The following is a 57,671-nucleotide window of genomic DNA, read 5'->3' as shown; positions in this document are numbered from 1 at the left end:
TTGCCGCCGACAAACAGCGCGAAAATGAGGTTTGAACCGCGGAACGGATAGCGGGACAGGACGAAGCCGGTCAACGTCGACAGGATCAGCACGCCGATCACCGAGGGAACGGTGATCAGCAGGCTGTTGAGGAAGAAGCGCAGCATCGCGGTCTGTTCAAAGACCGCCATGTAATTCTCGATCAAGCTGAATTTCTGCGGCCAGCCCCAATAGTTGCCCGCCATCAGCTCTTCGTTGGAGCGGATCGACGTGAGCATCACGGCAAAGAGCGGCAACAGCCACAGCGCGACGACCAGGGTCACGCCGCCGACATAGAGCGCACGCTGGAGCTTGGCGTCTTCAGGGATCGGGCGGGGATACATCAGGCATTGCTCCGTTCGGCCTTGATGAGGCCTCGCAGGTACCAGGCGATGAAGACGATCATGATGGCGAAGAGAACCGTGGCGATTGCTGCGCCGTAGCCGAAGCGATAGGAAAAGATCGATTCCTCGTACATCTGGTAGGCGAGCACCGTCGACGAGCCATAGGGGCCGCCGGTGGTCATGACCGCGACCATGTCGAAGGAGCGCAGCGCGCCGATCACCGTGACTGCGATGGCGATGAAGCCGACCTGCGACAGTTGCGGCAGGACCACATGGCGCAGCATGCGCCAGCCGCGCGCGCCGTCGACGCGTCCGGCTCCGATCAGGTCCTCGTTGAGGTTGTTCAGGCCGGCCAGGAACAGCACCATGCAGAAGGCGATCTGCGGCCACAGACCGGCGGTGGCCACCGCGAAGGTGGCGAAATTCTCGTCGGAAAGCAGCGCCGGCGCGGTGCCGCCGAACAGGCCGAAGATCAATTGCAGCAATCCATAGGTCGGATCGTAGACCCAACCGAAAACGACGCCCACGGTCACCGTGGCCAGCACCAGCGGGATAAAGAACAGCGATTTCAGGATGCGCATGCCGCCGATCTGCTGGTTGACGATCAGCGCCAGCGCGAGGCCGATCGGCGGCGCCAGCATGAAGATCAGCAGCCAGATGATATTGTTCTTGAGCGAGACGTAGAATTGCGGGTCTTCGGCCAACTCGACATAGTTGGCGAGGCCGACCCAGGTCTTCGCGCCGATACCGTCCCAGTCGTGCAGCGAGATCCAGACCGTCTCGAAGGAGGCGGCAAGAATCACCAGGCTGAACAGGATGAGACCCGGCAGAAGGAGAAGTGCCGGTGTCATCCAATGACGATTTCTGCGCCAGAAGCGGGGCATGGGAATTCATCCAAAAGAGAGACGGGACCGCCGGGAGAGGCGGCGGCCCGTCAGGTCCGGGAGGACTAACCGAAGATTCTCTTGCGGGTCTTTTCCAGCCGCTCGAGGATCTGATCGCGCCGTTCGGGCTTGACCATGAATTCCTGGAGCCCGGTCATGCCCTCCTGGGCCATGTCCGGATCGGTGTCGCGATCGTAGTATTGCGAGGTGCCAACCACCTTCTTCAGTTCCTCGACGGCGGCGTTGACCAGCGGATCCTTGCTCGGCGGGCAGTCGTTGCGCGGCGGGATGGCTCCCTCGGCGGCGAGGAAGGCGCCCAGGTTCTCCGGCTTGTAGAAATAGGCGAGGAAGTCGCGCGCGCCTTGCTTGTTCGTTGCGTTGGCAGGCACGTGAATGGAGTTGACCGAGAAATCCTCATACCGGGCGACGCCGGGGACGACTTCGGGAAACGGCGCATAGGCGAGTTGCGGAACGTCGGCCTCCGGGAAGGCGGATCTGACGAAACCGCCGAGGTCCATCATGGCCGCCTTCTTTTGCGCCAGCGCCGCACCCGCCTGTTCCCAGCCGAAGGAACTGTGGTTGGGCGAGAAGAAACCGGCCTTGATCAGATCGTTCCATTTGTCGAAGACGGGCGTCAGCATCGGATCGGTGTACTGGACCTTGCCGTCCATCAGCGCGATGTGCTTGTCGAGGCCGTTGATGCGCAGGTTCAAATGGTCGAACCAGCCGCCTGCGGGCCACAGTTCCTTGGTGCCCATGCTCATCGGGATCATGCTTGCGGATTTCGCTGCCTCGCCAAAGGCGAGAAAATCGGTCCAGGTCTTGGGCGGCGTCCAATTGTGTTCGGCAAAGACGTCCTTGCGGTAGAACAGGCCCCAGAGCAGACCGCCCATCGGCAGGCCATATTGCTTGTCGCCGACGGTGACGGCATTCGTCGTGGCGCCGAGCACGCTCTTGTAGTTCTCGTGGGCGAACAGATCGGAGATGTCGTCGAACAGGCCCTTGTTGACGAAGGCCTTCATGCGGTTACCGGAAAACCAGAAGCAGATGTCGGGAGCGCCGACGACGAGATAGCTGCGGATTGCGGTCTTGTGCGCCTCGTGATCCATGTTGTTGATGGTGACCTTGGCGCCGGATTTCGCCTCGTATTCGGCCGCCAGCCTGTGCAGGATGTCGCGTTGCCCGACATTGCTGAGGTTGGAAATGATGGTGATTTCTTGCGCTTGCGCCAATGCCGGGAGGCAAAGGTTTCCGGCGGCGGAGGCAGCGATGGCCGCACCCGTGCCCTTGAGAAAGCGGCGTCGCGTCGTGCGAAGGCCGGCTAAGGCGTTGGTCATGGCTTTTATCTCCTCCCTGAGAACAGCCGGATTCCAATTGAACCGAGGCAAACGGTAGCGTATGCAGATGAACCCGGTCAATAGTTAATTTACAAAATTAATAATGAGGACTGAATGAAGCTCAAGGGTGACCAGCAGACGTCGCGCGCTTTGAACCGAAGGCTGATCCTCAACATGATCCGCGCCGACGGCCCGATGAGCCGGGCGGAGATGGCCATGCGCAGCGGCCTTAGCCCGGCGGCGGTGACCTTCGTGGTCTCCGAGCTGCTGAACGAGAATATACTGGTCGAAGGCGAAGCCAGTCTTGGTGCACCAGGGCGGCGCCCCATCCCAATCAAGATAAATTATGCAGGCCGGCTCGTTGTCGGGCTGAAGTTGATGGTGGGTGCGATCGACTGCGTACTTACTGATCTCGCCACGACCCCGCTTGTCTCCAGGCAGGTCACAGTTCGCGACCCCTCACCGCAAAGCACGGTAGAGGCCTGTGCCACGGCCGTCAGTAAATTGCTTGCGGATCGCAAAGCACCGGCAGGAGCACAGCTCAGCGGCATTGGTATCGCGGTGCCCGGGGTGATCGACCAAGGCGTCTGCCGGCTCAGCCACCGGTTCAACTGGGTTGACGTGCCGATCGCTGCTATGCTTGCCGAGCGTGTCCATGTGCCAGTTTGGGTTGATGATGACACGAACGCCTTCGCCCTTGCACAGCAATTGTTCGGCCTTGGTCGGCACCATCGAACGGTGGGGGCCCTGGCCATAGGAGCCGGCATCAGTTGCGCGGTGGTGATCGACGGAGCCGTGCACCACGGCGCGAGCGGGGCTGCGGGAAAGCTTGGCCATTCGATCTATGATCCGGACGGCCCACCGTGCGAATGCGGCCGACGCGGCTGCCTGCAGGCTTTTTTCTCGGAACCGGCATTGGTCAAGCGATGGCGGGAGGCCAAGGGCATGTCTGTTGAGGTTACTCGGCACGACATGCTTAAGGCAGCACAGGCCGGCGAAGACATGGCTGTGAGCCTTTTGCGCGAAGCGGGCGAAGGGATCGGCAGGTTCTTGGGCGGCTTCTGCAACATCATCGATCCTGAAGTGATTGTCGGCGGCGGCGAAGCTGTCACGTTCGGTGACTATCTCTTCGAGCCCATGCGGGGCACCTTGAAACGGCATGCAATGTGGATGCCGCCGCCGATCACGCCGGACTGGACCGATGACTCCTGGGCTCGCGGGGCAGCGGCCCTCGCAACCCAAAGGCTATTCGATTTCGAAAGCAGGGCCGGAGAAACGAGCAGCATTGCATAGGACGCGCGGCTGGAAGGTAAGGTAGCAGAGCAGCAGCCGTCTTTGCGCTGTCTCCGGCAGTTATCCGACAGAGTGGAAACTACCTTCCAGCAAGATTGTCGCCATAGGCTCGAGCGGATTGGCGATCCGCGTATCATGCACCTCGATAAGTTTGCGCGCGACGGCGGCCATGTCGACGAAATAAACTCCGACCTTCGCCGGCAGGAAGCGCGCCAGGCGCGTGTTGTCGCCGACAACGATGTGAACATCGCGGCCTGGCGTAAGACCCCGCTTGCCGAGAGCATGCAGCGCTCCCAGAAGGCCTAGTTCGTTTGCACATGCCAAGCCGGTGGGTGGATCTGCAGTCGCCAGTAAGCGATCGAACCAGGCCGCGCTTGATTCCATTGTGAAGGTGCCGTCGCCGATCAGCGACTGGTCGACCGGAATACCGGCTTTGGCCATCGCCCTTGCATATCCGGCAGAACGCATGGCGCTTGCCTGATCCTTCTGAACGCGAGAACAATGCGATAAGGCCACGACGTTTCGATAGCCACGGTTGATGCGATAATCTAGCCAATCATCGGCATCAACTGAGAGACCGAATGCTTCGCGTCACCGTAGAACATGCGGGTGTTTTCTTTATAGAATAGAGGGTTTTCGATACCCGAGTAGCCTGTTCCCTGGCCACGCTTGGACACGAACACTTGCTTGGCTTTCCACACTTCGAGCACCGGCATGCCGGCGATCGGGGAACCTGCATCCTCCTGTGCCGCCGGGTTTACGATGTCGTTCGAGCCAATGACGATGACCACGTCCGTCTCGCGGAAATCGTCGTTGATCTCGTCCATTTCCAGGACAATGTCATAGGGAACCTTGGCCTCCGCCAGCAGAACGTTCATGTGTCCCGGCAGTCGCCCCGCGACGGGGTGAATGGCGAACCGAACACTCTTTCCAGCAGCGCGCAGCTTACGACACAGCTCTGAGACTGCCTGCTGCGCCTGGGCTACTGCCATTCCGTAGCCCGGCACGATGATAATGCTATCGGCATCGTTTAACGCGGCCGCGACGCCATCCGCATCGATTTCCAGTTGTTCGCCTGCGATCTTCATCTGGCTTCCTGCGGCTGCCCCAAAACCTCCGAGGAGGACTGAGACAAAGGAGCGGTTCATCGCTTTGCACATAATGTAGGAAAGGATCGCGCCGGAGGAGCCGACTAAAGCGCCGGTGACAATCAGAAGATCATTCCCGAGCGTGAAGCCGATTGCCGCAGCGGCCCAGCCTGAATAGCTGTTCAACATCGAGACGACAACCGGCATGTCCGCACCGCCTATGCCCATGATCAGATGGTAGCCGATAAAGAAGGCAGCGAGCGTCATAAGGACCAACGTCCAGGCACCCACGCCGCTGGTGTACATGACCAACAGGATAAGCGAGAGGGCCGCGGCGCTGGCATTGAGTGCATGCCCGCCGGGAAGCTTTCTTGCCTTGCCATCGACCTTTCCGGAAAGCTTGCCAAAGGCTACGACCGATCCGGTGAAGGTTACTGCTCCGATGAAAACTCCGAGAAAAACCTCCACCTTCATGATGGACAATTCGACGGGTGTCTTGTGGGCCAAAATGCCGGCAAATCCATCAAGCGCGGCGCGGGATGCTGCGTCCATTCCGGCTATCTGCCCGGCCGCTATATGGGCGTTGAAGCCGATGAACACGGCAGCAAGTCCCACGAAAGAGTGAAGCGCCGCTACAAGTTGCGGCATTTCCGTCATCTGCACGCGGCTTGCAACGCGGTGGCCGAACCCGGCGCCGATTGCGATCATCGGAAAGATAACCAGCCAATTGCCGACACCTGGGCTGACCACCGTCGCAACCACCGCCAGAGCCATGCCGACGATGCCATACCAAACGGCGCGCTTAGCGCTTTCTTGCCCCGACAGCCCACCGAGAGACAGGATAAAAAGAATGGCCGCGGCGACATAGGCGGCCGAAACGATACCGATCGTCATGATTTCATTCCTCCGTCATGACTTCTGGAACATGGCGAGCATGCGCCGTGTGACGAGGAAACCACCGACAACATTGACCGTAGCGATGAGCACCGAAACCGCGGCAAGGATCACCACCAGCAAATTGCCGGAGCCGATCTGCAAAAGTGCCCCCAGAATGACGATGCCGGAAATGGCGTTCGTCACCGCCATTAGCGGCGTATGCAGCGAATGTGACACCTTCCAGATCACCTGAAAGCCGATGAAGCATGCGAGCACAAACACGATGAAATGGTTCATGAAGCTCGCCGGCGCATATATTCCGAGCACAAGCACCAGGGCCGTTCCGACGGCGAGCAAGCCGACCTGGCTCCTCGTTTGCGCCCGGAAGACAGCAAGTTCGCTCGCCCGCTTTTCTTCGGGTGAGAGCTGTTTGTCTTTCTCCTTCGGCTTCTGGGCAGCGATGGCTTGAACCTTTGGCGGCGGCGGCGGATAGGCCACCTCTCCTTCAAACGCCACGGTTGCGCCGCGGACAACGTCGTCCTCCATGTTGTGGACGATCTTGCCGGCCTTGCCGGGTGTCAGGTCCGCGATCATATGGCGGATATTCGTTGCATAAAGCGTTGAGGCCTGCGCCGACATCCGGCTGGGGAAATCTGTATAGCCGACAATGACGACACCATTGTCCGAGACTATGCGCGCGTCCGGTACCGTCAGATCACAATTACCACCACGTTCGGCGGCCAGGTCGATGACGACCGAACCGCGTTTCATCGCTGCCACCATATCGGCCAGCCACAACTTGGGCGCTTCGCGACCCGGAATGAGCGCCGTCGTGATGACGATGTCGATTTCTGGCGCCAACTCGCGAAATTTGGCGAGTTGCTTTTGGCGAAACTCCGGCGACGACGGCGCGGCATAGCCGCCAGTCGCAGCCCCGTCCTGGTTCGCACCATCGAAGTCGAGGAAGACGAACTCAGCACCTATCGACTCAATTTGCTCTGCCACTTCCGGGCGCACATCGAAGGCATAGGTGATGGCGCCAAGCGCAGTCGCCGTTCCAATAGCGGCCAGTCCAGCAACACCCGCACCGATGACCAACACCTTGGCTGGAGGAACCTTACCGGCGGCAGTCACCTGGCCGGTGAAGAAACGCCCAAAATTGCTGCCTGCCTCAATGACGGCGCGATAGCCGGCAATGTTCGCCATTGACGACAGGGCATCCATTTTCTGCGCGCGGGAAATGCGCGGCACCATGTCCATCGCAATGACATTGGCACTCGTGGCCGCAGCCATAGCCAAGAGTTCCGCATTTTGCGCAGGGTAAAAGAAGGAGATCAGCGTCTTGCCTGACGTCAGTTGCCCAATCTCGGCGCGCTCCGGTGGGCGTACCTTGGTTATCACATCTGCCGCCGAATAGAGCGCCTTGGCCGTATCGAGGACCGTCACGCCGGCATTGCGGTAGTCCTCGTCCGAAAAGCCGGCCCTCGCGCCGGCGCCGGCCTCAATGAGGCAGACATGCCCAAGCTTTGCCAGTTGCAAGGCCGACTGCGGGGTCATGGCAACGCGCGCTTCGCCAGCGACTATCTCTTTGGGCGCACCAATTTTCATTGCTTCCTCCCATTGGGCCGAGATCAGCCTTGTTCGTGTCAAGGGTGAGCCAATTTCGAAGGTCGGCACGCCACCAAAAGAAGTGGGACCAACCCTGCGCCGAAAATACCTAATTCAACTAATGATTGTTGCCTCAGTTGCGGTGCGAAGGTGCTCTTCGCTCACCCCATCGGCAAGTTCAACTATCTGCAGTCCCCCTGGAACCACGTCCAGAACCGCCAGGTTGGAAACGATGCGATCAACAACGCCCTTTCCAGTCAGCGGGAGGGTGCATTTTTTCAGCACCTTCGATTCGCCAGCCTTGTTTGTATGATCCATGACGACAACCACACGACCGACGCCTGCGACCAAATCCATCGCACCGCCCATTCCTTTCACGAGTTTCCCCGGGATCATCCAGTTCGCCAGGTCGCCTTCCTGGCTCACTTCCATGGCACCCAAGATCGCCATCGCGATCTTGCCGCCGCGGATCATGGCGAAGCTCGTGGCAGAGTCGAAATAGGAGGTTTGAGGCAGTTCGGTAATTGTCTGCTTGCCTGCGTTTATAAGGTCGGCATCCTCTTCTCCCTCACAGGGAAAAGAGCCCATACCGAGCATGCCATTCTCCGACTGAAGGGTAACGGATATTCCCTTGGGAATATGGTTGGAGACCAATGTCGGGATCCCAATTCCGAGATTTACGTACCAGCCGTCTTGCAGTTCACGGGCGGCGACCGCCGCCATTTGGTCTCGATCCCAAGGCATTACGCCTTCTCCCTGGTGCGAACGGTTCGCTGTTCGATGCGCTTCTCATGCCTCCCGGAAATCAGCCGATGGATGTAAACTCCAGGCAGGTGAATTTGATCTGGCTCGAGGTGCCCGACAGGCACGATCTCTTCCACTTCCGCAACGCAGATCCGGCCGCAAGTCGCAGCTGGCACATTGAAGTTTCGCGCGGTTTTTCGGAAAATCAGATTGCCCGACTCGTCGGCTTTCCAGGCCTTCACGATTGAGACGTCAGCAACGAAGCCGGTTTCCAGAATGTACGTTTGTCCGTTGAACTGCTTATGCTCTTTGCCTTCGGCTATGACAGTCCCAACACCGGTCTTGGTGTAAAAGCCGGCGATGCCGGCGCCTCCGGCCCTCATACGCTCGGCGAGTGTGCCCTGCGGGTTGAATTCCAGTTCGAGCTCGCCTGACAGATACTGTCGCATAAACTCGGCATTTTCTCCCACATAGGATGAAATCATCTTTCGGACTTGGCGGGTCCGCAACAAAAGACCCAGACCGAAATCGTCTACGCCCGCGTTATTCGAAGCGATTGTCAAATCCCTGACGTCACTATCCCGTAGGGAACTGATCAATAATTCAGGAATGCCGCACAATCCGAAGCCGCCGGCGGCGATCGTCATGCCATCAAACAACAACCCATCGAGCGCTGAGGCGGCATTTGAGTAAACCTTATTCATGGCAGTTCCTTCGAGGCACCCTGAACGGTTGGCCGTGACCCGTTTGTAATGTGGTCGAGTGATCCACTACACGCGCGCACTCGATCGACCGGGCGTATGATTCCGATCGATCGAGATATCTGGATAGGCCGAGCAGGCCTTCTGCTGAGCGCCTACCGCTACCTCAAAGCTTTGAGAGCGTGTCCTTCAACCACACCGCCGAAGCCTTGCCGATCCTCTCAAGATGGTCAGGCTTGGTGTAAAGGCTCATATGATCGACCCCGCCAACCGAAACAAAAGTCTTGTTTGGGCACGGGATGGCGTTGAACATCTCGATCTCAAGGTCAGACGAGGTGATATTGTCGCCCTTGGCAATCGCAACCAGCACAGGTGTTTCATAAATGCGCTCCGCGTATGGCTTAGCCTGATAGCGCAGGAGCCACTCAACTGACTCAATCGTCGTCCAATGTTCGTGGAGAGGTGCCTCCTTTTCCTTGATCGCCATAAACCCGGAGTAAATATGCGGGAACGGCCAAGCGGTAAGCTCTTTGGCTGGATCCGCCTTCGGAGACTGCGGGATCGTGGCACCGGCCTTGCCGGCATATCGATTGTTGCGATCCTCCGCGACCAGTCGAAGGAGTTCCGCGAATCTCATTTCCCCGTGGCACCGCCTCAGAGTAAGATAGCCATCTACTACGGGGACCGCGGAAATGACGAAGGCGAGGCGTGGTTCGATTGCACCGGTGATAATGGCGTGTCCGCCGGCATAGGAGATGCCCATGAGACCGATCCGCCTGGGATCGACCCCTTCAAGTGTCTCCGCGAAGGAAACAGCGTTTCTTATGTCTTCAATCTGCTCCCAAGGGTTAAGGTTCTGGCGTAGATCGCCTTCGCTTTCACCAAAATTGCGATAGTCAAAAGCAAGCGTGGCACAGCCAATTTCGAGAAAGGCTTTGGCGTAGTGCGGCAGCACAATCTCCTTCGTGTAGCACCAGCCGCCTGCCAGAACGACAAGCGGAACGTCGCCTTGTGCGCCATCGGGACGAGTGAGAACTCCCCGGATCGTATAACCGCTGCTCTTGAACTCGACCCTTCGTTCCACGCTACGTCCTCCATGACTAGTATCGCCAATACCGCCGGTAGCTTCGCGACCGTCTAGCTGTCGGAAGCGGTAGCGTTGGCTAGTGGCAACAATAACGAATTCGCCGAAGCGCGACGCTGCCCGAGCTGCCAAAAGCTACGTTGCAATGGTCATTATTGGCTCAATGGGGTCATCTGAGCGCTGAGCACCTGTGCCCCACAGCCAACGCTTGCGCGAATTTCAGGGGTGACCGCGCGCATACCGATCCCGATACGTGCGCGAGGTCGTCGAGTTGGCCTTGGCTGCCAAACGATGGCCGTCAGCTTAAAGCCCGAGGACATAGATGCGTTGGCTGTCGCCGGCGGGGAATGCGAAGGGATTTCCACCCTTCAACGCCTTCAAATGGATCAGCCGCATTTCGAACAGGCAATCATTTCCTGCTTGCTTGGAAAACTATCCGCCCACCTCTCCGGCTCCAAGGGCGGCAGGACTTGCAGTGTATCCGCTTGGCGTGAGCCCGGTCACGCGCCGGAACATCGCAGAAAACGCAGCCGGTGTTTCATAACCCAGGTCGCCCGCAATCAACGTAACCGGTTCGCCCTGGTCAAGGCGCGACGACGCAACAGCGACCCGTACTTGTTGTCGCCACGTCAAGAAAGTCATCCCGAATTCCGATTGAAACCGACGAGCAAGTGTTCTTTTCGAGGCGCCGACCAGCGATGCCCATTCGTTGAGGCCGCGATGACAACCCGGATCGTCAAGCAAGGCCCGGCAAACCTTGCTCAGACGTTTGTCTTGCCCTTGCGGGAGGGGTAACCCAACTGGCAGAGCATGCTCGCTCTCGCGCATAAGAGCTCCAAGTTCATCGACAATAAGTGATAGGATTCGCGTCTTGAGCTCGCAGGTGTCATGGTTCGTTGCGGAATTCACACTCCGCAGGACGAGTTCGCGCAGAAGCGGGCTTACGGAGATCAGAACTGGCTGGGGTGAAAAGTCATCGGGTATAGCATCTGGGGAAATATAAACCGTCCTCAGTTGGACAGCGCCACGAGCACGCATCTGATGGTCGGTCGCGGGCGGGATCCACACCGCCCGTTGGGGTGGAACAAGCCAATACTTATTACCCGATGTAACCTCCATCACGCCGGTCGTAGCATAGATCAGCTGCGCACGTCGGTGGGAATGTCGTGCAACTTCATCGCCATTTTGGAAACTCATCCCTCGCACCGCAATGCAGCGCTCATGATCTGCGTTTTCCAACATCTGATCCTCCCTATCTTTCCAAACTCGGTGCCGTCTGCATCGTTATCCCCCCGATAACACGCGCAAAAATCGAAAAACCTCCAAAATCACGAAAGCTGCGCGCCAAGGCGAGCCTGATGCCAAGCCTGCACAAAATTGGGCAGGCCGCGCGCGGGTCGTACCGGCTTTGTACCATGCAGGTCCAAAGACGGTGAACGCAGCCACGCAGAGTTGCGGGTGGCCGCGGATGAGTTGCTACTCGCCCTATGCTCGTCGTGACCCACAATGCCGCCCAAGGGTCAGGCGATGACCGGCGTCATTTGATCCATCGCCCACTTGACAGCGATTGCCGACAAGGAATGACCCGTTGCAGCATCGTGCCGGCCGGTCACGCCAATTTGCCGCGCACCAAGCTCTTTGAGCATGTCAATCATAATCTCGATACCGTTGTTGTAGGTTTCGTACGAGCTATCCCCGAGGCCGAACGCAAAGAACTGAAGTGAGGAAAGATCCGGACGAGTCACGACCAAGGCATCGTAAAAAGGCTGCGCGGTCTCGGGCAACTGACCTTCACCGTAGGTGGAGGAAATGACGACGACACGGCCGAGGCCGCCAAGTTCAGCAGGATCAACGGCCTCCATGCCTATAGCGCGAGGCTCATAGCCCTGGCTTGTCAGCACTTCAGTCACAGCATCGGCCACGACTTCCGAGTTTCCGCTCTCCGTACCATAAAGCACCGTAATCATGGTTGTTTGCTCCCTTGTCTGGTGCGCTGTAGTGAGCACTCGCCAACGCATCGGGTGACAAATGTCATTAGCGACGTCGGCGCATGATTTAAGACCCGGCAACCGCTATCATTTCGGATACGCTTAGGATTTTGCGACGGCAGCGACCTTGCGCGGCGTCGCATCGCTCCCGATCATCGATCCTGCGCCAACCCTGGAAAGGGACGGCAAGATGGCCGATGTAGTTCGCGATGGCATCGAACCCGCGGCTCTTTGCCCGAAGCTCACCGGACGTGAACTTGCTGCAGATGAGTTCCACTACCTCCTTGGCGTCGCGCCTGTTAGCCGCTATTGCGCCCTTCCCGCCGCTGTTTAGCCAGCCGACCCGAAAAACATTGTCGCCACTGCATCGATCTGCAAGCGCATCATCGGCAGCCATAAAGCCGATCGCCGCAATGACCCGGTCTACCTTCAATTCCAGGGGCTCGGGCGACGCAGATCGTACCAGCAGGCAGTTTACGCCATCTACCGATCGTATCGCCTCCGGCTTGGCCGAAAAGTGAAAGGTCACTTCAACGGATTTCCGGGAAGGATCATCCACATTGCGCGGAACATTTCGCCGGGCGTCAGAAAGCAAGGCACTTACGCTGTCACCTTCGGCGCTATCGAGGCCGGTTGCGTTAATCCGGACATGCTCCAGAGCAACGATTTCCTTGAGCATTGCCAAGTCGAATTTTGTCTGAGCAGGCGGCGACCTTCCTATGACGTCGATCCGCTTTATGGCATCAGTTCGGATCGCGCTAAGGCGATCATCAGCGATGTCGGATCCTGTAAAGTCCTCATGGCGCTTGCACAGAATGCGAATAACGTCCATCGCGACATTGCCGTTGCCAACTATCGCGATGCGCTCGCCCAACGGCATCGCTCCACCGTCGGGAAGCCTGGGAATATCAATGTTAGGATGGCCGTTGAGTGCTTTGAGAAGTGACCCGGCCCCCACGACGGAACATTCGACGTCGTTTTGCAAATTCAGTTCGCGGTCGCGGTCCAGACCCGTGGCCAGAACGACAACATCGAAGGCCTCGCGGATCTGCTCGAAGGAAATATCTCTCCCTACGGTCACGTTTCCGGCAAATCGGACGCCATCGCGCTCAAAAAGGCGGTCGAACTGCTGAATGACCGCTTTCGTGCCCTGATGATCAGAGGCCACCCCATACCGAACCAGCCCATAAGGAACCGGCAGCGCTTCAATGATAATTATCTCCGAGCCTGGCCACGTCTTCCTTAGAAATTGGGCAGCATAGCAGCCGGAAGGGCCGCTGCCGATGACTGCGACACTCGGATGGTTCGCGTGCATACTTCGTGTTCCCCTTTGGCTTTTCTACGAAGCAGTATAGTGGCTGGCATACTAACGTTCGTTAGCTTTCTGTCAACACTTTTTCAGCTTTTCCTCACCAAACCGTGACCTGGATCATCCATTACATCCGAATTCAAGCGATTGATGGCCGCCAGGACTGCGCGGCCATCGCCTTCGCGCAAACCGCCGAGGGGCCGTTTGCAAGCGCCGCCGCACGCGCCACCTGTGTCGTCATAGAGCTCAGCTCGCGACGGTTCGTTTCCATAATCCGCGTACCAACTTGAGGCCGCCAGGCGCCATCATCTCCATACTTCAACGGTCGTCCACGGTGAACGCTGCGAAATGTGTGACCCGCCTGCGCTTAAAACTGGGAGGTCTAGCGAGCCGCGCATGGCCGCGCGAGGGTTTCGAAAATAAACCGTTGCTAACTAGCGTTAGTTTGTGCTTAGTCTATTGGTGGAAATCGAGCCGCGGAAAGCGCACATGACCCGGCCAGCATCCTGATCAGCAACTACACGATAGAAAATCCGCAAATGCGGGGGAGGAAAACATGAACGTGCAGACAACTGTAAATTCGATGGAAGCGCGCGACATCAATTACGTCCTGCATTGCCATACCAACCACGTCAAACACAAAGAAGTCGGCCCGACGATCATTGTACGCGGCGAAGGCGTCTTCGTTTACGACAACGATGGAAATCGCTTTATCGAAGGCATGTCCGGCATGTGGTCGGCGGGACTTGGCTTCAGCGAGAAACGGTTAGCTGATGCAGCAATGCGTCAGTACAACGTTCTGCCATTTTATCATACATTTTGGCACCGTTCGACGCCGCCGACCATCGATCTTGCCGAGAAGCTGATAGAGATGGCGCCGGTGCCGATGAGCAAGGCGTTCTTCAACGCATCCGGCTCGGAAGCCATCGACACCGTGATCAAGCTGCTGTGGCATCGCTCGAACGCGATGGGTGAGCCGAAGCGCAAGAAGATACTTTCGCGCAAGCGCGCCTACCATGGCGCAACCATCGCTACTAACAACCTGACAGGGCTGGATGGCAACCATCTTGGTCACGATTTGCTTATGCCCGTGGTGCGCTTGAGCTGCCCCCATTTTTACAGTGAAGGTCTGCCTGGTGAGACCGAGGAAGAGTTCGCGACACGTCTCGCGGCCGAGATGGAAGAAACGATTCTTGCAGAAGGTCCGGAAACGATCTGCTGCTTTATCGCTGAACCCGTCAATGGCGGCGGTGGCGTCATTGTGCCGCCGGCGACGTATTGGGAGAAGATCCAGGCTGTCCTGAAGAAGTACGACATACTGTTCGTAGTCGACGAGGTCATTTGCGGTTTCGGTCGCACCGGCAAGATGTTCGGCACTCAGACCTTCAACCTGGAGCCTGACGTTCTGGTCTATTCCAAACAGCTGACGTCATCCTACATTCCCTTCGCCGCATTCCTCTTTAACGACAAGGTCATGGGCCCGATCTATGACGCGAGCGAGAAATATGGCGGCATGTGGCACGGTTTCACGACCTGCGGCCATCCGGTAGCCTGCGCTGTGGCTTTGGAAACCATTCGTATCATCGAGGAAGAGGAGCTCACTGAAAACGCCGCGGCCATGGGTGAACGCCTGCGAGCGGGTTTCCGGCAGTATCTGAGCCACCCGCTTGTCGGCGAGGTTCGTGGCGTTGGTCTTTTGGCCGGGGTTGAACTTGTCCTCGACAAGGAAGCAAAAACTGCCCTTGGAACCATCGGGGATCTCGGTGCAATGATGGCCGATCGGATGCAGGCCAACGGGGTGATCACGCGGCCGACCTATGACGCGGTACTGTTTTCTCCCCCGATGATCATCAATGCCGAAGAGGTCGACATGATCGTCGAGGCCTTTGGCAAATCGCTCGACGAAGTTCTCCAACAGGTGAAGCGGCTGAAAGCGTGAAAGCGGAAGGGCTGAACAGGTTCTGCGGACCCGTTCAGCCCTCGTGCTTACGGCTGTTTTGGGGGGCGAGAATACGCCCTGATGGCCTGTGGCGGCCCGCCGAAGTTACTGGACGCAACGTTGGCTAGGATTGAGTGAGCGGCGGCGACATCTCAGCCTCGAGTGCGAGTTGCGATTGCATGATGTCCAGGACAGGCTTTGCGACCTGAAAGAGTGGACGTGACTTTGCTTTCAATTCCAGTGGCTGCTGAAAAATCGCCGGTAGTAGAAAAAGTAACGACAGGAACCACTGCCATGAAATCACGAGCAGCCGTTGCCTTTGCGCCCGGAGAGCCCCTCAAGATCATTGAGATTGATGTCGAACCCCCGAAGAAAGGCGAAGTACTGATCCGTATCACGCATACCGGAATCTGCCATACCGACGCCTTCACCCTTTCGGGCAACGACCCCGAGGGACTGTTCCCGTGCGTTCTGGGCCATGAAGGGGCCGGCATCGTGGAAAGTGTCGGGGAAGGCGTCACGTCGGTTGTGCCGGGAGATCATGTGATCCCGCTTTATACCGCCGAGTGCGGCGAATGCCTGTTCTGTAAATCGGGCAAGACCAACCTTTGCACCTCGGTGCGTGCCACCCAGGGCAAAGGGGTCATGCCAGACGGCACAACCCGTTTCAGCTACAACGGCCAGCCTCTCTATCATTACATGGGCTGTTCGACCTTTTCGGAATATACCGTGGTAGCCGAGGTGTCGGTCGCAAAGATCAATCAAAGCGCTAATCCTGAACACGTCTGCCTGCTGGGTTGCGGGGTGACCACGGGCATAGGTGCGGTGCAGAATACGGCCAAGGTCCAGCCAGGCGACAGTGTCGCGGTTTTCGGCCTCGGCGGCATTGGGCTGGCAGTGATTCAGGGCGCCCGGCAGGCCAAGGCTGGCCGCGTCATCGCCATCGACACAAATCCGGCAAAGTTCGAACTGGCAAGAGAGTTTGGCGCCACCGACTGCCTGAATCCCGTTGATTTCGAGAAACCGATCCAGCAGGTTATCGTCGAAATGACGGGCTGGGGCGTTGACCATTCGTTCGAATGCATCGGAAATGTAAACGTAATGCGGGCTGCGCTTGAATGTGCGCATCGCGGTTGGGGTCAGTCCGTCATCATCGGCGTTGCGGGCGCAGGTCAAGAGATTTCAACCAGGCCGTTTCAGTTGGTAACCGGGCGCAAATGGATGGGCACTGCGTTTGGCGGTGTCAAAGGGCGCTCACAACTGCCTGGGATGGTGGAAGATGCTATGAAGGGCGCAATCGATCTCGAACCCTTTGTCACCCACACTATGGGCCTGGACGAGATCAACAAGGCTTTCGATTTGATGCACGAGGGCAAGTCGATCCGCTCGGTCGTCCATTACTGACCGACGGGCACCGGCCGATAGAAAACAGGTCGCTCCCCAAAGCCCGTGCTTTTCCAACGGAGCCATGGCATGGGGATTATCTGCGCACAGCCGACCGTGCAGATCCTCCGCCGATAGTCTTTTCGAAGGCTCGGGCAACCCTCGAGACGATGGCGATTCGCTCTGGGTATCGTGGCTCGGGTAAGGTCCGCCGTTTCGTTCGACCCGAACAGCCGCCTGGAGCAGTTCCAGGAAAAATGTGAAACGGTTTTCCGTCCGGAATTGCGTCAAAACAAAGAGTTAGAGCAGTTCTCCGTTTCCGTGAAACGGTGAAATGATCTGGGTGGGATGAATAAGGGAATTCATCCCGCTCCAGTCGATAGGACTGCTAATCTAACCCACTTAGACAGAGGATTAACGCTTCAGATATGGCTCGACTAACGGGTTAGAAACGCATTGATCACCTTGGCGGCTTTCTCAGGCTGCCCCCAGAAGAAATTATGCCCGAGCCCAGGAAAGCTTACGTACTTAGCGGCAGGCAGGAACTTTTTCACACGGGTTTGGCGTGATTGAACTCCCGACAGCTATTCCTGCCATCAGCTCTTGACCTTCACGATAGAGATCGGAAGATTCACATAGGCTCGCGAGCGGTCCGTGTTGTCCATTTCAGGTACACCACGGATTTCAAATCTTTCGACCAGCTCGGCAAGCGTATCTAGTACAACCTCGACCTCGGTTCGGCTGATGATCTGGCCAGCACATTGATGTGGCCCCATGCCAAAGCTCACATTCATCGCGGCCTCGGGAGCGCGATTCATGTCAAGCACGTCGGGATTGGGAAATGCTTCGGGATCTCGGTTCGCCGAATCGATGATGAACTTGACCCGTTCTCCAACCTCGATCGTCTGGCCCTGTATCTCGAGAGGCTCACGCACCCAGCGTGCGAATGACAGTTCTGGGGGATACAGCCGAAAAATCTCGTTGAGTATGCCGGTTCGCAGTTCCGGCTTGCTGCGGTAAATCTCATATATCTCAGGATGCCGGGCGAAATGTTGGATGGCAGAGCTGATGATGTATGATGGGTTGTGCCCTCCGGACGCCCAGAACAGGGCCAGGGTCTGTTCGACTTCGGCTGAGGTCATCTCCCCTTTGCTTTCCGCCTCTAGAAGTGCGTCCGCCATGCCGGTTCCTGGGTTCACGCGCTTCCATTCAAGCATTTTGCGCATCCGACCCAGCTGGTAGTCGAAGGCCTCCGTTGCTTTTTTGATTACCTCCTCGTCAGCCTCGGCACTGAGGGCAGCCATGGTGCCGTGCATCGAGAAAATCACCGGCTCGAAGTCATCCGCGGGAAGCTGGAGTGCCCCGCACATCGCCGAATGAGTGGGGCCTACACCGAGATACATGTTCGCGTCGAACACCTCGTGGTCCTTAAGCGTGGCAATCTGATTGCGGACAAAAGCCTCCGCAATTTTCGACCACTCCTTAACGAGTTTAGGTGTGAACCACTTGTTCCCACGTCGACGCATTTCGGTATGCTGGGGCGGATCAAGGCCGAGCACTGTCGTGCTAAGCGCGGCCCACGGCCCTTTGGGAACCCATTCCGGGTCCACAATGCTCAGCGAAGGCAGTTTGCCAAATTTGACCACATCGTCATAACGCGTGACTACGAAAGTCCCATCGAGCGACCGATAGATCGGCCAATCTTTCCGCGCGGTCTCATACCAAGGATAGGGGTTTTTGATATACTCAGTATCGCCCCAGGGTAGAATGTCCTGAGCCTGATCTCGCATCAAGTTCATGTTTTCTCGTCTCCTCTCCATCCTTCACGTCGCGCGAGCCCCCTGCCCTTTTTGCTTTGTCTTCAATCCAGGCCGACCGTGCTTCGCTGATGCCGCACAGCGTTGGGGATCTACGCCCGCTTGCTAACGATTGTTAGTTAGTATCACCAACGAGGGGCTATTACAATTTGATTGTGGCGTGGCGGCACTTCGACGCCTCTAACGCCAGCACATGTCGGCCGTTCTGGCGCGACGTTGGCAGATGCTCGTTCCGGCGATGCGGCCTGGCAGGGATTTCCGAGGGCTGGTTATAGATTCAACGATTTGGAAAAACGCAGCCGTTTTCGAACTCGAGAACGGGTCGGTCGCAATTCACGCAACAAGCCCGCACATATGGATGATCCGGCCGCATGTTGTCTTTGATCTGCGGTTCTAAAACTGGCCGACAGGTTAAGGGCAGTTCTCACTCATCATGCCGGCTGGCGCGTCAAGAAACCTTGAGCAAATGCTGTGCGGCGTAGCGCGCGAAATAGCTGATAATCAGGTCGGCGCCGGCGCGGCGGACTGCACCCAGTGTCTCGAAGATGGCGGCGTGTTCGTCGATGGCGCCCGCAAGAGCCGCGAACTTGATCATCGCATATTCGCCTCCAACCTGATAGGCGACCAGCGGTAGATCGCTTTGCCTACGCAGGTCAGCCAACGCATCCAGGTAAGGCAAGGCTGGCTTCACCATAGGGAAGTCGGCACCTTCCAGTTCATCGAGACGCGACTCTCTGCGTGCTTCGCGCCGGTTCATGGGGTCCATCTGATACGCGAGACGATCGCCCTTCAAAGAGCAACCTGCCGCAGCGCGGAAGGGGCCGTAAAAGGCAGAGGTGAATTTGGAGGAATAAGCCATCACGGGGATCTGATCGAATCCTGCCCCGTCGAGTGCCGCGCGGATAGCTGCGACCTGTCCGTCCATCATGGCTGACGGCGCAATGATATCGGCGCCGGCTTGGGCAGCAGTTATTGCCTGCTTGGCCAAGTTGGCAAGACTTCGATCATTGTCGATCTGCCCGTCAATTTGAACGCCGCAATGGCCATGATCTGTATATTCGCAGACACAATTGTCAGTGATGACAACCATACCGGGGACCGCAGCCTTTGCGATCCGTGCCATACGCGCCATCAGGCCGTTTGAGTTCCAGCTGTCACCGCCCTCGGCATCCTTGTTGTGGGAGACACCAAAAAGCATGATGGCATCGACTCCATCATCGGCGATCGCCGCAACCTCGTGCGCCAAAGCATGCTCTGGTATCCGGTTCAGACCCGGCATTGTCGTGATCGCAATCGGCTTGTCGATTCCTTCTTCGACAAACACCGGGTAAATCAAATGCTGCGGAGCAAGCAACGTTTCACGCACCATCTGACGCAATTGCGGGGTTCGCCTAAGGCGCCTCATCCTTGTCGTCGGAAACACTGCGCTATCCTCTTTGCCCTTACCTTGGATAGCGGCAAAGATGCACCCGCGCTGTGTGGCGCTGGCCAATTCATATTGCGTTCAAGTCATTTCACACGGCGCGGCGCCGAAGGCCTCTTGGAACCCGTTGGCACCATGATGGTGCGACAAAGCACGGTGGCTTCGTCAAGAATGCGTTCAAGGCTTGATTCGGAGCCATCCCAATCCGCCCAGGAGTGCACAGCATCAATCGAGGCGAAGGCCTGCCGAGCGCTAAGACGACAGTCGTGGAGCCCAAGAGCTTCACCAGCCGCAACATAAACCTGGATGCATATTTCAAGCCAAGAGTGCATCTCATTGCGCAATTCGATCGGCAGAAACTTTCCGATCCGGTCTGAAGCAACGATCATGTCCCAAAGGTAGTTCTCTCGGTTCAACAAATTCGTCCGACAATGAAGCCGCACAAGCAGGTCGAAGAATGTGTCGGGATCGCCCGCGCTGATGGTGCCGTTCAGAACCTCAAGTCCAAAGACACGTGCCTGCCAACGCAAAGAGTAAGAGATAATCTCTTCTTTTCCGCCTGGAAAGTGAGAATAGATGCTGGGTGCCTTTAGATTCAGTTCGAGTGCAAGACTCCGCATCGTGACTGCCGAGTATCCTTGGGCAGCCGCGAGTCGAAGGAAGACCTTGAGGATATGAACGCGGCGGTCACTGACAGCATCCCAGTTGAATGCCTCGACAAATGAATTCATGTCAGCGAGGGCTTTGCGAATAGGCTCGGACACATCCATGTTGGGTTTAATGCCCGTTCTTCTCGCCGCCATATACCTTTTCCCTGACCAATCTGACCGACAAGCGCTCCGCTGACGGCCCCTGCACCCAAAGCGTGATGTGTTATCGTGAATCTGCTTGAGCACGACATCCGTGCACATGTCTACACTACGCCGTCAAGACTACACGGTGGGCCAGATTAGCGGCCAGAATCGGGCATGTCATTGTGCCAGGAACGCTGTTAGATCGCGCGAAATGCGCTCAGGTTCTTCCCAGTACATGGAGTGGCCAAGCCCGTCGTAGCGCACGAACTTCGCACTGGGAAGAGCGCGGCGCAACGCCTCTTGGTCACTTTCAAGCATCAACTCATCCTTGTCACCCCACATTATCAACGTAGGTGCTGTGATATGGCGAGCCGCCTGCGTCCAGTCCAACGTCTGAAGCCCGCGTGCGATGCCCCTCCACGCGCATTCGGGCATGGCGGCCTCTTCATGACGCAAGGGCGCCAGCATCGCCTCATCCATTCCGCCGGGATTGGCGGCCCAGGCCTTTATGAACTCACCATTCACATCAAGCGGAAAGCGCGCCTTCGACAGTTCGGCTTCGACCCAGTCAACAAACGGTCCGGTCCTCAGCGTCGAGGATATGAGCACGAGCCTGCTGACGCACTCCGGATGGACCGAGGCCAAGACCCCGGCCGTTATTGAGCCCAAGGAATGACCAACAACGCAGGCTTTCTGATATCCCATTGCCTTGATGAAATCGCCAATGTCCTCAGCAAAATCGCTCGCGTGGTAGCGGCTCTCCGGCTTGGAGCTGTTGCCGTGACCGCGCAAATCCACCGCGTGGTAGTGCTTGTCGCTAAGATGGGGCGCAATGGTTGAGTAGGCACGCGAATTGTCCGAGTAACCGTGCACGAGGATGGCTGGTTCGGCCTCGGTGTTGCCCCATTCGACATAGGCAAGTTGGATCTGTTCATTGATGCGCACGCACTTCTTGGCTGCGACCCATTCCTCTTGCGAGGGGGGCGCGATGATCGCGGCGCTGACCTCTTCGGTCCTCATTTGCAGTCTCCAGCCTATTGCGCGGTAAATCCGCCATCGATCGCCTGCTCGGTGCCGGTGATGTAGGACGCTTCGTCCGAGACCAGGAACAGAATGAGCGAAGCGATCTCTTCGGGCTTGGCCAGCCTGCCGAGTGGGACGAAATCGGCATTGTAGCCGCGCCCCTCGATCATAGGGGTTTCGGTGTCGCCGGGATGGACGCTGTTGACACGAATATTGGCCTTGGCAAGATCAAGAGCTGCTGCCTTCGTCATGCCGCGCACCGCCCATTTAGTGGCGGTATATGCGAAAAAGCCTGCATAGCCGACGAGCCCCGCTGTCGAGGAGACAGTGATAATCGAACCACCACCGCCCTTACGCATGCTCGGCACCACGGCCTTCATGCCGAGGAAAACCCCGGTCTGCATGGTCTCGGTCAAGAACTGGAAGCTTTCGAGGCTGGTCTGTTCCAGCCCTGCTTCCACCAGGATGCCAGCGTTGTTGACCAGGGCGTCTACCGGCGCCCCGAAGAAGGAATCCGCTTCTGTCATGACATTGGCCCAGCCTTCCTCGCTGCGGACGTCGAGCGACACAAAGCGGATTGCCGAACCGATTTCTGTTTCCAGCTTCTTGCCAGCCTCAACATTGCGGTTGGCGACTAGCACTTTGGCACCTTCAGCCACGAAACGATGCACCTGCGCCAGCCCCATGCCGCTGGTCCCGCCGATGATGATGACGTTTTTGCCTGCAATTCTCCCAGTCATTCGATTTCCCTCTTGTTTGGTTTCAGGTGGATGTTGGACCGGCGCGTGGATAGCTCAATCGAACAGTTCCTTCGATCATGAGCTCACGCCATTCCGCGCGATTAGAAAGGATCACGCGCAGCTGTCAGCCAGCCGCCGTCAATCACATAGGAACTGCCGTGGACGTAGTCCGCCTCGTCACCAGCCAGAAAGGCGGTGAGCTTGGCGATCTCCTCCGGCTGGCACCAGCGACGGGCGGGCACCCGGGCGACCGCAGCTTCCATGTCGGGGCTGTGCTCGCCCTTGGTCTCCGGGATCGCCAAAGGCGTTGCCGTCGCGCCGGGGCAAATCTCGTTCACCCGGATCCCGCGCGGGCCGTATTCAAAGCACAGCTGTTTCATCAACCCCTGCAGGCCATGTTTAGAGGCGGTATAGGCCGAGCCACCGCCTGCAGCGCTGAATGCGGAGATCGAAGAGATATTGACGATCGCGCCCTTGCCCTGTTCAAGCATAGAGGGAATGGCATATCTCGCCATCAGGAATGGCCCGGTCAGATTGGTCGCGATCACCGCATTCCAGTCCCGAAGGCTGACCTCATGAAGCGGGGCGTAACTGTCCAGCACACCCGCATTGTTGATCAGCACGTCAACGCGCCCCCAGCGTGCCTTGACCGCGGCCATTGCCGCCTGCACCGACGCCTCTTCAGCGACATCTGTAGCGATTGCTATACCTTCGCCTGGCCCGGCGGCGAGGGCCAGAGTTTCCTGCAGTTTGTTCAACCGCCGCCCGAGGGCCGCCACCTTAGCGCCGCGGGCGACGAATTCGGCGACAATGGCCCGCCCCATCCCGGAGCCGGCCCCAGTGACGATTACGATCTTCCCGCTGTAGTCCTGCAACGTCGTTTCCTTTCTAGAGAAGCTCAACCGGGTCACCTACCCGAACCCGGCCAGGCCGAACCACTTCGGCATAAGACGCGAAGCCAGGGGTTGCGTAGTCTGGCATTAGACCATCTGGAATTTTCACCTTTGGGCGGTAGTCCGTGAGCGCCGGCACGGAGCGTAGGTTGTTGGCGCCGGTGTCAGGATCAAGTTGCGTCACGATGCAACGGGGCACTGACGACCGCACCAGCAGGATTGCCTCTCCAAGCCGCAGCTGACGGCCGTCCCAGCTGTCTTCGATGTGGGACTGTTGTGCCTCGATAACCAGGTTGCTTCGAAACCGCCGCGGATCGACAGGTTGGCCCAAGCGTCGGGACACTTCAGCAAGAGAGGCAGTCGAAACCAGCGTTATTGGCTTGATATCAACGCCACCGTTCGGAGCCTGTGTGCGGACCAGCCGGGTCGGGCGTCCGGCGAAAGCAGTGAGTTCGGCGTCCCAGCGGCCCAGAACCGGTGTGACCTCGACTTGTCGTATCCCGAGGTGGTCGATGGTAGCAACGGGGCCAAAGGTTAAAGGTGCCTCGATTTTGCGGCCATCGGGGAAGGTCAAGCTCATCCGCGCCTCATCCTCGTCGATCCAGGCGGCAAGCGGCAGATAGAGTGCGTGTTTGCTCGGGGAAATCAGACAACCCTGGGCATCGAGCAGCATATACCTGCGATCGCCGGCGATGCCGCTCGGCGTGATCAAGGCGCTGTCGATATGGAGAAAGCGAGTGCACTTAACATGCACCATGCCAAGACTGTGAACCTGCATGGAGAACGTATCTCTCAATCAGGACATTAGGGCGGAGGCGCAGCGTGCGCCGCCGCCCCGTTTGCTCAATTGCGGGCGATTGCGTCGAAAACGCGTTCAGCGCGGCCGAGTTTTTCGTAAAGGTCCTTGCGGTTGACCTTGTAATGGACCGCAAGACCTGAACCCAGCGCGAAGACCCCGATCAGCACGAAAATGATCCAGTTGTTTGCATCCGGTTCGCCACCAACAATGAAGTGGAGGTGCAGCCCCGTGAAGATCGCGACGCTGAGAAGTGCTACTCCCGCGATTGCCGGTGCGATGAACACTTTGAAAGCATTCTCGCGCTCCGGAATTCCGGTCTTGGCAAACCAGCCAATCACAGCCACGCAGACCAGCCCCATCAGGAAGATGACGCCAATCGACCCGATACCAACCACCATGCCGTAGAGCAGACTGCCGCTAATGCCAGTCAGGTAACAGCCTAGCAACAACAGACCAACAACGACTCCAGCGGCCGTGGACGAGCGGTGTGGCGAATGGTGCCTATTGTGAACAGCCGCCAACGATGACGGCAGCGCTCTGTCGACAGCAAGGTTGAAGATGTAACGCGCAAGTACGTTATGGATGGACACAATCGCTGCGAATGTGGACAACGCCACAGAGCAGCGGGCGATCTTGCTGAAAAGCGGAGAGACGAAGATGGAGCTCGAGGTCGCGAACATTCCTGACGGGTCTGTCTTGGCCGCGTCCCAGGCGCCGGAACCAAACGCCTCGGTCATTGCATAGCAGGCCAATGTGTAGAGCAGCCCGATCAGGATCACCGCGCCATACGTAGCGCGCGGGATCGTCTTGTCGGGATCACGGACTTCGTCGCGAAACAATGCGGTCGCCTCAAATCCCATGAACACGAGGATCGCGTAGAGCATCGTCACAGCCATATCCCCATCGGAGAAGGCCTTGAACGTGAAAGGCGCGGAGCTCAGCCCCTCCTTGCCACCAACCGCCAGCGTACAAAGGCTGTAGACCACGACGATGATCACCTCGACCACCATCGCCCAAGTCAGGATTTTTGCAGAAATCTCGATATGCAGATAACCCAGGATCGTCACCGCTAGCCAAGCCAGGATTGTCCATGGCACCCATGAGGTTTCCGGCCCTCCAAAGCCAGTGATCACCGCGGACACGCTTATTCCGCAGAATATCGTGCTGCCCGTAAGCACGAAGAGGTAGGAGAAAACGGCAAGAAATGCCGCGCCCAGCCCCGTGACGCGGCCCAGCCCGGAACTGATGAATGCATAGAAATCGCCGGGTTTGGGAACATGGCGGGCCATTGTCACGTAGCCGATTGCAAAGAGGCCAAGCGCAATGGACGCAAAGACGAAAGCAAGCGTTGCGCCTGGCCCCCCGAAAAAGATCGTGAATGGGATGAACCCATCGACCACTGCCATCGGCGCCGAAAAAGCAAGAACCGTCAGCATTAGCGCTGCGGTGGTCATCTTCCCCGTCAGGCGAATTTCACTGCTGGGTTGCGATCCGATCACGCCGGATCCGATAGTTGTGTCTGTCATCACGTTCCCCTTGTTGTTTGCTTCGAAAAACGAGTTTACTTGTGCGATTTTTTGGACGCGCTTCACTGTGCTTCGCGTCTACGAAGCTTGGCAGGCTCAGCGAAAGTAAATGCTCGTTATGCGTTGATTTTTCTTGGCCGCATTTCTCCTCTCGGCAAGTTAATATAACGAACATTCGTTAGCTAAATCAAGAGATATCTTGCCCCCATCGAGCGGGCAGCCCGTTGCTGATGCTGCTGTGGTTACGTGCTCAGCCCCGGCATATGACGGACTGGATAGGATCTAAGACGGTCGTGCATTTTTGCCCCGATGTGGCGGGCGACTCGTAACGTGCGAGGTCTTTGGGGATCTTCCGTTGCAGTCCGGGTTGCGGGCTGAAAGCAGGCCGACAATGTGCCGTCGACCTTGGCTGTGCCCCTTGGGGCAAGCGCTTGTGGCCGCCTCCTTGTTGGCCCGATGCCTTCCCTCGATAGTAGCAGCTTCCCCCTGCTCACATGGTGCTCGCGGTGAACGCCTCATCTCGGAACCTCCCAACGGGGGCAATGTCATCCTAGCCGCTTCGAAGCGCGCACTTTTCCAACAGCCTTCCGGAACTGCGGATAGTCACCGCGCGCGCTTCGGATAACTCACGCCTTCATCTTTGCGGCGTGGCAAGCAAGATAATCCATCAGGGCTGGCGACAGGCAGTCATAGGGCTGCAATCCGACCACCTCCAGTCGCGCCCTGATGGCGGTCATGTCGGAAGGATCGGTTCCTGTTTCGATGACCGACGAAACAAACGCTGCAAATTCAGGAGGTGACCAGCCCTCCTCTTCCGAGAGCTCAGTGTGGACGAAATCGAGGCCGTAGAAACCGTGCTTGGTGTTTTCAATGCGACCAAACATATGTGTTCCACAATCCTTGCAAGCGTGGCGTTGTATGGTGGCACCGGAGTCGACGATTCCGAGCTTGTCTGCGTTGGCCAACACACTCACATTCTCCTTCGCTGTGACCGCAACGATAGAGAAGATCGCGCCTTCCGGCTTCCAGCATTTGCTACAGCCACAAGCATGATTATGGGCTGTCTGGCCTTTGACGCGAACTGCAACGGCATCCGTCGTACACTTGCAGGTGAGCGTGCCACCTGGAAAGTTTTCGGCGGCCTTGCCCAATACGCCGTTGTCAATCAATGGGTGCAAAGCAACGGCTCTGCGTTCTGTTTTGTTCGTGGAACTCATCGCAGCTTTCCAGTTCTGATAGGGTTCTTTGATTTGCCGCCATATTTGCTTATTCCCTGGTGAACAGCGCTGGCATAACCGGACGAGAACCGTGGAACCTTACCGGCGGCGGTTGGACGCATGCGGCGGGGCCGTTCATGCCAAGGACGACAGGAACTGCTTATGTAAGGACCATGCCGCCATCGACCATGATCGACTGGCCAGTAATGTAGGAAGCGGCGTCCGACGCCAGGAAAGTCGTCACGCCCACCAGATCCGCAGGCACCGATGGGCGACCCAGCAAGATGTTGGCGGAAAAACCCTTGATCAGCTCGTCTGGCTTTTCCGTGATGCCATAGTGACGAGCATCTGCGTCCAGGGCCTTCCACAAGTCAGTCGCAACAACGCCGGGGCAGAAGCAGTTCACGGTGATATTGTCCTTGGCCAGGGCACGCGCTGCAGACTGTGTCAGCGAGACCACGCCGAATTTAGAGGCGCAATAATGCGCATAGTCGGGCCAGCCTTGCTTGCCTGCGATTGAGGCGGTGTTGATGACTTTGCCGGGAGTGCCCTGAGCGATGAACTGTTTCGCCGCCTCTTGGGTGCCGATCAAAACGCCAAGAGTGTTGACCTTAATGATCCGGTTGAAGTCTTCCTCGGTGACTTCCATGAACGGGCAGGTTTGGCTGATACCGGCGTTGTTGAACAAAACGTCCAGGCGCCCATAGGCATTCACCACGTCTTCGATCATTTTTCTGACCGCTGCGCGCTCACTTACATCGACGGCCAGCGCCATCGCCTTTCCACCGGCCCCCTTGATCTCGTCGACCACCTTTTGGGCACCGCTTTTGTTGATGTCCACGACGGCGACAGAGGCACCGTTCTTTGCAAGGTCGATGGCCATGCCCGACCCCAACCCGCCACCTGCACCCGTTACAACAATAACCTTACCTTCTAGAACACCGCTCATGCTTTCCTCCATCGTCGTGCGATTGTTCGATACGTTGTCTAGCTTCGGACATCCGCGACACGGGCTATCGCGCGTGCGCGGACCTCAGCTTTTTGAACCTTGCCGTTTTGGTTGCGCGGAATGGGAGTGTTGCCTACATCCCAGAAGTCGGGGACCTTGTAGTCGGCAATACGCGCCACGAGATAGGTTCGCAGCTGATCGCCGTTCAAAGTGCCGTCGGCTGTGGTGACCAGCGCATAGGTCTTTTCACCCAGGACAGCGTCGGGCACAGCCACGACCGCGCAATCCGCGACTTGCGGATGGGTCATCAGCGCGTTTTCAACCTCTGCGCTGAAGACCTTGAACCCTGCTCGGTTGATCATGTCTTTCAGGCGATCACTGATGTAGATCAAACCTTTCTGGTCGCGGTGGCCGACGTCGCCGCTCTTCCAGTAGCCATCTTGGAACTCCCGCTCGTTCGCGGCGGTGTTGTTCCAGTAGCCCGGAGTGACGTTTGGCCCGCGAATCCAGAGTTCGCCGGATTGCCCGTCAGGAACGGGGTTTCCGTCTGCGTCCATGATGGAAATGTCGTCACATTCGAGTGCCAGGCCAACACTTTCGGGATGGCTGGCGGTAAGTTCCGGCGGCATGATCGTGCAGACCGCGCAAGTTTCGGTTGCACCATAGGCGTTGATCATCCGCAGGTCGGGAGCAACCTCGCTGAACCTCTGGATGGTTGCCGGCGCCATGATTGCTCCGCCATAGACACCGTAGATCCAGCTTGAAAGATCATGGCTTTCAATTGGTGCCTTCATGACAAGCAATTGATACATGGCCGGCACAAAGACCGCGTAGTCGATCTTTTCTTTCTCCATCAGCGCCAGCGTGTCAGCTGGCTTGAACTGGGGGACCATGACAATCGCGCCGCCCGAGGCCAACGTCACAGATGCCAGGGGCCCAAAGCCAGCAATATGTGTGCCAGGAATAGCTAGAATGCTGCGAAGGGGTCGGTCGATCGCCAATGCGTAAAGGTAGTGCAGGCATGTATGCACAAAGTTCGTATGGGTCAGACAGGCGCCCTTAGGCTTTCCTGTCGTTCCTGACGTATAGATGATCACTGCCACATCATCGCTTTTCAATGTGGGCAAGGGTGTGGGTGGCGCGGCCTGCAATGTCTTGAAATGGCCTGATCCCTCGACATCGGCATCAACGAGAAAGACGTGCTCGTTATCGTTTCGGCCAGCAAAGTTCGGGGCCCAAGTGCTGGCGGTGACGATCAATTTCGGCGTTGCATCCCGCAAGATGTGTTCGATGTCGAGCGAACCTAGGCGTGTTCCCAGCGGAATGGCGATCCCACCGCAGCGGATGGCCGCGAGCATTGCCACCAAATATTCCAGACGATTATCGAGCATTACGCAAACGCGTTCACCCGGTGTAATGCCAGCTTTGATATAGCCGTAGGCTGTTCGCTCGATCATGTCGTCGAACTCGGCCCAGCTTACCCGCCGCTCGCCGCAAATCACTGCTTCGGAGTTGGCATATCGTGCGGCCGAGTGCCGGATCATTGCATCGTAGCTCTGGGGGCGGCTCCGATAGCTACGCAAAGGGAAGCCGCGGGACTTTGTGGCCCCGTTGATGAGATCGGGAACCTGCCACTGCCCATCCACATGGATGCCAAACGGCCGCCCCGCATCATCGTGGGCTGCAAATTCGTCAAAAGACCCGGCCGCGGGAATGCCCAGTGTGTCAGAGGTGCCAGTGACCATGGTGCAACGCTCCTATCAGGAGCCCGTCTTCGCGGCCTTGCCAAGACCCGAGCGGCTGCACATCTCGATGAATTCGGTTGAAGACATCAGCTCGCGACCGAGGCTTTCGGCAATCGTCTTGGTCAGGTTGAACACGTCGACATTTCGTTCGATCTTTTCGTCACTGTGCGGCCACTTCCAGACGGTGTCTTCCATACCGACACGGACATGAAGTCCCATCAGCAGGCCCAGGGTCGCCAGATGCAGGCTGGCCCGGCCCCCCGCGCAAACGATAATGTGCGCTTCCGGATCCACCTGGCGGATCAGGTCAACCTGGCGCACCAAACCATGGATCATGCTCTCGGGTGTGTACATTGGTGAGCAGCCCGGCAGGCCCGCAAGAAGCAGCCATGTCAGCGGCCCCTGGACCACTCCACTGTCAATCAGCAACCGACGGGCATTATCGATGTCGCCATCGGTGTAGACGGCAAGTTGCGGCGTCATCCCAGCGGCAAGGACTTGACGCGTCTTTTCGATGATGGTGTGGGGCGGCTTTACGAACAGGTTGTCGCCGAGGATCAGCGCCGTCGTGTTCACGGGAACCGCGCTGACAAGGCGACGTTCGAGAACCCGCGCCATTTCCGCGGCTTCAAGGTCGTTTACCGCAACAAGACAGCAATCCAGGGCGACCCCGGCATTGTTAGACCGCAATTCCCCCAGTACTTCTCCGAACAGACCGGCGTCGAGCGCATTGTAGCCCCGTTCGTCACGCACGTGGATGTGGATGATTTGGGCACCCGCGGCGATGCATTCCTGTGCCGAGGCAATGATTTCAGCTGCGGTCTGCGGCTGGTTGGGGTTCTCTGCCTTGGTATAGAACGCGCCGTTGATGGCAACTGAGATCGCGGCTTTCGGTGGAGCCTTCCAGCGCGGCATCTGCTCGGCGCCAGAGATAGCACTTTTTCCGGCAGACATGACTTCGGGGAATCCGTAGGGCTTCCAGTAGGTAATGGCGCCTTCGCGATCGACCAGTTTGTTGACGCGTTCCCAGTTGATGCTGTTTGGCTTCATTACCAACCCCTGCGTTGAGCTGTTTTTCAGTTGCTTTCCACAAGGCCAAAGCGAAGTGGTCGGCTGATCCGATGAGGACTTACGCTATAGGAGGATGTAGCGAGCCGCTGCGGTCGCGGGGCCAATTGTTATGCCAAGTGGGACAAAATGGGACGTCCTTCCCAACCGAAAAGGGCAAACCAAGTTGAGCTGCGAAAGACAACCGGACGCGGGTGGAAGTGGCTCGTTGCCGCTATTGCGTGGGCGATCCGTGGCGAGATTTATCGAGACGCGTCGGCCGCTGACTTATGATCGGGCATCGTGTGACCGGGATGCCACTTGTCGTGTGCTCCCACCAGCATAGCATCAGGGTTCAAAAAAGCGGTGACAAGCAAGTCGTCAGCCGCTCTCGCCGCAAAGCCCAAGCGCTCGTCGCCGCTCTGGAGATCTTGTCGCCATATTGTTGCGTCTAGGCCAAGCAGGACTGGTCTTGGCAACGACCGATACAATCGCAACGACCCATGCGGCGACGATTAGATTCTGCGCTCAGTTGCCAGTCTAACTTGGCTGAGCTGTTCTTCCATATATCCAGAAGTTTCAGGCCATCGCGGCGCCATGAAGCGTCCTCACCAATTTCTCACTGCTGTCCACCTCCCCAGGGTGGCGACACATCCCTTGTGTCGAAGCCGATTTTTTTCGGACATGATTGATGTGACTGTGTTATTGTGCTTACAATCGTTAGTTAGGATTTCTAAAGATCCTCTGGCCGATCCTCATTAAGTGGCTGATAAAGATAAAAAAACGTCCACTTGTGACAGAGGCCGGAAACGACCGTTAAGATACGAATGGGAGGTTATGAATGACGCATATTCTTTTCGGAACAGAAAGTGGTAACTCCGAGATGGCGGCCGACGATATCGCTTCGGCGATGCGGCAGCATGGGAAATCTATGCAAGTCGTCCCGATGGAAGACGCTGATGTCAGGGGTCTTTCCGCTCACGAGTTTGTCGTGGTCGTCACCTCAACATACGGTGATGGAGAGTTGCCTGAAACCACCCAGCCTTTTTTTGACGCCATGCAATCCAAACGCCCCAATTTGTCGGGACTGCGCTTCGCCGCGTTTGGTCTGGGTGACAGCGCCTATGAAACTTACGGCAATGGCATTGATAAGGTAACTGAGTTGATGACCTTGCTGGGTGCCACACAAGTTGGCGCAACAGGCCGCCACGACGCCGCGAAAAGCGAACCTCTATCTGATGTCGCGATGCGCTGGGCTAGCTCGCTGATACCAGCCCTGCCGACTAACGCCAGAACCGAGGTTCAATGATGAACACGCAAGTCTCCGTCACCCATCAAACCCTGTTGCCTTGGACTGACCCGGAATTTCGGACCAATCCTTACCCCTGGTACGATGTCTTGCGCCAACAGGCACCGGTCTATCTCGATCCCAACGGATCGAACACCTACAATGTCTCTCGATATGCCGACGTGGCAAAATTCGGCAAGCACTCTTCTTTGACGTCGCGCGCGCCGGCTTGGATCAAGAAAGGGGCATGGGGCAGATTCAAGGATTCGATGATCGTCACAGATCCGCCTGAACACACTGCGCTGCGCCGGCTCTCGAACAAATGGTTCACACCAAAAATGGCGGCGCAATGGATTGAAGCCAGCACGGCTGAGGTCAACCGCGTGATAGATGATCTCGGTCCCAACGGCATGTTGGAGGGCTTCCGCGACCTTGCACTGATGCCTGCGCACTATGCCATGTGCAAGGCGCTGGGAGTGGCTAACGACGGCTACGATGCGGGTTCCGCTTATATGCGTGACGCGATGATCGGACTTGGCGCGGCCGTGACCGAGGCAGAGGAAGAACGCTGTGTGGCAGCATTTGCCTTCCTGCAGGATCGGGTTGACCTCCACATTGCCCGAGCGCGCGACAACCCTCAACCTGGCGCGCTTTCCAATTGGGTTGAATTGGTCGCCGCCGGTGAGATGACCGAAGTCCAGTTGAACGAAGCGCTGATCCTCTTCTGGGCGACGGGTACACCCAACGCAGCCTACCTTATCGCCGGTGGCCTTGAACTATTCGCCCGCCGGCCCGAGTACTTCACCATGTGGCGCGATGCTCATGAAAAGCACCATGCCATTCTAAATGAGCTTGCGCGCCTTCACACCGCGGAAATGTCCTTTGAACGGTTCACCACCGAGCCACTTGAGATTGCTGGTGTGACGATCCCGGCGGATGGTCATATCCGTTTCCTGATTGCGAGCGCGAACCGCGATCCAGAAGCATTTGAGAACCCTCATGAGTTCCGCCTGGATCGCCCAGCCGACAACGTGCCACATATCAGCTTTGGAGCTGGTCCGCATTCGTGTCCTGGAACAGTTATTGCACAGGCTGAAGCGACAGCGGTTTTCAACACGCTGGCCGCGCGCGTTCAGCGCATCGAACTTGGCGGAGCGCCGATCTACGGGCATGACGACCGCTCAGCGCGCTATCTCCGATTGCCACTTCGCCTCGTCAGGTGAGATGGCCTCGATCAATCCGGAACAAGCCTAAACAGGAGCAGGCAATGGCGCGTCCAAAACAGAATATCAGCAAGGAAACCGTCGCAGCTATCGACGCACAGCATGAATTGATGCGCCTGGCATATGAAAACGCCGACGCAGAACTCCTTGGAAATGAATTCTTTACCGATGACGCCTGGGTTGTAGGCGGCGCCGATATGACATGGCGCAACCGAAGCGGAATGATCTCGCTCTATCGCGACATCGTCGGCAAGTATCGCTGGAAGAACGATCGAGAAAGCATCATCCAACTTTCGGAGACTGTGGTGTCTGAGTTTCTCATTGGCACAATAGTACCTGTCGACGAAAGCGACGAAACACTCCCCTACAAAATCCAGCTCATCTGGACAAAAACAGATGGAAAATGGAAATGCTTGTCGCAATTCTTTGGATCTGGAACGGATTTTGCTTTGAAACAATAGTGACAATTGGCGACCATCGCTGATGTCTGACTACCCTTGATGCGACTTGATTGGTGAGTGTTCTGATCTTTTCAAAGATATTGGCACAATCCGAACAGGTTTTGTCACCCCGGCGAAAGTAGGGAGAACGACGGGCACGTAAAGTGGGATTTCGGTGCGCAAAGATCGACCAAGATACGCAGGGAGGGAAGGATTTGCGCGAGGAGGAGGCTCGCGACAAACCGTCACCGCATTCGGTCATCCCGCCTATTTCTCCAATCATCTCGGCGTGTGCGGTTGGGGCTAGCCAGACAATTCCAGTACACTTCGAGGAAAAGACATGATCAAGGTACTTTTCGGCACGGAGAGCGGCAACTCCGAGATGGCAGCAGATGACATCGCTGCATTGCTGTCCAGTGGCGGCGCTGCAGCCAAGGTCGTGCCGATGGAGGACGCGGATGTGCAGGAACTGGCGTCCGACAATTTCGTGATAGTAATCACCTCGACATATGGTGACGGCGAACTTCCAGAAACGACGCAACCCTTCTACGACTCGTTGTGTAATTTGCGACCCGATCTTGCAGGTCTGAGCTTTGCTGCCTTCGGTCTCGGCGACAGCTCCTATGAAACGTATGGCAATGGAATCGACCTGATCACGGCGCTGCTCGTCGAGCTCGGCGCCAAGCAGATTGGCAAAACAGGACGCTATGATGCAGCGAAAGCTCAGGAACTGAGCGTCGTTGCCGCGGACTGGGCCACCAGCGTCGCTTCGGAATTGACGGCATAAAATTTGCGGGGGCGAAGGCAGCGTAGCAAGCACCGGAACTGGCTCTACTTGGTCATCTTGGCCAGTGGTTGGCTTGACGGGAGAACCAATAGCTGGTCCCGGCAAACCCGGGCTTAGTGTTTTCTAGGTTGCGCCTAGGTGCCCCTCATCTGACCCGTCTTGCCTGATCCCATAGGCACCATACCAGATGGGGCGATCAAGGTCCTGTAAACCCGGGACGAAGGGGAATCTTCGGCGGCCGGGCAAGCCAACCGCCGAGGACAAGACTGTCTCTTTAGAGATAGCTTTTGTCACGCTTTCAAGCGCACCGATGTCGGAGAAGGCCTATCGTCGGCTGGGGCTGAAGGACGCCTCTTAAGCGGCCAACGGCTGAGGAGGATCTAAATGGTACAATCGGAAGCTGATCGGCTACAAGTAATCGAAGCAGTCACGAAATATGCTTGGGGGTACGATGAGAAGGACTTCGGACTTCTCGCCGAGGCGATGGCCGCCAATGCAACGAGCGGCGGAAAGATTACCGGCACCGACGTGAGTTGGGGCCCAATGAACGGCCGCGATGAGGTTGTTTCAGGTCTGCGAGCTATGAGAAACGGGCAGACGATACAGCCGCGCCACTGCCTCGGCAACTTTCTATTTTCCAAGCAAAGCAATAGCTCGGCTTCCCTGCGTTGCTATCTCACCCTCCTCGCATCCGAGGGTGGGCGCGCCGGCGTGGCGACTGCCGGCTATTTCGACATCGATGCTGTCAAGGAAGCGAACATATGGCGGATCAGCCGTTTGGACGTCACGCTCGATGCCCCATTCTAACGACGGTGGCCCACTTTGGTGCCTGCCGCAAGCTGACTTCGTGTTGGTGAGATTCTGAGTAGTCCAGGAATGTTCGCCAAACCGCTCTGACCACGACGCAGCAAGCCGACGGTCTCTGGGGCAGCTGACGGACGCCAACGGACCAAAGCCCGCGGGGTGTGCGGCCGGGACACAGAGCAAGGCCGCTCGAGATTGGGCCATCCGATGTTGCCAGTATCGTCGGTGACGCGCCGCCCTAAATCACCGGCCACGCCATTATTGCTGAAGGAATGGCCTTAACCTGAAGACCATATCCGCACGTCTTTTCGCAATCTTTCAATGGGAGAGGAATAAATGTCTAGATTGACTGCCAAGGCGCTGGCCTGTTCATTTGCAGGATTGCTTATGCTGCCGGCCCTAAGCTACGCCGGTCCCGTTGAAGATCTGATGAAAGCACAATTCGGTAGTGTCGTTACCGACCCAGCCATTCAGGATGCCTTCGCGCGGATGGCCAAACCGATTTCAGCGGAAATTCGTGCCAAAGCCCTGGAGTGCTACAAGGCCAACAGTTGCGACACTGGTACCGGAGGAGCGGTGTCGGTCGCATACGCCGATGGCTTTGGAGAGAATGTCTGGCGCCAGGTCACGAAGATGGAGTTCATTCTCCAGGCGCTGACCTATCCCGAGATCGGCAAGATCCAGTATGTCTCGGCACGCGGCGATGTTTCCAAGGCGATCTCGGACATGAGCGCCTACATCGCACAGGGTGTCAACGTCATCGTGATATATCCCGACGCTGGCGAGGCCATGCTTCCTGTCGTTCAGGAGGCAACCGAGGCAGGCATCAAGGTTGTGCTCCACAACGGCCCCGCAATCGGCACTTCCGGAAAGGACTACCTGACCAACGTCAAGGAAGACATCTGCGGGCTCGGAGTCGCTTTGGTCGACGCCGTCAAGGAAGGCAACCCCGAGGCCAAGAATGTCGTGGAGCTCGGTGGCACGCCGGGCAATACACTATCATCGACCTGGCAGGGCTGCGCGGACCCGGAAACCGAAAAGAAGGGTCTGAAAGTCCTTACCAAGCTGGATACCAACTGGACCCAGGAAGGCACTTTCTCGGCCGTCTCGGCTGCCTTGGCGCAAAATGGGAACGTCGACGGCTGGATGTACGAATATGCAGATGGTTTCCGTGGCGCTATTCGAGCCTATCAGACGGCTGGCAAGCCGCTCGACACGGTAGCAGCCCTGCGCACGGATGAGCAGGGCATTTTCTGCGATTGGGAAGACGCCAGGAATCCGAACTTCAAACTCTTCTACTCGTCGGCCTACAACATCACCACGCGCATTGCACTTACCGCCGCCTTGCGCTCCATCGCCGGTGAAAAAATCCCAGCGGACCTGCAGATACCCTTTTCGCTGAAGCCGGTGAAGAAGGGATTGTGCAACAGGGATTTGCCGATGGAAACGTCGGTGTCGACGACCGTCGACGCGGAAATGCTGAAGGCCATGTTCAAGAACTAAGGCTCACAACCGCACCGACAGGCTCGGATTTGATCCGAGCCTGTCGCCCAACTTCTCGAAGGAAACCATAGAACGCAAACCATGTCGGACCTGGTGCTGAAGCTCGACAACGTTTCCAAAACGTATCCAGGCGTTCGGGCCCTGAACAATGTCAGTTTCCAATGCAGAGCAGGCGAGGTTCATGCGATCCTCGGCGAGAACGGTTCTGGCAAAAGTACGCTGATGAAGGTTGCCAGCGGCGTGGTAAGACCGGACACCGGCTCGATCGAAATTGGCGGCCATCCGCTTCTTACTACCGATGCCGCGCTTGCTTGTAAGTTGGGCCTGGCGACTGTCTATCAGGACGACAGCCTGGTTCTTGAGCTGACGGTCGCGCAGAACCTCTTTCTCGCTACCCCGCGCGGGGCCGTTCCTTATGGCAAGATGCACCGGCACGCGGCGCAACAACTTGAAGCGGTCGGCTTCAATATCTCACCTGACGCGATCCTGCAGGATCTAAGTCCCGCACAACGACAGTTCGTCGAAATCGTCAAGGCGCTGCAATCCAATCCGCGCGTACTGCTGCTCGATGAGCCCACCGCTACGCTGGATAGCGATGGCGTGCGAAAGCTCGCCCGGATCATCAAGGATCTGACGAGCCGCGGCACCGGGATCATTTATGTGAGCCACCGATTACCCGAAGTTCTCGAATTCGCGGATCGGATAAGCATTCTGCGAGACGGAGTGCATCGCGCTACGGTCCCCGTGACGGACGACCTGTCGGAGCGCGATCTCGTCTCCCTGATGGTCGGGCGCGGAATTGAAAGCGAGTATCCGCCCAAACCCAATATGTCGCTCGACCGGCCCGTCCTCCAGGTTCTCGGCTTGTCGGGACGCGGCTTCCACGACATCTCATTCACCGCGCATTCGGGTGAGATCGTCGGCATTGCCGGGGCCGAGGGCAACGGCCAGCGAGAAATCCTTCGCGCCGTCGTAGGCCTCTCGGAATCGACAGGGCTTGTGAAGTGCGATGGTGTTCCTGTCGATATCAGATTGCCCCGCACCGCGATCGAAGGCGGCGTGCTTTTCCTGAGCTCGGACAGAAAGGGAGAGGCCATCTTTCCCGACCTAAGTGTCCAAAAGAACATGGCACCTTTGCTGCTGGGATACTTTTCCCGTTTCGGATTCCTGTCGGGCAGTCACGAGAAACGCCAAGCGGCCAATATGAAGCGCGACTTTGTCGTTGCCGCCGACTTGGGTACCCCGATTATCGGTCTGTCAGGCGGAAATCAGCAGAAGGCTGTGCTTGCGCGCTCTTTCCGCTCTGGCGCGAAGGCATTCCTTATCGACGAGCCGACCCAAGGCGTGGACGCCGGTGCGCGGTTTGAAATCTACCAAGCAATCCGCGAGAATCTGAGTGAAGGCGGCACCTGCGTGATCAATTCCTCCGATGGTCAGGAACTGGCCGGCGTTTGTGATCGTGTTCTGGTCGTTTCGCGGGGACGGATCGTCCGCGAACTGACGGGAGAGGACCTCACCGAGGAAAAGATCGTTGCGAGCTTCCTGACCTCCAGGTCTGCTCAGCAGACTTCGAACGAGCAGCCGGTTGCGGGCGTCGCGGGAGTGCTTTCCAAAGGCATCGACTTTCTGGCCAATGGAAGTTCTGTTTGGTGGGTGCCTGTGCTCTTTCTCGCAAGCCTTATCCTGGCGACCGGCATCTACGCGACTTTGTCGAACCCGGTGTTCCTCAAGCCGATCAACCTGCGGCATGCACTCTTGGCGCTCAGTCCGGCCGGCCTTGTCGCAATGGCGCAACTCAATGTGCTTCTGGTTCGCGGCATCGATGTGTCGGTGGGTGCGATGATGAGTTTGACCGTCGTGTTGGCGTCATTTGTAATGATGAACGGCTTGACCAGCCCGTATATCATTCTGGGACTACTGCTTGTCCTCGCCCTGGGATTGAGCGTCGGACTGGTGAATGGGCTTGTGGTCCGTCTGGGCGGAGTCAATGCCGTCATTACAACGATAGCGACGCTTAGCATCCTACAGGGCTTTGCCCTCATCGGGAGACCTACCCCCGGCGGACTGATCAGCACAGATTTGACGGGCTTGCTCAACGGGCGTGTCGGCTTTCTCCCCTACTCAACGCTTCTACTGATCGTCATTGCTGTTGCCGGTGACTATTGGCTTCACCGCACCCGATCGGGCCTTGAAGCCAAGGCGACTGGATTTCGCGAAGAGGCTGCGCGGCGAAATGGTATAAGGATCACATCCATTCATTTGCGGGCCTTTATGCTGTCGGGCGGCACGGCTGCCCTTGCAGGACTCTTCTTGGGTGCACAGGTCGGGACCGGCCACCCGACCGTCGGGCAGAACTTCGCTCTGGCCGGTATTGCCGCTGCGGTCCTTGGCGGGGCGGCGCTGACGGGTGGACGTGGTTCCTTCAGCGGCGCGCTGTTTGGCGCACTGTTTTTCACCTTGATGATCAATATCATCTCGCTGTTGGGGCTTAGCTCAGCCTTCGGCGTGATCGCCAGCGGGATCATGACGCTGGCCGCGATCTTCCTTTATTCGGGTCTTTCGGAGTTTAAGCGACTGGTGAAGAGCCTGTTTCGCCCTTCCTCTCGTGCTCAGTTGGAACGGGTGTGATGATAATGTCCGCAAGTCCAACACCGAAGTTCGAAAATGTGTCAGACCCTGCCCCAGCTGCTGAGTTCGCACGGCAAAAAAACCGCACTTACTGGATCGAGCCACGCTTCGCAGCGATCTGGGCGGCGCTTGGTCTCATGCTTGTCATAAACGGCATTTTCCTGCCGCGAAGTGTCGACCCTGCGACCATTCTTTCCATTCTGCCTCTGGCCGCGTTCCTGACGATCGCAGCGATAGGTCAGTCGCTTGTGATCATGTCCCGCGGCATCGACCTGTCGGTCCCGGCAATCATTTCTCTGTCGAGCGCGGTCCTTCTTGGTGTCTCGAATGGCAGCGATGATCGCTTGTGGTTGGGTGTCGGAGCCGCGGTCCTGGCCGCAATGCTGGCTGGCGCAGTCAGCGGCAGCCTCATCGCGGCCCTGCGATTGAATGCACTGATCGTGACACTCGCTGTGGGATCCATCGTGACTGGCATAGGTATCTGGTATCGGCAGAACGCGGTAGCGGAGTCGATGGTGCCGCCACCTCTGGCCGAGTTTGCCAGCAGCCGGCTCTTGAACGTGCCCGTCAGCGTCTGGCTCGCAATAACGATCCTGATCGCTCTCACGATCATCCTGAAGAAGACCGCCATCGGGCGCCGGTTCGAGCTCGTCGGCACCAACCCCTCCGCCGGCCATCTTATCGGACTGAGCGTGCAGCTTTATCAAGTCAGTGCCTATGTGGTGGCCGCTGCTCTCTACGGTGTCATGGCCGTGCTGTTGTCCGGGTTTATCCGCAATCCGACCTTGGATGTCGGCAATCCATATCTGCTTGCCCCCATTGCCGCCTCCGTCCTTGGCGGAACGGCCATTAGCGGGGGGACAGGAAACTTCATCTCGGTGTTCGGTGCCGCAATCTTTCTTACACAACTCGACCAGTCGCTGAAGATGCTTGGGGTGCCCACCGCTTGGCAGATGATCATCCAGGGCCTTGCAATCGCGTTGGGCATGTTTCTTTCGGAAATGTCGTCGCGGCGTCGCGCTAGCTGAACCCGAAGGCTTCTGGAGAACCCTGATTTGGGTCCGGAGAAATACTAGTGAGGCTACGCGTGACAATTCACTCTTTGCTGCGGAAGAGCGTCGGCACTCGCACCGCGGTGGCGTTCTTCATTATAATGTTGCTTGCAGGATTGGTAATGAACTACTTCATAGTGGGATTGGCCATCCAACCGCAGTGACATCCATGGTTGGCAGCATGCCTGGGTGTATGGGCGCATGGTCCTTCGATCGTGGTATCCGTACTTTGCCGCGGTATGCTGCAACTTTTGCAAGTCGGCGATCAGGTTTTCCGGCATCGAGAGCCGGCTCCGACCGATCCAGCCGGTGGGTCTGCGTGATGCTCAGTTGTTCCAACCTACCCCCTTCGGCACCCTCCCTCTCTTGCGCCAAGACGGCTGGCCCCTTCGGCAAATGAAGGCCTGTCGGCCACCATCTTGGAATTCGGATCTGCATGGCTTCACAGTCCTGCAGTGCCTTTGACAACTCAGCCCCTTGATCAAGCACACTGCCAAGGCCCGCCTCCGGCGATCCCCTCCTCCAGCCAGGTGCCCTTGAACGTTTCCTTGACCTCGGTTGCCACGCGCTCCCCCACTTTCGGCCAGCACGACGGCGAGCCGCCTACGCAGTGGCGCTTCTCAGCGCCTCAGGCCTCTCGGCATCGACTACCGTCTGTCTGTTGAGGAAGCGTCGGCGCCAGTCACCATTGCCCAACGCCCTATTAGTGGCGGAGCATCGTTCTCAACAGGGGGCGCACAATCAGCTCTCCTCATCGCTTTCGGACGAAAACTTTCCATGTGTCAGCAGGAATTCCAGTCCCGAGCGTATATCGCTGGAGATGGCTTCGCCTGCGGCTGCCGCTTCGCGGGCGAAGAGCGCTCGGACCGCCTCGTCACAATAAGACGTTGCGTGCGCCTTGGTGGGATCAACAGCTAGATGGCGCAGCAGCGGCCCGCATTGCAGCCATAACAGCTCGATATGAGCCCGAAGGGTATCCGACGAGCAATATCTGTAGATCGCGAATTTGAGCTTCTGATTATAGTCGAGGTACGCCTCCAGATTATTCTCGCCCTGCGCTCGATTCAGGCCGGCGTTGGCCTGCTGGATTTCTTCCAGGCCCGCTTCGTCGATCCGATCGCATGCGTCCTCAGTAGCTCGTCCTTCCAGGAGCGCCCGCAGCTCCATTATTTCCTGGAGTCTGCGCCGGGTGGGGACCGGGATTGCATAGGTTCCATTCGAATTTTGAACCAGCGCTCTTTCGGCCAAAAGTCTTCCCAGAGCGGCACGCGCCGGCATCTCGCTCGTTCCCAGCGCCTTGCTAACCATCCTGCCGCTAATCTTTTGCCCTGGTTCGAAGCCACCTCGCATCAAAACCGTGCGCAGCTGCTCGTACACCTTGTCCTGCATCGATTGAAAATCGATCGGTTCCAGTGAAATCCCTGCTTTCATAAACAATCTCGACGAGGGTGCGCTGCTTCTCAATGCCGTTGGCGAACACGCGAGAGCCGAAAACATTGGCAGGACAGCTGCACTGAATAAGCTTCGGCAGTCAAGTAGCATGCGACATCGGCGTTTGAGCCTCGTTGTACGACCTCCAGTCGTTAAGGAAGAACCTTTCCGGGGTTCATTATGCCGGCGGGATCGAATGCGTTCTTGACAGCCGCCATCGCCTCGATCGCGTTTTTGTGCTCCCATCGCATGTATTTTGTCTTTCCATATCCAATTCCGTGCTCGCCGCTGCAGGTGCCGCCCAGCGCAAGTGTACGCTCGATGAGCCGGTCATGGATTTCTTCCGCGAGAGCGAATTCGGCAGCGTCGTCCGGATCGATGACCATCCCGAGATGGAAGTTCCCGTCGCCGACGTGACCGATGATGCTCACGTAGAAAGGCGTCCCCTTAAGATCCTCTCCGGTGGACTTGATGCATTCCGCCAGCCGCGAAATCGGCACGCAGGCGTCGGTGCCGTAGACGCGCGCGTTTGGGCGCGTGGCCAGCATCGCGTAGTGCGCCTCGTGCCGGGCATGCCAAAGCTTGTTGCGCTGCTCGAGGTCCGCCGAGGATTTCAGTGGCGAGCCCGAATGCCCTTCTACAAGAGCTGCCACCTGACGAATCTGCTCGTCAACGGCAGCCGGGGAGCCGTGAAATTCGAAAAAGAGTGTAGGAGCGACCGGCAGATCGAGCTTGGAATAGCGATTGACCGCAAGGATGGTCAGTTCATCGAGAAACTCGACACGCGCTACCGGAATTCCCTGCTGCACCGCCTCGGTGACCAATGAGACTGCCGAATCCACGTTGGGAAAATGCGATACGGCGGAGGAAATGACCTCCGGCAAGCCATAGAGCTTGACGGTAACTTCGGTGATCAGACCAAGTGTTCCCTCGCTGCCGACGAACAGGCTTGTCAGATCGTACCCGGCCGCGGACTTACGCGCGCGCGATCCGGTCCTGATGATTTCTCCATTCGGCAGCACCACTTCCAGAGCCAGGACATTTGACTTCATGTTTCCATAGCGCACGGCGTTTGTGCCCGATGCACGGGTGGCGGCCATGCCGCCTATTGTGGCGTCCGCGCCTGGGTCGACTGGAAAAAACAGCCCCGTGTCGCGCAGATAGGAATTGAGTTGCTTTCGCGTGACTCCAGGGCCGACCGTTGCGTCGAGATCCTCGGCATTGACCGCGTGGATCGCATTCATCCTGCTCATGTCCACGCACAGGCCGCCGCTCAGGGCGCAAACGTTGCCTTCCAGTGAAGTGCCGGCGCCCCACGGCACGACCGGTATGCGAGCCTGGTTGCAAACCTTCAGGATCGCGCTCACTTCGAGCGCCGAGGTCGGAAAGCACACCGCGTCCGGGGGACACGCAGGCAAATGGCCTTCTCCTCGGGCATGCTGCTCGACAATGGCTGTGTTGGTGGTGAGGCGATCGCCGAGAATTTCGCCAAGTTTCTGTCTGCTGGTTTCGTCGATCCTCATATCGTTCACTTTCAATCTGCCGCCGCCCCGTCTCGGCTCGGAGAGGGCTCCACAATAAGCGAGTACCGTCATCTCCGGGTCAGGCTGCGCAGGAAGCTTGCCTTGCGGGGGTTCGTGCTGACGTCGAAGAATTGGGAAGGCGCAGAATCCTCGACGATCAGACCGTCGTCCAGGAACACGATGCGATCGGCTACCTCGCGCGCGAAATTCATCTCATGCGTGGCGATGATCATCGTCATTCCGTCGTTTCGAAGTTCTCGCATCACCGACAGGACTTCATGAACAAGCTCCGGATCGAGCGCGGACGTCGGCTCATCGAAGAGCATGGCCTCGGGCTTCATGGCGAGCGCCCGTGCAATGGCGACGCGCTGCTTCTGGCCGCCGGAGAGTTCGTCGGGGAAGTGACCGTGGCGTTCGGCAAGACCGACGCGCTTGAGAAGATCGAGCGCCCTGTGCCGTGCCTCGTCCTTTCTGACCCCGAGCACCTGCACGGGACCTTCCATCACATTTTGCAGGGCGGTCATGTGGGGAAAGAGGTTGAAGTCCTGAAAGACCATTCCCAAGCGGGCGCGGACAGCCGCGATTCTGGCCTGGCTGTGCGGTTTCAATCCTTTGTGGGACGGATCGTAATAGACCCGCTCGCCATCGAGCCGTATTTCCCCGGCGCTCAACGTTTCAAGGTTGTTCACGCAACGCAGCAACGTCGACTTTCCGCTGCCGGACGGACCGACGAGGCACACCGCCTCGCCTTTGCTGATGTCGAGTGACACGCCCCTGATGACGGGCAAGGGACCGTAGAACTTTTCCAGGTTCAGCAATGTGATCACCGCGTTGCCTCCCCGACTTCAGTCAGGACGGCCGGCGGCGATGGCCTGCGGCGCTTGCCGCTCGCGTTTTGCGACCGCTTCTCAAGATAGCGCACCAGAAGCGAGGCCGGGAATCCAGCGATGAAATACAAAATACCCGTTACCGTATAGACAGTGAAGTATTGATACGTCGAAGACGAAATCAGGTTTCCCGTGTAGAGCAGTTCGTTCACCGTCACCACAGATGCCAAAGCCGTGTCCTTGAAGAGTGCGATGAAGTAATTGCCCAGAGTGGGCGTGACCACCTTGAATGCCTGAGGCAATATTATCCGGATAAACGCCTTGCCAGGAGTCATTCCCAGGGCGGCTGCGGCGTTTCGCTGTCCGACAGGTATTGCTTTGATACCGCCGCGATAGACCTCGCTAAGATAGGCCGTGTAGTTCATTGTCAGTGCGACGACCGCTGCCGCAAACGGATCGAGCTGCACGCCGGCTGAAGGCAGCACGTAGTAGACATAGAACAGCTGCAGGATAAGCGGTGTGCCCCTTATGATCTCGACAAAGGTTTCGAAGGGCAGCCTGACGAGCCAGAAGCGCGATGTGCGAACGAGTGCCAAGGGAATTGCCAGCAGGCCGGCGAGGACTATAACGATCAGTGTAAGCAACACCGTATTGCCAAGCCCCTGCAAGAGCACGAATCCGTAGGAACGGATCACTTCCAGGTTCAACAGTTCCATCTTGATTCCTACCAGCCGGTATCGGCCGGACAAAGCCGGCCGAGATCCGCTTCGTCTTGTTCGAGATCACTTCAATTCCAAGGGGAAGACGAAGAGATTCCTGTCCGAAAGCCCATTCGCCTTGAGAAGGTCGCTCATTGCGCCGGAGGCCCGGACCTCCGCCAGCGCCTGATTGTAGGCGGTGCGGAAGCTGCAATCGTCCTTTCGAAGACCGAAGCGGGCATAGCCATATCCGTTCTTTAGAAGATCTTCGGGCATCTTGAAGCTCGCGATCGATTCCACCTTGGCGTCAGGATTGGCTTTCTTGAAATCGGCGGCCAAAAGATCGTATTCGACGACGGCATCCACCTTATCCTGTTGGATAGCCGCAAACTCCTCGGCATAGTTCTGGAAGCGCGTGGCGGACACCCCGACCTTTTTGAGATATTCGTCCGGGCCGGTGCCCAGCAGAACACCGACGCGAACCTTGGACAGGTCCTCGAAGGTTTTGATACCTTTGGGATTGCCCTGTCGCACGACCAGGGCCGGTCCATACCACCAGACCGGGCCGCTGAACGCGATGGTCTTTGCGCGATCGGGCGTCACGTGGACGTCGGTCACCACCATGTCGATCCGTTTCGAAAGCAGCGACGGAATCAATGAGTTGAACGCCCCGGCCTCGTAGGTCAGCTTGGTGATGCCCATGTGCTTCAGCACTTCGGCGTTTAGCTCAACGTCGATGCCGATCGCCTTGCCCGATGTCGGATGGACGCCGGTCCAGGGCATTGCCGGCGCGACGCCTAGCTTCACGCCATGCTCGACGGCCCGTTGATAAGAATCGTCCGAACAGGCGGCATAATCTGCCGGCAGCTCGTAGTAAGGTTCCGCTGCCCGAGCTTGAAAGCCGGCACTGGCAACCAGCCCAAGTGCAGCGCAAAGCGAATTTAGAATTCTGGTCTTTGTTGGCATGTTTCTCCTCCGGCTTGATGAATGTTGGCCATTCGGGCCAGGCTGGCCCAAATTTGAATGTTGGCTACGGCCGCTCGTGAAGAGGGGCCAAACTTTGCTCGTGGGCGAGCAAATCGACCAACTGCATGCGCATCTTTTCGACCAGAGCAGCGCTCGCGGGCCTGTTCGGGATCCGCACCGGCCCCGCGTCGAAGCCGGCAAGAGCCTGAGCCGCTTTGATCGGACCAGGGTTGGGTTCGGCAAAAGCGCTGACGATGAAATCGCGGATACGCGCAAATTGCTGCTGGGCCAGCACAAGATTGCCGGATCGCGCCGTCTCAAAAATCTCCACCCAGGTCCTGGGCAGAACATTGGTTGATGCCAGCACGCCCCCTACGGCGCCGAGAGCGACCTCAACCGCAAACAGGTCCTCGTCGCCGGACATGAGCGCAATGTCGGCTCCTGCCAGTTCGACAAGCCTGGTGAAGAGGACCTGATCCGGATTCGATGCTTTCATGGCGAAGATCGAACCGTCATCGATGATCTTTCGGACGGTCTCAGGCTGGGTTGTGACAAGCGTCAGGTAGGGGATGTCGTAGAGCATGACGGGCTGGCCCACGCCGTCCGCTACTGCCTTGTAGTAATCTCTGATGCCATTCTGGGTCGGGTTCGTTCCATACGGGGTGATCACCATCAAGCCGTCGGCGCCGGCGTCCAGACAGGCCCTGCCGAGGCCGATCGCGTCCGGCAGGCCTGGCGAGGTGATCCCTGCGACGACTGGCATCCGCCCGCGGGCAGCCTCGACAGTCGTGGCGAGAACTTCGACCCTTTCGGAGAATGAAAGCGCAGACGCTTCCCCGGTCCCGCCCGCTACCACGATCCCGCTTATGCCGGCGGCAAGCTGCGCTTCGATCTGGGGGGCGATGGCAGCCTTATTCAGCTTTCCCTCGGCCGTGAACGGGCTGGTCGTGGCGGTGTAGAGGCCACGCGTCGTCTTGCTGGTCAAGGCCATTCGGCTCGTCTCCCATCGCCCTTGAGTGGTTATGCTGCGCGAAGGGTCACCCTCCCTTCTCACGAATATCCAGCTCTCAGAAACTGAGGTAATTGTCAATACTGCGATCATAGATCTTCGATCTGCGATCGCACTTTAGAACGCTGGCTCCATCGGCGAGCCGAATCGAGGAGGTACTACGGCGCTGGCGATGGAGCCGATCGTGGCGATCCAGTGTTGGAGACCAGCCGGGTGATGGAGCCTCTCGCGACTGCAAGGAGAGTGTTCGCCGTCACAAAACCGGATCTCGTCATCGTCGGAAAAGGCGATCGACGACGACGCCAATCAGACTGGGCAAATGCTTTCGGCCGTGCTCGGGCGCAGCCAGGGCAACGTCTTGCGTCCAAGGTTGAACTCGCCGAGGCGTGGCGGACGCGCCGACCTTGTCGACGACCGCTTCGACTTGCTGGGTGGTGTCTCAGTTTGAATTTAAAAGCCGATCCCGGTGAGCGACGCGCAGAAGCTGCATCTGTTCGAACAGGGCCAAAAGCTCTTCGGCCAAGTCTGTCCTAAAACTCTTATGGTGGAAGTCCGCGACAATCTCACGCTGGCGCGCAATGTGGCGCTCACCTAGGAGCACTTGCTCCTGCATCGCCAGAACGGTTTCCCTCATCGCTTAGCCGATAGCAGCCTTCTCGCTCTTTTCTATACGGGCCGCGCTTGCCCGGCTTCGGCGCAACGGCGCCCATCTTCTCGCAAAGGACTTTCATCCACCAGAGAGTTTGCGACACGCCGGCCGCTGGTGTTCATGCTGATGGAAACCGCGCTTCTCCCTGGGCCGGAGCACGCTCGAAGCGTTCCGGCCGACCTCAAGGCTAGCCACATGAGAACCGGCAGAGTCTGCGTGTCCCGCGTCGTGAGAAAGAGGGCCATATAGAATTCGTTGATCGAAATCACGAAAAGAGCGCTCGACAATAGCGCAACGCCTACTCCAGGCAGGACGATCTCGAAGAAGGTGATATGCGGAGCCGCTCCGAAATCGGACGACGCCAAGGCTGGCAGTGGCCGCGGTCCTGTTGGTCATCCTGTTCGGCTGCAGCCCCCGTCTTCGCAAGGAGAAGCCGAACCTGCAACGATAAGCACCCGACCCCCGAACACGTTTCGCTGGCGTTGCGCTCCTGGCAGTTGACGACCGCCAGCGAGATAACTGAGCCGAGTCCGCGTATAGGGAAGTTTCGGAGGAACGCCCCTATACTGTTTTCGGGATCGCGGGGCTGGATCTGTTCAGACCGCGCTCGATCCACGCTCGGGTCTCCTTCAGAATCTCGTTCGAAAAGGCGGGATCTGCTGTCGTTCGAGCAAGGATAATCGCTCCGACCATTGCGGCACAGCTTCCGATGGCTTCGCGGCGTCGATCGGTCTGGTCTAACCCACCAAGCTTCTCAAATATCCAGTCTATCTGGACACGCACGCCATCCGTTAGCGCTGAACGCGCCTCTGGCGCCTGACGAATCGTGTCCGCGGCAAGCCCGGCAATGGGGCAGCCAGCGGCGGAGTTGTCGCGGTGACGTAGCGACAGATACTGATCCAGGAAGGCGCGAAGATCAAGCGAGGTGCCTTTTCGAGTGTCGATCGCGTGACCGAGAGCATGCACGATCAAGTCATCTTTGGACTCGAAGTGGCCGTAAAATCCACCGTGCGTCAGTCCCGCAGCCTTCATGACTTCCTCGATACTGACGGCCCCGAAGCCCTTCTCCCGGAACAGCCGACTCGCGACCTCCAGGATTCTTTGGCGATTCTCGGCCTTCTTCTCTCGGCTCACTTTCATTTCAAAATTCTCCATCGTGGCCGTTGACATTTTCATGATGTCCATCATGTTAAGACGGCAATCATTATGGTCATCATCAATATAACCGTACTCCGAAACACAACAAGACGACCATGTCTGAAAATCCCTCGGGGCTTATCACCGAAGCCTCCCCTGGAATCGGCGCTGCGTATGCAGACCGTTTCGCCCGACGCGGATACAGCCTTGTGCTGGTGCGCGTTGCCGTCGATGTCCTTCAAGCGACCTCACCATGCCCGTCGAGCTTGCATCGGTGGAAGCGCGACTGCGCAACGACCGCAGGATCGGGATCTTGGTGAACAATGCTGAAGTGAGCATTGGTGGAATCTGCATCAGCCAGCGCCCGAAAGGGAGATCATCATGAGCACACGCGACATCATCCTAGCCCACCCCGTCCGCACTGCCATCGGCGCTTTCAACGGCGCGCTGAAAGGCATTCCGGCAGCCGAACTTGGAGCCATCGCAGTGCGAGAAACCGTGCGCCGCGCCGGTATCGAGGCAGATGCGGTCGGCAGTGTGGTCATGGGCAATGTCATCCAGGCGGGAAACCGGATGAACCCGGCGCGGCAGGCTGCAATCGGTGGCGGGCTTCCGGTCAGGGTGCCGGCGATGACCATCAATCGGGTGTGCGGCTCAGGCGCGCAGGCGATCCTGAGCGCCGCGCAGGAGGTCGCAGCGGGCGACTATGATGTAGCCATCGCCGGTGGGATGGAGAACATGGACCGCGCCCCCTATCTCATGGAAGGTGGGCGTTGGGGCTATCGCATGGGACCAGCCCAGATTCTCGACAGCATGCTGAGCGACGGGCTTGTCGATGCTTTCTCGGGCCAACATTCGGGATGGCACACCGAAGATCTCGTAGAAAAGATGCAGATCACGCGTGCCGATCAGGACGCCTTCGCCGCGCGCTCACAGCAGAGCTTTGCGGCCGCGCGAGATACCGGTAATTTTGACACTCAAATCGTCGCGGTCGAGCTAAAAGGCAGCAAAGGAACGGAGAGCTTTACGACCGACGAAGCGCCGCGCCCCGGCACCACGGTTGAGTCGCTTGCCCGTCTACGCCCCGCCTTTCGGCCCGATGGTACCATCACGGCCGGCAATGCGCCGGGGCTGAACAGTGCTGCAGCAGCGATGATTGTTGCCGAGCGAGGCTTTGCCGAGGCAAGTGGCATTGTGCCGATGGGTCGGCTTGCGGGTTATGGCGTCGCCGGAGTGGAACCGAGCATGTTCGGGCTGGGCCCTGTTCCAGCAGTGCACAAAGCGCTGACAAGGGCAGGCTGGAGTCTATCCGACCTCGAGCGCATCGAGATCAATGAGGCCTTCGCCGCCGTGCCAATCGCGGTCGCCCGCGAGCTCGGCCTGCCGGAAGACATCGTGAATGTCGAAGGCGGCGCTATTGCGCACGGCCACCCGATCGGCGCGACCGGCGCCATCCTGACTACCCGGCTCCTGCATGCGATGAAGCGTGAGGGCTTGCGCCGCGGGATCGTGACACTCTGCATCGGCGGAGGACAGGGCATTGCATTGGCGCTGGAGAGCCTTTAGCCGGTTCTTTGCCTGGATCTGGGTGAGCCGCGATGGCGAGCATGAACCAATTGCGCGAGCCAGCAATTGTCGATGCTGGCTGTCGGCTGCAAGGTTGCAATAACGCTCATCAGCGTCATTTGTCGATCGATGCTGCGCTTCCGCACTCCGCCCGCGGTCACGAGGAAAAAACGATCGCATTTTCTGCGCTTGCTGCGGCGGTCCATGTGGACCGTGATTTGAACCTGAGGACTTCAATTATCCGCCTGCTGATATACCGGCCGGCGCCGCCTATTCGTACTACACGATCCCCCACGCACGAAACCTTCCCCTGCCCGTCATCTCGCGCAGCCCGAGCTCGCCGATAAGGTCGAGCGCCCCCTGCTTTGAGACCTTAGCCGATCTTGGATCATGCCGGTGGCGACGAGCGGCCGTGAGAGCACGAGCTCGACAAGTGCGGGCAATTTCGAGCTCGCGCGGCGCTCCCGCAGCCGCCGCTCCATCTGGCTCTTCGACAGGACAAGACGATCGTGCTCTTTCAATCCAGTCAGCGCGGCGTCCTGGATGGCATCGACCAAGGCCAGCAGTCGGTCGTTGCGTCTTCGTGCCCGCCGGCGCTCCCGCGCAATGTTTTTACCAGATGGCCCGCGCAGACTCCCTCCTGCCGCAGGAGCGAACCAACCAGAAGCGGTCCGAAAAGCGGCATGCTGCAGCACCTTGATTTCGGACCAGGCGTCGAACAGGATCGCGGCGCGAAGGACCACGGCAGCTGGCGCGTTTCGGCGAGGATGTCTTGCCATTGCGCGAGCCGCGCATCCTCATCCCAGTCGAGATCGGAGACGAGCGCCGGACGAGCCGCGCTGGACACGGTCTCCTTGCGGGTTGGGACTGCAGCACCTTCCAGCACCTTGCTCGTCCGTTCCAGCACCGCGTCGATCGCCGCCAATTCCGCGCCCAGCGGATCCGTGTCATCCGCCTCGGCAAGGTCAAGCCCCATCTCCGACGGCGTAGTCTCCCGCTCTTGCCGGCCATCTGGCGTCGCTGCCGCCACACCGCCTCGACCTGTCAGCTGGCGCAGACCTTCGCGGCCGAGCGCCAGTCGGCGGCACGCCCGAAGATCTGACGGCGCGCGCGAAGCACCGCGTGTGCGCGAGTGAGCTCATGGGTGGGCGCGCGGACGTCCATATGGGCATCGTGAAGGACGATGTGGCGTCCGGAATTATCTGTCGCAGTCCGGAATTAAGTCAGGACGTCGCTGTCGCGCGCACGTTACCTACGCCGAGATTCTGACGCCATCTGTCTCAACGGATTGTGGGGGAAGTACAGAGCTGAATCCTGGTCCATAGGGCTGCTGCTCGGTTTACCAATCTTGGGGTCTTGGGTTGACCAATCCGTTGCCGACCGTAAGAAGGTTGACCAATAAAGGCGCTTAAATTCCACGCCAATCCAACCACTTAACCCCGGTCCAGAATTAGCTGTCATTGAGGCCATTGGTAAACCCGGTCCTTGTTACCAGACTGCCCTTTATGCGACTTTCGAAGCACAAAAGGCGAACATTGGAAGGGCGAGGTCCAGTTCCGGTGATCATAGCAACGGCTGAAAGGGGGCCGTCAGCGGACCGTCAGGCATCGGCTGGTTTTCCCAAGAAGCTGCCGTTCAGCGTCCGACCTCATTGTAGTCGTTCAGACCAAGCCGGCCGATTTCCCAGCGGACGCCCGAGTCAGAAATTACTCTGGCTACAGAATTCGGATAGGCTGTTTACTATCCTGCTTGCCACGTGTAATCCCGACATGGATGTTGATGTGTCTCCTCTTTTTTGTGATTGCAAATGGTCGACTTCAAGAAAAAGCTTGGCGGTAAAGTCGTCGAGAAACAGACGGATCCTGTCAAGCTTTACGACACTTTGGATCGCGAGGCGGACAAAGGCCCCTTGCGTCCGGCACAGATTGCTGTGCTCACAAAATGGTTCGAGACCGACGCTGACAAGCGCGACACGATCGTTAAGCTGCATACGGGCCAAGGCAAGACGCTGATTGGCCTCCTAATGCTGCAATCGCGTCTGAACGCCGGCCACGGACCAGTGGTCTATATTTGCCCAAACAACTTCCTGGTCGACCAGACATGCGAGCAGGCACGCCAATTCGGAATACGGACGTGTACTTCGGAAGGCGATCTGCCAGAGGACTTCATCGACGGCCGGTCCATCTTTGTCACGTCAGTGCAGAAGGTCTTCAACGGCCTGACTAAGTTCGGACTCAACAAGCAGTCGGTAGCGGTCGACACGATGTTGATGGACGACGCGCATGCCTGTTCGGACACGATCCGCAACCAGTGCCGAATTCACATCCCCCGTGAGGAGGAAGCCTACAGCCTCTTGAAGGCGCTGTTGTCCGCCGATCTGGAACAACAGGGCATGGGCACCTACGCCGACATAGAGAACGAGAAGCGAGATGCGTTTCTGCCGGTGCCTTACTGGGCGTGGATCCCGCGCGAAGCCGAGGTGGCCGGCATCCTTTCGAAAAATTCTGACCGCAAGTCGATCAAGTTCGCCTGGCCGTTGCTCAAAAATCTTCTGACTCATTGTCAATGCGTCATTTCAGGAAATGCCGTCGAGATCGAACCATACATCGCGCCGCTCGACGCCTTCGGTTCCTTCGACAAGGCTAGGCATCGCATCTTCATGTCCGCCACCGTCACCGATGACGCATTCCTCGTCAAAGGCTTACGGCTTTCGCCCGATACCATCGCCAAACCGCTGACGTACGACGGGGAAAAATGGTCGGGCGAAAAGATGGTGTTGTTGCCGTCGCTCATCCACGAGGATCTGGACCACGGCTTGATCGTCGAGAGATTTGCCAAGAGCAGTAAGAAGCGAAGCTACGGACGAGTGGCGCTCGTGCCCAGCTTCGAGAAGGCGAAGCCTTGGGAAAGCGGTGGTGCCGTAGTCCCGAAGACAGAGACCATCGGCGCGGCGATCGACGCGCTTTCTCAAGGCGAATTCGACGACACTGTCGTGCTCGTGAACCGCTATGACGGGATTGATCTGCCAGACAAGACGTGCCGCATCCTCGTCTTTGACTCGAAACCTTACGCTGAAAGCCTTACGGACCTCTACGAAGAGCAATGCCGTCCGCATAGCGCCGCGACCCTAATGCGTGCAGTGCGCACCGTGGAGCAGGGGATGGGTAGAAGCGTGCGGGGCGAGAAGGACTACTCGGTTGTCGTCGTCATCGGTTCGGACCTCGTCCGACTGCTTCGGGATAAGTCCTCGCGTCGGTTTCTGTCGTCGCAAATGGCCACGCAGATCGAGATTGGCTTGGAAATCACCGATATGGCCAAGCAGGATATCGAGGATGGGATAGAGCCTTTGCAGGCCTTTGCCGATCTCGCCAACAAATGTCTCAAGCGGGACGACGACTGGAAGGCGTTTTATGCCGAGCAAATGGAGAAGGTTTCAGTCGCCGGCTCCGATCAAACGGCTTTGCAACTCTATAAAGCTGAGTTGGACGCCGAACTGGCACACATCAGGGGGGACTACGCCGGTGCCGTTAAGATGGTTCAAGCCATCATCGATAGGGGAACCCTAGACGACGACGAGAAGGGTTGGCATCTGCAAACCCAGGCCCGTTGCAACTTTTTGTCCAATCGCGCCGAAGCGGATGTTCTGCAGATCGCTGCCCACAAGCGCAACCGGCTCCTGCTTAAACCCGCGTCGGGTGTCACTGTCACTAAACTCACCGTGGTGAGCCAGGGCCGCGCAGAGCGCGTCAAGAAATGGATCGGAAACCACAACGATTATGCAGACCTCAATGTCGGGGTCACCGACATGCTGGGCAGACTGGTTTTCGGAACGAAGGCAGACAAGTTCGAGGCCGCGCTTAACGAGTTGAGCTTCGCTCTCGGTTTCGTCGGAGAGCGGCCGGACGCAGAGTGGAAAGAGGGCCCCGACAACCTCTGGGCGTTGGACGACAGCCAGTACATCTTGTTCGAATGCAAAAGCGAAGTCGGCGTGACCCGCGCCGATATAAGCAAGCGGGAAGCCGAGCAGATGAACCGGTCGAGCGCGTGGTTCGACAAGCATTACAAGGATATGAAGGTCAAGCGTCTCATTGTCCATCCGGCCGGAAAGATCGAAAGCGCTGCGGCGTTCACCCATTACGTGGAAGGCGTCCGGGAGTCGGACCTCAAGAACCTGGTCAAAGCCACGCGCGAGTTCTTCAAATCGTTCGAAAACCAGAACCTTGACGATCTCACCGCGACCCATATCCAAAAGGTCCTCGACGCCCACGGATTGTCGGTTCCCAACCTTCTCTCTAACTACTCCCGCAAGCTCAAAGACATGAAATGATCCGAGGGAGGTGCTACGGCCGAGGCGGTACCACTCTGCACGAGTGGCGTCTCGTTAGCTAGTCCGCATGCACCTTGCCGTGCTTTGGGATCGGCAAGTTACATGTAGAAACTGTACCGGGGTGCTATCTCCTGATCTTCACCGACGTATTTCAGAACTTCCCCCACTTGCCGGGCGGCTGCGATCGTGATGGGGAGCCCGTTGTCGAACTGAGTGTTGTTCCAGTTCATTTTTGTCAGCGCCAGGGTCTCGTGGGCTATGTGCTGGAGAGGCTGGCCGAGAACCTGACAGCGAAGTAGAAGCGGCCTTGGGATGTACATCCCAGGGTACGTTCGGAAAAACTCGACACTGCCTTTAGTATAGAGCAGCGCCTGGTCTTTATCGATCCGCAGTAAGCTCCCCCTGAGCGGCGGATAAACGCCGAGTCGGTAGAGACGGGTCATCGACTTCCGAATCCAAATAAAGTCTGCGTAGTCGATATCTCGCTCGTCTATCGCTTTGTGAAAGCCATCCAGTTCGTTGCGGTCAAACTTCGATGTCTTGTGAAGGACCACCCGCGCCGGGTAGTGGTCATGCTGTTTGCGGAACACCTTGAGTGAGTCCCGGAGAAGGGTATACGCGTCCTCCGCGGTGAGGTGCGGTGAGCGATCTTCTTCGCTTTCCACCATCCGGCCACCGCGGAGGATGAGGCCCTCGCCTCGTTCGTCGAACATCTGCGCTGTGCTGGTATGGACGTATTCGCCATCGACAGACCTGTAAAAGCTCAATCCAACGAATGACGTCCTGCGTTCACGTGCATCACGCGCAAGGCGCCAGGGCAATCCGCCTGCCTTGTAGTAGATCGCAGTCACGAGGTTCCAAGCGATGGTTGCCGCATCCTGCGTACGCCGTTGGCTGCTTTCCTTGAGCTTTCTCGAGATGCGGTACGACGGATCGTACGTCGTAGGCCAGATCAGCTGTATCGGGATGCGGAACCGCATCGCGGCCGCTTTCAGCATGCCGCGGAAGTCTAGGTCTCCTCCGGCCTCAGTGTCATCCTTGTCCTCGTCAAGCGTCTCCCTCGCGTTCACCGTTCTCTCGATGAACTCTACCGGCAGCGCTATCAATATCACATCCGGCTTTACTGCCTGCTCGGCCAGAACGGAGATCTCCTCGACTATGGATTCCACCACAGCCCGGGTGACCTCTCTCTGCCCGGGGATCGCGACCAACCTTTCGATTTCTTTTGAAGGAAGGCCTCGCTGGAGTTCACTCGATGTGAAGAAGTCGCAGTGAAAGGTTTCATCGTTTCGAAGACCGGGAAACGCTGGAAAGAGGTTGGGCTGCCTGCTCGGCTTGGCCACGAAACCTTCAGAGCAGGACTGCACCCACTTAGCGGTTCCTTCCAAAGTCTCGGCGCTTCCGATGATTCCCAGTTTAATGCGCTTGGGTGCATTCTGTGCATTCAGGTCGAACGGACCGTAGTCCATAACACCGAAGCGAATATCGACGTGTCGCAGCCCGCCTCCGAACTCCAACTCTGGTTCCGCCAGGTGAGATAGTCTCATTCGACCCCTTCCTGCATTTTGTCGAAGTCGAAGAGCGGCGAGGCGGCATTGGGTTCTTGCGACGCCCACAACTTATCGGGCACTCCTAACTCGAGTTCCATCGGGGCGATCTCACGGAAGCGAAGGAACGGATAGGCATCTGTAAGCAGATCTCCGCCGACCCTGTGCGTCGTCAGGAAGGCACGCCACATCACGAACTGTCCCATCACAGCCGCGTTGTTCTCAAGCTCCTTTATTTTCTTGAGATGTTCTCCCGACAGCGGGTCCGGCTCCAACCCGTCTCTGGTGAAGTGATATGTGGGAGTGACCTCTACGAACCACTTTTTAGCGTAACAAACGAACTGCGCACGGAAACCTGAGTGACGGAAATATGCTGGTTTGGCTGGGTTCGACCGCTGCCGGCCGTATGGGCCAACCACGCGCCGAGTGGTGGTGTTTTGTAGGCTCCGATACGGGTAGTTCAGTTTCGCGCGGTTCTTGGGCTTCGTGAAGAAAAGGACATTTGAGTCTCGATCCCTGTACAAGTTTGGGCGAGTGAATTCTCCGAGCGTCCGGTTCAAGAGTGCGGTGAAATCCCGAAGGCGATCGTCGTCATCGCTATCTGACCACTCAGACGTGTCGAACTCCTCGAGCGCGGTGGTGTCGCACACCTTGTTCCATGGCCACTTGTCTAAGTCATGGAAGGATAGGACCGCGTTTTCTCTCACAATCCACTCAGAGGGTGCTTTGGCATCGAGATTTCGCAGAGCCGCACCGAATGATTTGTCGGAGCCGTGGTCCGTCGGCGCCCAGTAGATCGTGTTGGCGAAGTCCACCTCCAGCAGATTCAGCAGCAAAGATTCCTGAAGGCGTACGCTGGGGCCCGTTGAGCCTGGACGGACAGAGGCTGCTACTGAAACGAGCGCGTTCTTAGCATCGACGGTGAATGCGTCTTGCTGCTTGTCAAAGACGACTTTCTTAGACGAGAGGTTCTCAGTATTGCCAAACCACTCCTTGATGGATTTCCAATACGCCTTTCCATCCTGCAATTTGACGACGATCAGCAGGACGGGTGCCGTTCCGTGCATCCAGTACTGAATATCAGAATCCGTGACGGGAAACTCAAAGGAAGAATCCGTTTCCGCCTGCAACCGGCTACGCTCGGTCGCCTTGCCTTGAACCTGAAGACTCAGATTGCTGACCACCCCGGTAGTGTCGTCACGCAACTCGACATAACCGTCAATTCCAGCTTCGACACCGCCGGTCTCGTAGAACATGAAACCCATGCTCAATACGATCTGGCGGATATGGGCGATGCCTTTCTCGCCGATAATATCCGCTCGCCCAATCTTCTTCGACATGAGCTCCCCCAAGACTTTCCTGAGCTGAGAGAATCAACAGGAATCGTCCTAAGTAGATACGACGACCTTGGAAGTTCATCAATTTCGCGGGCGAACGATCCTGACGAGCGGAGTATCGACACTGTGAGCCCATCACTGGAACCGAGAATCTCTTGCCCGTCAGCGAGACGAACCATCAACGCGGGGCGAGCGCGATCTTGAGCGCTTCGACATCACCGGACGCGCCAGGGTGCACGATGACGGAGTTCGTCACGACGACGCACACAAACTGGCACTACGAATGTGTTGAGTCCTATCTTCGCGGGGATTCGAGTTTGCGCTAACATGGTGCTCGGGGGTGCCAATTGTTACAACCTC

General features: G+C 57.9%; 48 protein-coding genes and 3 pseudogenes (1 of these 51 cut by a window edge). 16 read left to right on the top strand and 35 right to left on the bottom strand.

Annotated elements, in window-relative coordinates; genetic code table 11:
- From EN874_RS24440 to EN874_RS24430, 3 genes are all read right to left on the bottom strand, one after another.
- Positions 1-362 carry the beginning of a carbohydrate ABC transporter permease gene (locus EN874_RS24440; protein WP_127426958.1) on the bottom strand. It extends 490 nt beyond the left edge of the window, so the window shows 362 of its 852 coding nt (coding positions 1-362); its start codon is at positions 360-362; the stop codon falls past the left edge of the window.
- Positions 362-1,246 carry a sugar ABC transporter permease gene (locus EN874_RS24435; protein WP_127426957.1) on the bottom strand — a complete coding sequence of 295 codons (885 nt, stop codon included), beginning with the start codon at positions 1,244-1,246 and terminating at the stop codon, positions 362-364. The genes EN874_RS24440 and EN874_RS24435 overlap by 1 nt, the downstream gene beginning before the upstream one ends.
- 65 nt (positions 1,247-1,311) lie before the next feature.
- Positions 1,312-2,583 (bottom strand): ABC transporter substrate-binding protein, encoded by a 1,272-nt coding sequence (locus EN874_RS24430; protein ID WP_127426956.1) that lies wholly within the window; start codon positions 2,581-2,583, stop codon positions 1,312-1,314.
- Between the two features lie 114 nt (positions 2,584-2,697).
- Between EN874_RS24430 and EN874_RS24425 the strand changes: the two genes are divergently transcribed.
- Entirely contained in the window at positions 2,698-3,876 is a 1,179-nt protein-coding gene (locus EN874_RS24425; protein ID WP_127426955.1) for an ROK family transcriptional regulator, read from the top strand.
- A gap of 60 nt (positions 3,877-3,936) precedes the next feature.
- Here the strand turns inward: EN874_RS24425 and EN874_RS24420 are convergent, their stop codons facing one another.
- From EN874_RS24420 to EN874_RS24380, 9 genes are all read right to left on the bottom strand, one after another.
- On the bottom strand, positions 3,937-4,416 hold the full coding sequence (locus EN874_RS24420; protein WP_281061450.1) for a substrate-binding domain-containing protein: 480 nt from the start codon (positions 4,414-4,416) through the stop codon (positions 3,937-3,939).
- Between the two features lie 8 nt (positions 4,417-4,424).
- Complete coding sequence (locus tag EN874_RS24415; protein WP_127426954.1) at positions 4,425-5,858, bottom strand: NAD(P)(+) transhydrogenase (Re/Si-specific) subunit beta; 1,434 nt, start codon at positions 5,856-5,858, stop codon at positions 4,425-4,427.
- Positions 5,859-5,873: 15 nt separating this feature from the next.
- Entirely contained in the window at positions 5,874-7,448 is a 1,575-nt protein-coding gene (locus EN874_RS24410) for a Re/Si-specific NAD(P)(+) transhydrogenase subunit alpha (RefSeq protein ID WP_127426953.1), read from the bottom strand.
- Positions 7,449-7,562: 114 nt separating this feature from the next.
- Positions 7,563-8,192, bottom strand: coding sequence for a 3-oxoacid CoA-transferase subunit B (locus EN874_RS24405; protein WP_127426952.1), 630 nt, complete (start codon positions 8,190-8,192; stop codon positions 7,563-7,565).
- The gene (locus EN874_RS24400; protein ID WP_127426951.1) at positions 8,192-8,896 is read right to left on the bottom strand and encodes a CoA transferase subunit A; all 705 of its coding nucleotides are present in this window, start codon (positions 8,894-8,896) and stop codon (positions 8,192-8,194) included. Before EN874_RS24400 ends, EN874_RS24405 begins: the two co-directional genes overlap by 1 nt.
- A 163-nt stretch (positions 8,897-9,059) precedes the next feature.
- Positions 9,060-9,977: an alpha/beta hydrolase gene (locus EN874_RS24395; RefSeq protein WP_210236003.1), complete on the bottom strand. Its 918-nt coding sequence runs from the start codon at positions 9,975-9,977 to the stop codon at positions 9,060-9,062.
- A gap of 432 nt (positions 9,978-10,409) precedes the next feature.
- Positions 10,410-11,219, bottom strand: a complete 810-nt coding sequence (locus EN874_RS24390) for a helix-turn-helix transcriptional regulator (RefSeq protein ID WP_210236002.1) — start codon at positions 11,217-11,219, stop codon at positions 10,410-10,412.
- Between the two features lie 278 nt (positions 11,220-11,497).
- Positions 11,498-11,944 (bottom strand): flavodoxin domain-containing protein, encoded by a 447-nt coding sequence (locus EN874_RS24385; protein WP_127426950.1) that lies wholly within the window; start codon positions 11,942-11,944, stop codon positions 11,498-11,500.
- An 88-nt stretch (positions 11,945-12,032) separates the two neighbouring features.
- Complete coding sequence (locus EN874_RS24380; protein ID WP_127426949.1) at positions 12,033-13,280, bottom strand: FAD-dependent oxidoreductase; 1,248 nt, start codon at positions 13,278-13,280, stop codon at positions 12,033-12,035.
- Positions 13,281-13,830: 550 nt separating this feature from the next.
- Here EN874_RS24380 and EN874_RS24375 point away from each other — a divergent pair.
- The gene (locus tag EN874_RS24375) at positions 13,831-15,213 is read left to right on the top strand and encodes an aminotransferase (RefSeq protein WP_127426948.1); all 1,383 of its coding nucleotides are present in this window, start codon (positions 13,831-13,833) and stop codon (positions 15,211-15,213) included.
- Between the two features lie 294 nt (positions 15,214-15,507).
- Positions 15,508-16,617 (top strand): S-(hydroxymethyl)glutathione dehydrogenase/class III alcohol dehydrogenase, encoded by a 1,110-nt coding sequence (locus tag EN874_RS24370; RefSeq protein ID WP_127427015.1) that lies wholly within the window; start codon positions 15,508-15,510, stop codon positions 16,615-16,617.
- A 575-nt stretch (positions 16,618-17,192) separates the two neighbouring features.
- Here EN874_RS24370 and EN874_RS24365 read toward each other — a convergent pair.
- The 12 genes from EN874_RS24365 to EN874_RS24310 form a co-directional block, all read right to left on the bottom strand.
- Entirely contained in the window at positions 17,193-18,395 is a 1,203-nt protein-coding gene (locus tag EN874_RS24365; protein WP_168247582.1) for a cytochrome P450, read from the bottom strand.
- Between the two features lie 466 nt (positions 18,396-18,861).
- Complete coding sequence (gene hemB, locus EN874_RS24360; RefSeq protein WP_281061449.1) at positions 18,862-19,836, bottom strand: porphobilinogen synthase; 975 nt, start codon at positions 19,834-19,836, stop codon at positions 18,862-18,864.
- A gap of 86 nt (positions 19,837-19,922) precedes the next feature.
- The gene (locus EN874_RS24355) at positions 19,923-20,639 is read right to left on the bottom strand and encodes a TetR/AcrR family transcriptional regulator (RefSeq protein ID WP_168247581.1); all 717 of its coding nucleotides are present in this window, start codon (positions 20,637-20,639) and stop codon (positions 19,923-19,925) included.
- A gap of 168 nt (positions 20,640-20,807) precedes the next feature.
- On the bottom strand, positions 20,808-21,650 hold the full coding sequence (locus EN874_RS24350) for an alpha/beta hydrolase (protein ID WP_127426945.1): 843 nt from the start codon (positions 21,648-21,650) through the stop codon (positions 20,808-20,810).
- Between the two features lie 14 nt (positions 21,651-21,664).
- Positions 21,665-22,393 carry an SDR family oxidoreductase gene (locus EN874_RS24345; RefSeq protein WP_127426944.1) on the bottom strand — a complete coding sequence of 243 codons (729 nt, stop codon included), beginning with the start codon at positions 22,391-22,393 and terminating at the stop codon, positions 21,665-21,667.
- A 101-nt stretch (positions 22,394-22,494) separates the two neighbouring features.
- Positions 22,495-23,268 (bottom strand): SDR family oxidoreductase, encoded by a 774-nt coding sequence (locus EN874_RS24340; RefSeq protein WP_127426943.1) that lies wholly within the window; start codon positions 23,266-23,268, stop codon positions 22,495-22,497.
- 13 nt (positions 23,269-23,281) lie between these two features.
- Positions 23,282-24,064 carry an MOSC domain-containing protein gene (locus EN874_RS24335; protein WP_127426942.1) on the bottom strand — a complete coding sequence of 261 codons (783 nt, stop codon included), beginning with the start codon at positions 24,062-24,064 and terminating at the stop codon, positions 23,282-23,284.
- Between the two features lie 65 nt (positions 24,065-24,129).
- Complete coding sequence (locus EN874_RS24330; protein WP_127426941.1) at positions 24,130-25,611, bottom strand: APC family permease; 1,482 nt, start codon at positions 25,609-25,611, stop codon at positions 24,130-24,132.
- 626 nt (positions 25,612-26,237) lie between these two features.
- On the bottom strand, positions 26,238-26,828 hold the full coding sequence (gene gfa / locus EN874_RS24325; protein ID WP_127426940.1) for an S-(hydroxymethyl)glutathione synthase: 591 nt from the start codon (positions 26,826-26,828) through the stop codon (positions 26,238-26,240).
- Positions 26,829-26,988: 160 nt separating this feature from the next.
- The gene (locus tag EN874_RS24320) at positions 26,989-27,777 is read right to left on the bottom strand and encodes a glucose 1-dehydrogenase (RefSeq protein ID WP_127426939.1); all 789 of its coding nucleotides are present in this window, start codon (positions 27,775-27,777) and stop codon (positions 26,989-26,991) included.
- 38 nt (positions 27,778-27,815) lie between these two features.
- Positions 27,816-29,522 carry an AMP-binding protein gene (locus EN874_RS24315; protein ID WP_127426938.1) on the bottom strand — a complete coding sequence of 569 codons (1,707 nt, stop codon included), beginning with the start codon at positions 29,520-29,522 and terminating at the stop codon, positions 27,816-27,818.
- Between the two features lie 15 nt (positions 29,523-29,537).
- Positions 29,538-30,572 (bottom strand): 3-keto-5-aminohexanoate cleavage protein, encoded by a 1,035-nt coding sequence (locus EN874_RS24310; protein WP_245513654.1) that lies wholly within the window; start codon positions 30,570-30,572, stop codon positions 29,538-29,540.
- 838 nt (positions 30,573-31,410) lie between these two features.
- Here EN874_RS24310 and EN874_RS24305 point away from each other — a divergent pair.
- The 8 genes from EN874_RS24305 to EN874_RS24270 all read left to right on the top strand — a co-directional run bounded on the left by EN874_RS24305 (position 31,411) and on the right by EN874_RS24270 (position 40,270).
- On the top strand, positions 31,411-31,878 hold the full coding sequence (locus tag EN874_RS24305; protein ID WP_127426937.1) for a flavodoxin domain-containing protein: 468 nt from the start codon (positions 31,411-31,413) through the stop codon (positions 31,876-31,878).
- Positions 31,878-33,080, top strand: coding sequence for a cytochrome P450 (locus EN874_RS24300; RefSeq protein WP_168247580.1), 1,203 nt, complete (start codon positions 31,878-31,880; stop codon positions 33,078-33,080). Before EN874_RS24305 ends, EN874_RS24300 begins: the two co-directional genes overlap by 1 nt.
- Before the next feature lie 44 nt (positions 33,081-33,124).
- Positions 33,125-33,541: a nuclear transport factor 2 family protein gene (locus EN874_RS24295; protein WP_127426935.1), complete on the top strand. Its 417-nt coding sequence runs from the start codon at positions 33,125-33,127 to the stop codon at positions 33,539-33,541.
- Between the two features lie 319 nt (positions 33,542-33,860).
- Positions 33,861-34,307, top strand: a complete 447-nt coding sequence (locus tag EN874_RS24290; protein WP_127426934.1) for a flavodoxin domain-containing protein — start codon at positions 33,861-33,863, stop codon at positions 34,305-34,307.
- 384 nt (positions 34,308-34,691) lie between these two features.
- Positions 34,692-35,114 carry a nuclear transport factor 2 family protein gene (locus tag EN874_RS24285; protein ID WP_127426933.1) on the top strand — a complete coding sequence of 141 codons (423 nt, stop codon included), beginning with the start codon at positions 34,692-34,694 and terminating at the stop codon, positions 35,112-35,114.
- 333 nt (positions 35,115-35,447) lie between these two features.
- Entirely contained in the window at positions 35,448-36,614 is a 1,167-nt protein-coding gene (locus EN874_RS24280) for a substrate-binding domain-containing protein (protein WP_127426932.1), read from the top strand.
- Between the two features lie 81 nt (positions 36,615-36,695).
- Positions 36,696-39,242, top strand: a complete 2,547-nt coding sequence (locus EN874_RS24275; protein WP_127426931.1) for an ATP-binding cassette domain-containing protein — start codon at positions 36,696-36,698, stop codon at positions 39,240-39,242.
- Between the two features lie 5 nt (positions 39,243-39,247).
- Positions 39,248-40,270 carry an ABC transporter permease gene (locus EN874_RS24270; RefSeq protein WP_127426930.1) on the top strand — a complete coding sequence of 341 codons (1,023 nt, stop codon included), beginning with the start codon at positions 39,248-39,250 and terminating at the stop codon, positions 40,268-40,270.
- A gap of 765 nt (positions 40,271-41,035) precedes the next feature.
- Here EN874_RS24270 and EN874_RS24265 read toward each other — a convergent pair.
- The 6 genes from EN874_RS24265 to EN874_RS24240 all read right to left on the bottom strand — a co-directional run bounded on the left by EN874_RS24265 (position 41,036) and on the right by EN874_RS24240 (position 46,730).
- Positions 41,036-41,725 carry a GntR family transcriptional regulator gene (locus EN874_RS24265; protein WP_168247579.1) on the bottom strand — a complete coding sequence of 230 codons (690 nt, stop codon included), beginning with the start codon at positions 41,723-41,725 and terminating at the stop codon, positions 41,036-41,038.
- A gap of 152 nt (positions 41,726-41,877) precedes the next feature.
- The gene (locus tag EN874_RS24260) at positions 41,878-43,257 is read right to left on the bottom strand and encodes an FAD-linked oxidase C-terminal domain-containing protein (protein ID WP_348631742.1); all 1,380 of its coding nucleotides are present in this window, start codon (positions 43,255-43,257) and stop codon (positions 41,878-41,880) included.
- Positions 43,258-43,316: 59 nt separating this feature from the next.
- Positions 43,317-44,075, bottom strand: a complete 759-nt coding sequence (locus EN874_RS24255) for an amino acid ABC transporter ATP-binding protein (RefSeq protein WP_127426928.1) — start codon at positions 44,073-44,075, stop codon at positions 43,317-43,319.
- Positions 44,072-44,791: an amino acid ABC transporter permease gene (locus EN874_RS24250; protein ID WP_127426927.1), complete on the bottom strand. Its 720-nt coding sequence runs from the start codon at positions 44,789-44,791 to the stop codon at positions 44,072-44,074. The genes EN874_RS24255 and EN874_RS24250 overlap by 4 nt, the downstream gene beginning before the upstream one ends.
- Before the next feature lie 66 nt (positions 44,792-44,857).
- Positions 44,858-45,790 carry a transporter substrate-binding domain-containing protein gene (locus tag EN874_RS24245; RefSeq protein WP_127426926.1) on the bottom strand — a complete coding sequence of 311 codons (933 nt, stop codon included), beginning with the start codon at positions 45,788-45,790 and terminating at the stop codon, positions 44,858-44,860.
- 13 nt (positions 45,791-45,803) lie between these two features.
- A complete protein-coding gene (locus tag EN874_RS24240) occupies positions 45,804-46,730 on the bottom strand; it encodes a dihydrodipicolinate synthase family protein (protein ID WP_168247577.1) in 927 nt (308 codons plus the stop codon).
- A 276-nt stretch (positions 46,731-47,006) separates the two neighbouring features.
- Between EN874_RS24240 and EN874_RS34945 the strand changes: the two are divergent.
- Both EN874_RS34945 and EN874_RS34860 read left to right on the top strand, forming a co-directional pair.
- Positions 47,007-47,100 (top strand): annotated as a pseudogene (locus EN874_RS34945) (electron transfer flavoprotein subunit beta/FixA family protein); the annotation flags it as partial.
- A gap of 114 nt (positions 47,101-47,214) precedes the next feature.
- The gene (locus tag EN874_RS34860; protein WP_281061448.1) at positions 47,215-47,343 is read left to right on the top strand and encodes a hypothetical protein; all 129 of its coding nucleotides are present in this window, start codon (positions 47,215-47,217) and stop codon (positions 47,341-47,343) included.
- A 615-nt stretch (positions 47,344-47,958) separates the two neighbouring features.
- On the opposite strand, the gene EN874_RS24225 is transcribed toward EN874_RS34860, so the two are convergent.
- Positions 47,959-48,537, bottom strand: coding sequence for a TetR/AcrR family transcriptional regulator (locus EN874_RS24225; RefSeq protein WP_127427011.1), 579 nt, complete (start codon positions 48,535-48,537; stop codon positions 47,959-47,961).
- Positions 48,538-48,650: 113 nt separating this feature from the next.
- Between EN874_RS24225 and EN874_RS34485 the strand changes: the two are divergent.
- Both EN874_RS34485 and EN874_RS24215 read left to right on the top strand, forming a co-directional pair.
- A pseudogene (locus EN874_RS34485) lies at positions 48,651-48,880 on the top strand (SDR family oxidoreductase); the annotation flags it as partial.
- Positions 48,881-48,915: 35 nt separating this feature from the next.
- Positions 48,916-50,100 (top strand): acetyl-CoA C-acetyltransferase, encoded by a 1,185-nt coding sequence (locus EN874_RS24215; protein ID WP_127426923.1) that lies wholly within the window; start codon positions 48,916-48,918, stop codon positions 50,098-50,100.
- Positions 50,101-50,379: 279 nt separating this feature from the next.
- Here EN874_RS24215 and EN874_RS34480 read toward each other — a convergent pair.
- Together EN874_RS34480 and EN874_RS34475 are read right to left on the bottom strand one after the other, a co-directional pair.
- Positions 50,380-50,492, bottom strand: a pseudogene (locus EN874_RS34480) (helix-turn-helix domain-containing protein).
- Between the two features lie 134 nt (positions 50,493-50,626).
- Positions 50,627-51,076 carry a DUF1612 domain-containing protein gene (locus EN874_RS34475; protein ID WP_245513653.1) on the bottom strand — a complete coding sequence of 150 codons (450 nt, stop codon included), beginning with the start codon at positions 51,074-51,076 and terminating at the stop codon, positions 50,627-50,629.
- Between the two features lie 831 nt (positions 51,077-51,907).
- On the opposite strand from EN874_RS34475, the gene EN874_RS24205 reads away from it, so the two are divergent.
- Complete coding sequence (locus EN874_RS24205; protein WP_127426922.1) at positions 51,908-54,427, top strand: DEAD/DEAH box helicase family protein; 2,520 nt, start codon at positions 51,908-51,910, stop codon at positions 54,425-54,427.
- Between the two features lie 98 nt (positions 54,428-54,525).
- Here EN874_RS24205 and EN874_RS24200 read toward each other — a convergent pair whose 3' ends face one another.
- The gene (locus EN874_RS24200; RefSeq protein WP_127426921.1) at positions 54,526-55,974 is read right to left on the bottom strand and encodes a hypothetical protein; all 1,449 of its coding nucleotides are present in this window, start codon (positions 55,972-55,974) and stop codon (positions 54,526-54,528) included.
- On the bottom strand, positions 55,971-57,314 hold the full coding sequence (locus tag EN874_RS24195; RefSeq protein ID WP_127426920.1) for a DUF4365 domain-containing protein: 1,344 nt from the start codon (positions 57,312-57,314) through the stop codon (positions 55,971-55,973). The genes EN874_RS24200 and EN874_RS24195 overlap by 4 nt, the downstream gene beginning before the upstream one ends.
- Positions 57,315-57,671: the final 357 nt, after the last annotated feature.

This window comes from Mesorhizobium sp. M1D.F.Ca.ET.231.01.1.1 (assembly GCF_003999155.2).
Classification (GTDB): Bacteria; Pseudomonadota; Alphaproteobacteria; order Rhizobiales; family Rhizobiaceae; genus Mesorhizobium.
The sequence above is the reverse complement of the archived record's forward strand: the minus strand, read 5'-3'. Positions and strand labels throughout refer to the sequence as shown.

Excerpts from the sequence above, each read along its gene's own strand:
- EN874_RS34475 (WP_245513653.1), bottom strand. The coding sequence starts at position 51,076 with ATGGGGCTTGACCTTGCCGAGGCGGATGACACGGATCCGCTGGGCGCG.
- EN874_RS24250 (WP_127426927.1), bottom strand. The coding sequence starts at position 44,791 with ATGGAACTGTTGAACCTGGAAGTGATCCGTTCCTACGGATTCGTGCTC.
- EN874_RS24430 (WP_127426956.1), bottom strand. The coding sequence starts at position 2,583 with ATGACCAACGCCTTAGCCGGCCTTCGCACGACGCGACGCCGCTTTCTC.
- EN874_RS24200 (WP_127426921.1), bottom strand. The coding sequence starts at position 55,974 with ATGAGACTATCTCACCTGGCGGAACCAGAGTTGGAGTTCGGAGGCGGG.
- EN874_RS24295 (WP_127426935.1), top strand. The coding sequence starts at position 33,125 with ATGGCGCGTCCAAAACAGAATATCAGCAAGGAAACCGTCGCAGCTATC.
- EN874_RS24415 (WP_127426954.1), bottom strand. The coding sequence starts at position 5,858 with ATGACGATCGGTATCGTTTCGGCCGCCTATGTCGCCGCGGCCATTCTT.
- EN874_RS24195 (WP_127426920.1), bottom strand. The coding sequence starts at position 57,314 with ATGTCGAAGAAGATTGGGCGAGCGGATATTATCGGCGAGAAAGGCATC.
- gfa (WP_127426940.1), bottom strand. The coding sequence starts at position 26,828 with ATGAGTTCCACGAACAAAACAGAACGCAGAGCCGTTGCTTTGCACCCA.
- EN874_RS24345 (WP_127426944.1), bottom strand. The coding sequence starts at position 22,393 with ATGACTGGGAGAATTGCAGGCAAAAACGTCATCATCATCGGCGGGACC.
- EN874_RS24435 (WP_127426957.1), bottom strand. The coding sequence starts at position 1,246 with ATGCCCCGCTTCTGGCGCAGAAATCGTCATTGGATGACACCGGCACTT.
- EN874_RS24365 (WP_168247582.1), bottom strand. The coding sequence starts at position 18,395 with ATGAACTTGATGCGAGATCAGGCTCAGGACATTCTACCCTGGGGCGAT.
- EN874_RS24270 (WP_127426930.1), top strand. The coding sequence starts at position 39,248 with ATGTCCGCAAGTCCAACACCGAAGTTCGAAAATGTGTCAGACCCTGCC.
- EN874_RS24380 (WP_127426949.1), bottom strand. The coding sequence starts at position 13,280 with ATGCACGCGAACCATCCGAGTGTCGCAGTCATCGGCAGCGGCCCTTCC.
- EN874_RS24290 (WP_127426934.1), top strand. The coding sequence starts at position 33,861 with ATGATCAAGGTACTTTTCGGCACGGAGAGCGGCAACTCCGAGATGGCA.
- EN874_RS24335 (WP_127426942.1), bottom strand. The coding sequence starts at position 24,064 with ATGCAGGTTCACAGTCTTGGCATGGTGCATGTTAAGTGCACTCGCTTT.
- EN874_RS24400 (WP_127426951.1), bottom strand. The coding sequence starts at position 8,896 with ATGAATAAGGTTTACTCAAATGCCGCCTCAGCGCTCGATGGGTTGTTG.
- EN874_RS24375 (WP_127426948.1), top strand. The coding sequence starts at position 13,831 with ATGAACGTGCAGACAACTGTAAATTCGATGGAAGCGCGCGACATCAAT.
- EN874_RS24315 (WP_127426938.1), bottom strand. The coding sequence starts at position 29,522 with ATGGTCACTGGCACCTCTGACACACTGGGCATTCCCGCGGCCGGGTCT.
- EN874_RS24285 (WP_127426933.1), top strand. The coding sequence starts at position 34,692 with ATGGTACAATCGGAAGCTGATCGGCTACAAGTAATCGAAGCAGTCACG.
- EN874_RS24320 (WP_127426939.1), bottom strand. The coding sequence starts at position 27,777 with ATGAGCGGTGTTCTAGAAGGTAAGGTTATTGTTGTAACGGGTGCAGGT.
- EN874_RS24390 (WP_210236002.1), bottom strand. The coding sequence starts at position 11,219 with ATGTTGGAAAACGCAGATCATGAGCGCTGCATTGCGGTGCGAGGGATG.
- EN874_RS24300 (WP_168247580.1), top strand. The coding sequence starts at position 31,878 with ATGAACACGCAAGTCTCCGTCACCCATCAAACCCTGTTGCCTTGGACT.
- EN874_RS24310 (WP_245513654.1), bottom strand. The coding sequence starts at position 30,572 with ATGAAGCCAAACAGCATCAACTGGGAACGCGTCAACAAACTGGTCGAT.
- EN874_RS24425 (WP_127426955.1), top strand. The coding sequence starts at position 2,698 with ATGAAGCTCAAGGGTGACCAGCAGACGTCGCGCGCTTTGAACCGAAGG.
- EN874_RS24350 (WP_127426945.1), bottom strand. The coding sequence starts at position 21,650 with ATGAGGACCGAAGAGGTCAGCGCCGCGATCATCGCGCCCCCCTCGCAA.
- EN874_RS24265 (WP_168247579.1), bottom strand. The coding sequence starts at position 41,725 with ATGAAAGCAGGGATTTCACTGGAACCGATCGATTTTCAATCGATGCAG.
- EN874_RS24370 (WP_127427015.1), top strand. The coding sequence starts at position 15,508 with ATGAAATCACGAGCAGCCGTTGCCTTTGCGCCCGGAGAGCCCCTCAAG.
- EN874_RS24275 (WP_127426931.1), top strand. The coding sequence starts at position 36,696 with ATGTCGGACCTGGTGCTGAAGCTCGACAACGTTTCCAAAACGTATCCA.
- EN874_RS24355 (WP_168247581.1), bottom strand. The coding sequence starts at position 20,639 with ATGGCGGCGAGAAGAACGGGCATTAAACCCAACATGGATGTGTCCGAG.
- EN874_RS24205 (WP_127426922.1), top strand. The coding sequence starts at position 51,908 with ATGGTCGACTTCAAGAAAAAGCTTGGCGGTAAAGTCGTCGAGAAACAG.
- EN874_RS24410 (WP_127426953.1), bottom strand. The coding sequence starts at position 7,448 with ATGAAAATTGGTGCGCCCAAAGAGATAGTCGCTGGCGAAGCGCGCGTT.
- EN874_RS24240 (WP_168247577.1), bottom strand. The coding sequence starts at position 46,730 with ATGGCCTTGACCAGCAAGACGACGCGTGGCCTCTACACCGCCACGACC.
- EN874_RS24385 (WP_127426950.1), bottom strand. The coding sequence starts at position 11,944 with ATGATTACGGTGCTTTATGGTACGGAGAGCGGAAACTCGGAAGTCGTG.
- EN874_RS24215 (WP_127426923.1), top strand. The coding sequence starts at position 48,916 with ATGAGCACACGCGACATCATCCTAGCCCACCCCGTCCGCACTGCCATC.
- EN874_RS24305 (WP_127426937.1), top strand. The coding sequence starts at position 31,411 with ATGACGCATATTCTTTTCGGAACAGAAAGTGGTAACTCCGAGATGGCG.
- EN874_RS24405 (WP_127426952.1), bottom strand. The coding sequence starts at position 8,192 with ATGCCTTGGGATCGAGACCAAATGGCGGCGGTCGCCGCCCGTGAACTG.
- EN874_RS24280 (WP_127426932.1), top strand. The coding sequence starts at position 35,448 with ATGTCTAGATTGACTGCCAAGGCGCTGGCCTGTTCATTTGCAGGATTG.
- EN874_RS24225 (WP_127427011.1), bottom strand. The coding sequence starts at position 48,537 with ATGAAAGTGAGCCGAGAGAAGAAGGCCGAGAATCGCCAAAGAATCCTG.
- EN874_RS24330 (WP_127426941.1), bottom strand. The coding sequence starts at position 25,611 with ATGACAGACACAACTATCGGATCCGGCGTGATCGGATCGCAACCCAGC.